Below are 57,462 nucleotides of genomic sequence, written 5' to 3'. Positions count from 1 at the left end.
CCACATGTCCTCATCGTCCCAGCGGTTCCGACCCCGCCCACCCCTGCTGGTCACTGCCCTGCTCGCGCTGGCCGCCAGTCCCCTTGTCGCGATGGCGGCGGAGCCGGGTGACCTGCTCTCGGCCGCGCCCTACCGCGCCAGCTGGGTGCCCTCCAAGGCCGCCCAGGCCTACAAGCTGGCCTACCGCACCCCCGATCATCACGGACGCCTGGCCGAGGCGACCGGGCTGGTCTACCTGCCCGCCGGGCCTGCGCCGGCAGGGGGCTGGCCAGTGGTGTCCTGGGCACACGGCACCCAGGGCATCGCCGACCACTGCGCGCCTTCGGTGTCCGGCCCCTACCAGCCCGAGCGCGATGGCCGCTTTCTCGACCAGTTCCTGGATCAGGGCTATGCAGTGTTCGCCGCCGATTACCAGGGGCTGGGCAGCCCGGGCGACCACGCCTACCTGCACGTGCGCACCGCCGCGCGCAACGCCATCGACTTGGTGAAGGCGGGCCATCGGTTCCTGGGCAGCGCCATGCTGTCGCCGCGCTGGGTATCGGTGGGCCACTCGCAGGGTGGCGCCGCCGCGCTCACTGCCGGCCATCTGGCACCGTCCTATGGACCCTCGCTGCAGTACCGCGGCAGCTTCACCACCGGCACACCCACGGCCGTCGAACTGACTGCGCTGGTGATGAAGCCGGACAGCCGCACGCCGAATCCGGGCGCGCTCAATGCCTACCATGCCTACCTGCTCGATGGCCTGCTGCAGGTGGAGCCACGCATCGCGCAGGTGCTCAGCGCTGAGGGCCACGCACGCGTCGCATTGGCGCGCCAGCAGTGCCTGGGCCCGCTGGCTGTCACCCTGGAGGGCGCCAACACAGGAGAGATGTTCAACGCGCCGTTGAGCTCGGTACCGGGCATCTGGACGTTGCTGCATGACTATCTGGGCGTGCCACGCCGGGGCTTCAGCCAGCCGCTGATGCTGGGCCACGGCAGCCAGGACCGCGACGTGCCCTATCTGACCACCCTGCTGTATGCCGCCGGCCTGGCCGTGCGCGGCGAACCGGTGGCCTTCCGACGCTACCCGGTCGACCATCGCGGCACGCTGGACGCAGCAGCGGCCGATGCCCTGGCATTCGTGCGCGCGCGGCTGGGGGACAGCCATTTTGACGACGCCGCCGAAACCGCCGGCCTGGAGCAACTGCTCAACGAAGCCCAGTAGATCCACGCCATGCGTGGATGGGCGGTACACCCGGTTGCCGGCCAGCGGCCGGCACTACCGATGGGTCCATCGAACATTGGTAGCGCCGGGCCATGCCCGGCGACCGGTCCTCAGCTCTTGTAGCCGTTGCTGATCGGATAGCGGCGCTCACGCCCGAACGCGCGGCGCGAGACCTTCGGGCCCGGCGCGGCCTGGTGGCGCTTCCACTCGCTGATCCGCACCAGCCGCAGCACACGATCCACCACCGCCGCGTCATAGCCTGCAGCGACGATCTCTGTGCGCGACTGCTCCTGGTCGATGTAGCGGTACAGGATGCCGTCCAGCACGTCGTAGGCCGGCAGCGAATCCTGGTCGGTCTGGTTTTCGCGCAGTTCGGCCGAAGGCGGGCGGCTGATCACCGCCGGCGGGATCACCGGCGCACCGCCAACGGTGTTGCGCCACTTGGACAGGCCGAACACCTCGGTCTTGTACAGGTCCTTCAGCGGTGCGTAGCCGCCACACATGTCGCCATAGATCGTGGCGTAGCCGACCGCGTACTCGCTCTTGTTGCCGGTAGTCAGCAACAGGCCACCGAACTTGTTGGCCAGCGCCATCAGGATCACGCCACGGCTGCGCGACTGCAGGTTCTCCTCGGTCACATCCGGCGTGGTGCCCTCGAACATCGGCGCCAGCGCCTGCATCAGGCCCTGGAACGCCGGCTCGATGGAAACGGCTTCCAGCTTAACGCCCAGCGCCTGGCACTGCTCGGCGGCCAGGTCGTTGGACATGCCGGCGGTATAGCGCGACGGCAGGCGCACCGCAGTGACGTTCTCGGCGCCCAGCGCATCGACCGCCATGGCCAGCACGATCGCCGAGTCGATGCCACCGGACAGACCCAGCCACACCTTCTTGAAACCGTTCTTGCTGCAGTAGTCCTGGATGCCGCGGGTCACCGCGCGCCAGGCCAGCGCATCCATGCTCTCGTCACCATCGTCCATCCATACCTGCGGCAGGAAGCTACGGGTAGCGCCGTCGTAGTCCACCACCAGCCACTGGTCGACGAAGGCCGCCGCGGCCGGGTGCACCGTGCCATCGCCATCGGCCACCACCGATGCACCATCGAACACCAGCGCGTCCTGGCCGCCCACCACATTGAGGTAGGCGATGGCCGCACCGCTTTCGCGGGTACGTGCAGCCAGCACGGCGTCACGCTGGGCATGCTTGCCGCGCTCGTAGGGTGAAGCGTTCGGCACCACCACCAGCTGCGCGCCAGCACGCACCGTATCGGCCAGCGGCTCGGCGAACCACAGGTCTTCGCAGATCAGCAGGCCAACCGGAATACCGTCAACCTCGAACACGCAGCTGCCACCGTCCGGGTCGACATCGAAGTAGCGGCGCTCGTCGAACACGGCGTAATTGGGCAGCTCGCGCTTGCGATAGGTCTGCTCCACCAGGCCATCGCGCAGCACGCTGGCCGCGTTGTAGACCACCGCACCGGCCGCCTGCGGCCAACCGACCACGGCGGTGATGCCACGGCACGCAGCCGCAATGCGGGTCATCGCCTGCTCGCACTCGTACAGGAAGCCCGGGCGCAGCAGCAGGTCCTCCGGCGGATAGCCGCTGATCGCCAGCTCGGGGAACATCACCAGCCCGGCGCCGTATTCGTCGCGCGCCTGACCGATCATCTCGATGATGCGCTCGGTGTTGCCGGCGACATCGCCAACCGGGAAGTCGAACTGCGCCATCGCGATGCGGATCGAAGCCATGAGGGTCCAGCCTGTGGTTGCAATGCGCACATTGTAGATCCACGCCATGCGTGGATGGGGTGCGCCCGGGTGTGTGCTGAAGTAGATCCACGCCATGCGTGGATGCGGTTCAGCGAGTCGCCGATACCCGGACGCAGAAAGGCCGCCCGGAGGCGGCCTTTCTGTTTCAGACAGCCGGCCAGCGGCCGGCTTTACAAACACGTAGCCGCTGCGCGGCTGCGGTCTTATTTCACCAGCTTGGCGATGGCAGCGCCCAGGTCGCCCGGCGAACGCACGGTGACGACGCCAGCAGCTTCCATGGCAGCAAACTTGCCTTCGGCAGTGCCCTTGCCGCCCGATGCGATCGCACCGGCGTGGCCCATGCGCTTGCCGGCCGGAGCCGAAGCACCCGCGATGAAACCGACGACCGGCTTCTTCACGTGGTTCTTGATGTACTCGGCACCGGCTTCTTCAGCGTCACCGCCGATTTCGCCGACCATGATGATGCCTTCGGTCTGCGGATCTTCGTTGAACAGCTTCAGGCAGTCGACGAAGTTCAGGCCGTTGATCGGGTCACCACCGATGCCGATGCAGGTGGACTGGCCCAGGCCGACTTCGGTGGTCTGCTTGACCGCTTCATAGGTCAGGGTGCCCGAACGCGACACGATGCCGATCTTGCCCGGCTTGTGGATGTGGCCCGGCATGATGCCGATCTTGCACTCGCCCGGGGTGATGACGCCCGGGCAGTTCGGCCCGATCAGCACGGTGTCCGGATGCGAACGGGTCAGCACGTTCTTGACGCGCAGCATGTCCAGCACCGGGATGCCTTCGGTGATGCAGACGATGACCTTGATGCCGGCAGCAGCGGCTTCCAGGATCGCGTCAGCCGCGTACGGCGGCGGCACGTAGATGACCGAAGCGTTGGCGCCGGTGCTCTGCACGGCGTCGGCAACGGTGTTGAAGACCGGCAGGTCGATATGGGTGGTGCCACCCTTGCCCGGGGTCACGCCGCCAACAACCTGGGTGCCGTACTCGATCATCTGAGTGGCGTGGAAGGTGCCCTGCTGGCCGGTGAAGCCCTGCACGATCACCTTGGTGTTCTTATTGATCAAAACTGACATTGGATTTCCTTCGGTGTCGGATCAGGCGGCGTTCTTGACAGCTTCGACGACCTTCTTGGCACCGTCGTTGATGTTGTCGGCCGGGATGATGGCCATGCCGCTGTCACGCAGTAGCTGCTTGCCTTCTTCCACGTTGGTGCCTTCCAGACGCACCACGACCGGAACCTTGACGCCCACTTCCTTCACGGCGGCGATGATGCCTTCGGCAATCATGTCGCAGCGGACGATGCCGCCGAAGATGTTGACGAAGATGCCTTCGACCTTGTCCGAGGACAGGATCAGCTTGAACGCTTCGATGACGCGCTGCTTGTTGGCACCGCCGCCCACGTCCAGGAAGTTCGCCGGCTCGCCGCCGTTGAGCTTGATGACGTCCATGGTGGCCATGGCCAGGCCTGCGCCGTTGACCATGCAACCGATGTTGCCGTCCATGGTGACGTAGTTGATGTCCAGCTCCGAAGCGATCACTTCGGTCGGATCTTCCTGGGTCTTGTCGCGCATGGCGACCAGGGCCTTCTGGCGGAAAGCGGCGTTGTCGTCGCTGTCGAACTTGCCGTCCAGCGCATACAGGTTGCCGTCGTCCAGGATGGCCAGCGGGTTGATTTCAACCAGCGCCAGATCCTTTTCGTTGAACAGGCGGTACAGGTTCACCATGATGTTGGCGAACTGGCCGGCCTGCTTGGCGGTCAGGCCCAGCTTGAAGCCGAAATCACGGCCGTGGTAACCCTGCACGCCTTCGACGAAGTCGACGTTCAGCGAGTGGATCAGCTCCGGGGTTTCAGCGGCGACCTGCTCGATCTCCACGCCGCCTTCCGAAGAGGCGATGTAGGTGATGGTCTTGGTGCCACGGTCAACCAGCACCGACAGGTACAGTTCCTTGACGATCTCGCCGGCGGTGGTCACCAGCACCAGGTTGACCGGCAGTTCAACGCCAGCGGTCTGGTAGGTGGCCATCTTGGTGCCGAGCATCTTGGCCGCAGCGGCCTTCACGTCGTCGGTGGTCTTGCAGAACTTGACGCCGCCAGCCTTGCCGCGGCCGCCAGCGTGGATCTGCGCCTTGACCATCCAGGGGCCCTGGCCCAGGGAGTTGGCAGCGGCAACAGCTTCGTCCGGGGTCGCAGCGACCTTGCCGGCCGGGACCGGGATGCCGTACTCGGCAAGCAGTTGTTTTGACTGGTATTCGTGGAAATTCATGCGTCACCGTGGGAATAGGAACGACCGCACGCAATTCCTCAGGGCCCCGGCGGGGCGCCGGCATGGACCGCGGCGGGCCCACTATTGTGGCCGAGCCGGCGCCGGGGCGCAAAGAAGTATGGACAAAAGGCCGCAACCGGCCAGATTTCCACGGGCATTCAGGCAGTTGCGGCACGGCACGGCTCGCCCCCCAAAGGCCGGGCCGGGTCGATTGCGCAGCCCAGCCCGGTACAGGCCCCCTATACTGGTGCCGTAAATTCGAGCCCACGGTGCCGGCAACCGGGCAGCGAGCACATCCGACGATCGGGGGACGTCGGGCAGTTCGGCCCACCGCCGTCATGATCCAGTTCCAGGCAGCCAGAAGGGGAGTTCCGGCGTGTCACCCAGTGCTTCATTGATCGACCGCATCGAATCGATACCGCGGCGCGAGCTGTATTTCTTCGCCCTGTACCGGGTGCTGATCGCCTCGGTCATCGCCGCCCTGCTCTACAGCCCGTTGTCGGCCATGGTCGGCGAAGCCCACCACCCGCGCCTGGCCTATTCGGTCGGCGCCGCTTATCTGCTGCTGTCCCTGTTGTGGCTGGTGATCGGCCGCAACGAACGCTGGCTGCGGCAGATCGTGGTCGGCGGCGTGCTGTTGGACATCGTCGCCGCCAGCCTGCTGGCGCACGCCCTGCCCGGCGCCAGCGCCGGCATCTCGATGTCGCTGCTGTTCAACATCGCCGCCGCCGCCACCCTGCTGCCGCTCAGCTGGGGCCTGCTGCTGGCGCTGGCCGCCAGCGTCGCCACTGCTGCCGAATACCTGTGGAAGGTGCTGGAAGGCGGCGACCCCACCCGCACCCTGGCCGAACTGGCGATGTTCGCCACCAGCTACCTGGCGCTGGCCTTCATCAGCTACCAGGTCGGCAACCGTGCACGACGCAACCAGCAGCTGGCCAACCAGCGTGGCGACGAAGTGGCCAACCTGTTCCAGATCAACGAACTGATCATCCGCCGCATGCGCACCGGCGTGGTGGTGGTGGACGCCGGCAACCGCATCACCCTGGCCAACGAAGCCGCCTCGATCCTGCTGGGCGACCGCGATGGCAACAGTGATTCCGGCCGCCTCGACCTGGCCAGTGTCGCCCCCGAACTTGCGCGGCGCCTGCAACGCTGGCGCAACGGCTGGGCACAGGATGAAATGCCGCTGCAGCTCAACCCCGACCAGCCGGAAGTGCAGCCACGCTTCGCCCGCCTGCTGGCCGGCAGCGACCTGGTGCTGGTGTTCCTGGACGACTCCAGCGTGGTCTCACGCCGCGCCGAATCACTCACTCTGTCGGCGATGGGGCGCTTCTCGGCCAGCCTCGCGCACGAGATCCGCAACCCGCTGGCGGCCATCAACTATGCCGTGCAGCTGCTGGAAGAAGGTACCGGCTTCAACGAAAGCGACCGTCGCCTGCTGCAGATCATCCACCAGCAGTGCCAGCGCACCAACGGCATCGTTGAAAGCGTGCTGGGCCTGGCCCGGCGCGAACGCGCCAACCCGGAAAACGTGGATCTGGCCGCCTTCGTGCGCCGCTTCGTACTGGAGTACAAGCAGGGGCAGACGCTGGAAACCGACAGCATCGAACCGATCATCAACGACACATCGGTGCCGGCCCAGGTCGACCCGCGCCACCTGTACCAGGTGCTGACCGTGCTGGTGCACAACGCACTGAAGTACGGCCGCATCGGCGAGCAGCCCGCGCGCGTAAGGCTGCGCGTGGCCCAGCACGAACGCAGTGCGGTGATCGATGTGATGGACCGTGGCCCCGGCATCCCGGAGACCGTCGCCGCTCAGCTGTTCCGCCCCTTCTTCACCACCTCCGAGCACGGCACCGGGCTGGGGCTGTACATCGCCCGTGAGCTGTGCCGGGCCAACCAGGCGCGACTGGATTACATCCCCGTACCCGCCGGCGGCTCCTGCTTCCGCCTGGTTCTGCCTGGACCGCACACGCTGTTTCCGGACTGATTCCGCCCGTCAAACATTTGTCGCATCCCACCCCCTCGGCTATCTTTCCCACCCATGAACGAAACCCGCAGCGCCCTCGTCGTCGACGATGAACGCGATATCCGCGAACTGCTGGTGTTGACCCTCGGCCGCATGGGCCTGCGCATCAGCACCGCCGCCAACCTTGCCGAAGCCCGCGAACTGCTGGCCAGCAATCCCTATGACCTGTGCATCACCGACATGCGCCTGCCCGACGGCAACGGCATCGAACTGGTCAGCGAGATCGCCCAGCACTACCCGCGCACGCCGGTGGCGATGATCACCGCCTTCGGCAGCATGGACCTGGCCGTGGAAGCACTGAAAGCCGGTGCCTTCGATTTCGTCAGCAAGCCGGTGGACATCACCGTGCTGCGCGGCCTGGTCAAGCATGCGCTGGAACTCAACAACAGCGAACGCCCCGTTGCCGGGCCTGCTGCCGAACAGGCCGCGCGCCTGCTTGGCGACTCGCCGGCCATGGACGTGCTGCGCGCCACCATCAGCAAGGTTGCGCGCAGCCAGGCACCGGTCTACATCCTGGGCGAATCCGGAGTGGGCAAGGAACTGGTCGCACGCACCATCCACGCGCAGGGCGCACGCGCCGCCGGGCCGTTCGTGCCGGTCAACTGTGGCGCCATCCCCACCGAATTGATGGAAAGCGAGTTCTTCGGCCACCGCAAGGGCAGCTTCACCGGCGCCCATGCCGACAAACCGGGACTGTTCCAGGCCGCGCACGGCGGCACCCTGTTCCTGGATGAAGTGGCCGAGCTTCCGCTGCAGATGCAGGTGAAGCTGCTGCGTGCGATCCAGGAAAAATCGGTGCGCGCGGTTGGCGCCCCCAGCGAAGAACCGGTGGATGTGCGCATCCTCTCGGCCACCCACAGGGATCTGGCCGAGCTGGTCGAAGACGGGCGTTTCCGCCACGACCTCTACTACCGCATCAATGTGATCGAACTGCGCGTGCCGCCGCTGCGCGAACGCCGCCAGGACCTGCCCGCGCTTGCCGCGTCGATCCTGGCACGACTGGCCCGCAGCCACGGCCGCGCCACCCCGCTGCTGGCGCCTTCGGCGCTGGACGCATTGGCCCAGTACGGTTTCCCGGGCAACGTGCGCGAGCTGGAGAACATCCTCGAACGCGCGCTGGCACTGGCCGAGGAAGACCGTATCGGCGCGGACGATCTGCGCCTGCCGCAGCATGCGCCTCGCTCACCCGGCAGCGCTGCGCACGCCGAAGCGGTGGTGGATCTGCATCCGGGCAGTGCTGCCCTGCCCTCGTATATCGAGCAGCTCGAGCGCAGTGCCATCCAACGCGCGCTGGAAGAAAACCGCTGGAACAAGACCCGTACCGCCGCGCAGCTGGGCATCACCTTCCGCGCGCTGCGTTACAAGCTTAAGAAGCTGGGAATGGAATAAGGCTACCCCGTGGTAGTGCCGGCCGCTGGCCGGCAACCTCACGCACCGCGCATCCACGCATGGCGTGGATCTACTGAAAACTGCCATCCACGCACGGCGTGGATCTACTGGGCGTTCTGCATCGAAATGGTAGTGCCGGCCGCTGGCCGGCAACCTCGTGCATCGCCCATCCACGCATGGCGTGGATCTACTGGTTGCCCCATCCACGCACGGCGTGGATCAACCGGCCGTTCTGCGTCGAAATGGTAGTGCCGGCCGCTGGCCGGCAACCCCGTGCACCGCCCATCCACGCATGGCGTGGATCTACGGCATCAATCCTTGGTGACGCGATTGATCTCGGCCAGGCTGGTCACGCCCGCGGCCGCCTTCTTCAACGCCGACTGCCGCAGGTCATTCACACCAATGGCCTGCGCAGCCTCGGCAATCTGCAGCGCATTGCCGCCAGCCAGCACGATGGTTGCGATTTCATCTGTCATCGGCATGACCTGGTAGAGACCGGTACGGCCCTTGTACCCCTCGGTGCACTCATCGCAGCCCACCGCCTCGTACAGCTCGATGCCCGCATCCAGCTGCGCCTGGGTGAAACCCTCGGCCAGCAGCGCATGCGCCGGCAGGTTGGCCGGGCGCTTGCAGTTGCCGCACAACCGGCGTGCCAGTCGCTGGGCGATCACCAGCGTCACCGAACTGGTGATGTTGTACGGCGCGATGCCCATGTTCATCAGGCGCGCGATGGTCTGCGGCGCATCATTGGTATGCAGCGTGGACAGCACCATGTGACCGGTCTGGGCCGCCTTGATCGCGATCTCGGCCGTCTCCAGGTCGCGGATTTCGCCCACCATGATGATGTCCGGATCCTGACGAAGGAAGGAACGCAGCGCTACTGCGAAGGTCATGCCGCGCTTGTTGTTCTGCTGCACCTGGTTGACGCCGGGCAGGCGGATTTCCACCGGATCTTCGGCAGTGGAAATATTGCGGGTCTCATCGTTGAGGATACCCAGCGCGGTATACAGCGACACCGTCTTGCCCGAACCGGTCGGGCCAGTCACCAGCACCATGCCGTAAGGCTTGTGGATCGCTTCCAGGAACAGCTTCTGCTGCTCTGGCTCGTAACCCAGCTTGTCGATACCCAGCTTGGCCGCGCTGCCATCGAGGATACGCAGCACCACCTTCTCACCGAACAGGGTGGGCAGCGTGCTGACGCGGAAATCGATCTGCTTGGTCTTTGAAAGATTGAGCTTGATGCGCCCGTCCTGCGGCACGCGCTTTTCGGCAATGTCCAGCTGCGACATCACCTTCAGGCGCGCGGCAATGCGCTGGCTGAGCTTGACCGGCGCGCGCGCGACCAGTTTCAGCAGGCCATCAATGCGCAGGCGCACCCGGTAGTCGTCTTCGTAAGGCTCGAAATGAATGTCCGACGCCCCCTTGCGGATCGCATCAACCAGTACCTTGTTGACGAACTTCACTACCGGGGTATCGTCGCCCTTCGCGTCGATGCCCGAATCGCCGCCCGCGCCGTCCTCGTCGCCGAGACCGACATCAAGGTTGGCCATGCCCTCATCATCGCCCCCAAGGGAATCGCCAATGGTGTCGTGGCTGGCATGCCACTGTTCCAATGTCCGGCGGATCTGGTCCTCATCGACAAGAATCGGCTCGACCACCAAGTTGGTGTGGAACTTGATCTCATCCAGCGAATGGGTCGGGTTGCTGGTGCCCACGAACAGCTTCCCACCGCGTTTGAACAGCGGCAGCACGTTGTGCTTGCGCAGCAGCTCCTCGCTGACCAGGTTCATCGCGTTCTGGCTGCTGTCGAACGTGGACACGTCGAACAGCGGCATGCCGAACTCGACCGCGTTGGCGGCCGCCAGCTGCGCGGCCCCTACCACCTTGTTCTGGGCGAACCAGGTCGGTAGTGGTTGGCGCGCGGCGGTTGCCTTGGCCATGGCGTCGCGGGCGGCAGCTTCATCCAGCGCGCCGTCCTGGACCAGGCGGCGGGCCAGGCCGGTGATGCCGACCAAGTTGGGGGTGGAAACAACGCTCATGGTATTCCTCGTTCTACTCGCGCCCTGACGGCAGGGATTCGACTTTTGCAGCAGCCACCGGCCCGGTGGAAGCCAGATAGCTCAGCAGGCGCAGCGCCCCGCTCCGTCGGGCATCCGGCGCAAGCGCCTTCCAGTACTGATCCGTCAGCTGGCGCGAGGCTGCGGTATCCCCCAGTCCGCGCGCTGCATGCTGCATTGCACCGAACAGATAATAGCCTGCTGCGGCATCAGCCAGCAGTTCGGCTCCCTGCTCTCCCTGCAACAATCGTCGGCCTTCCGTGAGTACAGCGTGGTGATCGTCATTGGCCGCAGCAGCGACCATCGCCAGGCTTGAAGCCACGGTCGGGTCCTTCGGCGTGCAGTCCATCCAGGCCCGTTGTACCCACAGGGCCGAGCGTTGCTCCGGCGGAAGGAACGGGGTGGTGTCACCGGCCAGTGCAAACAGCAACCTGGCGGTCTCCACCGGCGCCTTGTCCAGCTCACAGCGGCCGGCCAGTCCGCGCAGCGCCTGTGCCCGCAGCCAGTCAGCCGCAGCGATATCAACTGGCGTCACAACCCTGTCCTGCAGCACCTCGGCCAAAGCATGCGCACGCGGACGCCGGTCTTCCCGGCTTGAAGCAGGCTGCGAAGCCCCCGCCCCAATGGGGGCATCGCGCACGGGTTGTGGTCGCGCGAGGATTGGCCAGGGGGTAGCCATAACTTCCTGGAAATCAGGAGTGAACGCACGCTGGAAGCGCGCCACGGGTGCCTTCAACTTCAACGTCGGGAAATAATCCGAATTGCGTGCAGCCGGATACAACGGAACGAACGCCCTCAGCGCGGCATCGTCCATCGACAGCGTGTCGTCCAGATCAGCCAGCGAATGCACCCCGATCCGCGCCAGCTCCTCACGCAGCGCTGGCTGCTGGAACAGGCTGTCATTCATCGCAGGCAGCTTGCCCTTGGGAGTCGCCACCAGGATCAAATCACCCCTGTTGGCCAGATAGGCGCGCGCGTCCGAAAACTGCTCCAGCATGCCGGCCAGCACCGAGCTGACCAGCTCGGGGGTGATCTCGTACATTTGCAACCACTGTACGAATACGCCGCCTTCGTTGAGCTGCTGCGGCACGAACTGGTAGAACTCGTCACTGAACAACGCAGCGGTGCCACCCACCCAGGGATTGGAGGGCTCGGAAATGATCAGGTCGTACTTGCGCGGACTGGCCGCGAAATAGGACTTGGCATCATCGATCACCACATGCGAGCGTGGGTCGTTGAACGCGCGTTCGACGCGCTTACCGAACAGGCGTGCGCCTTCCACCATCGCGGGCTCGATTTCCACCGTATCCACCCGGCCGACCCGGCGATCGCCCAGCAGGGTGTGGGTGCTCAGTCCCGAGCCGAAGCCGATCACGCCCACGCGTTGGTAGTCATCGCGCAGCGCCAGCGGCAGCGCAGCCAACAGGATCATCGTCGATTCGTCGCTGGTTGGCGCCTGCTTCATCGACGTTGCCATGCCCGCGTCGACCTTGCCGTTGGTGGCGATGGCACGCATGGGCCCGGTCGCTGAAGCGCTCTCATATACCGCCACGGTAGCGGTCTGGCCATCACGGGAGAACAGCATCGTTGCCGAATCAGCCAGACGCACATTGCCATGACGATAGACGGAGGAATTCAATACCAGTGGGTCGAATCGCACCAGCACCACGGCCGCGACCACGCCGAGCACGCCCACTGCACCGGCCCGCAGCACGGGCGAGCGCAGCCAGCCTGTGGCAGCGCCCTGCACCCGCTGCAGCAGCACCAGACCCAGCGCAATGTCCACCACCGCTGCCACCAGCAACGCGTATTTCAGGCCCAGCAACGGCATCAGCAGGTGGATGGCCGCCAGGACGCCTACGATCGCCCCAAGCGTATTGAATGCGTAGGTCTGCCCGATGGCGCGCTCGCCCTGCCCCGCGCGCAGCAATGCCAGCGTCAGCAGCGGCAGGGTCATGCCGGCGAAGAACGCCGCCGGGAACATCACCAGCGCTGCGATGGCCGCACTGGCCACATTGTAGAGAATGTAGCCATCGGCGCTGCGCACGATGACTCGCATCAGCCAACCCACCCAGTCGAAGGCCTGCGCGTACACGAACATCGACGCCAGCGCGGCCAACCCCATCCAGACCTGCACCCAGCCAGCCACGCGCAGTGGCGAGACCATGCGGTCGGCCCGACGGCGCAGCCAGAGCCCGCCGAAGGCGATCCCCAGGATGAACGCGGCCAGCATCAACTCGAACGAATGCAACGTCGTGCCCAGCGCCAGCGACAGCATGCGGACCCAGGTGATTTCGTACACGAAGGACGATGCACCGGTGGCGGCCGCCACCAGCAACACCAGCAGCACCGGCACCGGCACCGCTGCGTCGCGGGGCGCATCCACCGAGGTCAGCGGGACAGGACGGGCCACCACTACCGGAGCGCTGCCGTCGCGGGCGAGCGGATAGACAAGAATGGCCACGGCGATGTTGAGCAGGCCTGCACTGAGCACGGTTCCCGGCAGGCCAACTGCCGGCAGCAGCAGATAGGTTGCTACCAGCGCACCGGCCGCCGCTCCCAGACTGTTGGAGAAGTACAGACCGGCCAGCACTTCGCCCTGGGCCATGGGCTGCAGCCGCATGTAGCCGGCGCTCATCAGGGGGAATGTCGCCCCAAGCAGGACGCACTGCGGCAGCACCAAGGCGGTGGCCAGCGCCCAGCGCAATGCCGTGGACGAGGATCCTTCCATGCCGGGCATGAGGTGGGTATAGGCCCAACCGGTCGCCCCCTGGAACAGCCCGTCAAAGCCGATACCCAGTACACCGATCACCAGTTCAATGACCGCGTAGGCCAGCAGCGGCCGCTGCAACAGGGCACTGCGGCGGCTGACCAGCCACGCCCCCAGAGCCATGCCGCCCATGAACAGGATCAGCACCAGCGACTGCGCGTGGGAGGAATGCCCGAGGAACAGCCCCAGGTACTGCGTCCAGATGGATTGGTAGATCAGCCCGGCGAAGCCGGACAGAATGAAGATCAGCAGCAGCCATGGTCCATGGCTGTTTGATGCACGGCTCATTGCGGCTCCCCAGTCGCATGCTCAGTCAACAACAAGACACCATCACTGAAATCCGCGCAAGTCTCTTCGGCCCAGCAACGAGCCACGCTGTTTCAACAGATGTACCTTCAGTTCAAAAAATTTCATCGTCCTGCTCGCTGCGCACATCCTCCACCAGGAACGAAAACGGGGGGCTTGCGCCCCCCGTCCGGGTAATACCAACATCCTGAATCAGGAAGTCTTACTTCGCCGGCTTGCCCTGGCAGGAGCCCGGGCGGAACTTGGTATCAATCGAACCTTCGCAGGTCCATTCCGGGATCACGCCGTTGGCCACCTTGGTGTCGTCCGGGGTCAGGGTGATGGTCTTGCCGTCGATGCTACTGTCACCGATCGCCTGTGCGGTGGCAACGATTGCCTTGCCGTCCCACTCCAGCTTGCTGACGTACTTGGTCTGCTGGAAGTCCGGCTGCCACTTGTTGTCCGGCAGCTTGTTGTTGCTGGCCACGTACTCCGACAGGTCGGTACGCAGCGAAGAAGCCGCCAGGATCACTTCCGAGACCTTGGCCTTCTTGGTGTAGTTCGAGTATGCCGGCAGCGCGATGGCGGCCAGGATGGCAATGATCGCAACAACGATCATCAGTTCGATAAGGGTGAAGCCCTTCTGGTTCTTCATAGTGATACATCCCCAAGATAGTGGTGGTTGAGTCAGTGCGCTGGATCGGTCCGGCCAGTGGCCGGCTGAGCGTGTCCTGCACCCTGCGGGTGGATCAACGCAGGTTGCGTGCCAACCCCGGCACGCCTCCCCCTGGATTTCCCCGGGGCCAATGATGGCAGCAAATTCTTGAATGGGAAGCCCCCTTAACAGGAATTGCGACGAACCCAGCAATGTGACGCAGTGCGTCACCTTTGGTCGGCAGCCGGCACGAATTCGCATTCTGCCCCCGTCCGGATCTGCCAAGTCGGCGGTGAACCCGCTACCATCGGCAGATGCCCGTCTGGGGATGGCGGGCCGGGGAGCCAACATGTCTGTCAGTCGCAGTGCGATCAAGAAAGAGCCCGTGGCGCGTAGCACCATGGAGTTGCAGCCGTTTGTCTGGGAGGGGACCGACAAGCGGGGAATCAAGATGAAGGGCGAACAGTTGGCGAAGAACGCCAATCTGCTGCGCGCCGAGCTACGCCGCCAAGGCATCAACCCTGGTCAGGTCAAGGTCAAGCCGAAGCCCTTGTTCGGGGCTGCCGGCAAACCGGTCACGCCCAAGGACATCGCCTTCTTCAGTCGGCAGATGGCGACGATGATGAAATCCGGCGTGCCGATCGTGTCGGCGCTGGAGATCATCGGCAGCGGCCACAAGAATCCGCGAATGAAGAAGCTGGTCGATACGGTGCGCACCGACATCGAGGGCGGCTCCTCCCTGTATGAAGCGATCAGCCGCCATCCGGTGCAGTTCGACGAACTGTATCGCAACCTGGTGCGGGCGGGCGAAAGCGCGGGTGTGCTGGAAACGGTGCTCGACACCATTGCCACCTACAAAGAGAACATCGAAGCGCTGAAGGGCAAGATCAAGAAGGCCTTGTTCTACCCAGCGATGGTCCTGGCCGTCGCATTCCTGGTCAGCACCATCCTTCTGGTATGGGTCGTCCCTCAGTTCGAAGAGGTGTTCCAGAGCTTCGGCGCCGATCTACCTGCCTTTACCCAGATGGTGGTGAACCTGTCCCGGTTCATGGTGTCGTGGTGGTGGTTGATGGCGATCGTGCTGATCGGCTCGGTAGTCGCAATCGCGATGACCTACCGGCGCTCGGAGAAGATGCAGCACACGGTGGACAGGCTGGTACTGAAGGTACCGGTGATCGGCCAGATCATGCACAACAGCGCCATTGCCCGCTTCGCCCGTACCACGGCGGTGACGTTCAAGGCCGGTGTGCCGCTGGTGGAAGGCTTGGGCATCGTTGCCGGCGCGACCGGCAACAAGGTCTACAGCGATGGCGTACTGCGCATGCGCGATGACGTGTCGGTGGGTTATCCGGTCAATATGGCCATGAAACAGCTCAACCTGTTCCCGCATATGGTCATCCAGATGACCGGCATCGGCGAAGAGGCTGGCGCATTGGACACGATGCTGTTCAAGGTGGCCGAGTATTATGAGCAGGAGGTCAACAACGCAGTGGACGCCCTGAGCAGCCTGCTGGAACCGATGATCATGGTATTCATTGGTACCCTTGTCGGTGGCTTGGTCATTGCGATGTACCTGCCCATCTTCAAACTCGGCGCCGTCGTCGGCTAAGGTAACAATGGCATTTCTCGACCAGCATCCCGGCCTCGGCTATCCCGCCGCGGCCGGCCTGGGACTGCTTCTCGGCAGCTTCCTCAACGTCGTCATCCTGCGCCTGCCCAAGCGGCTGGAGTGGGAGTGGAAGCGCGACGCCCGCGAAGTACTGGAGGAGCCGGACTTCTACGAGCCGCCCCCGCCGGGCATCGTGGTTGAGCCTTCGCACTGTCCGCACTGCAAGCACAAGCTGGCCTGGTACGAGAACATCCCGCTGTTCAGCTGGATGATCCAGGGCGGCAAGTGCCGCCACTGCAAGGCACCGATCTCCATCCAGTACCCGCTGGTGGAGGCGCTGACCGCAGTGATGGTGCTGGCCTGCGTGTGGCAATTCGGCTTCGGCTGGCAGGGCTTCGGCGCGATCGTGCTGACCTGCTTCCTGATCGCCCTGTCCGGCATCGACCTGCGCACCCAGCTGCTACCGGACCAATTGACCCTGCCCCTGATGTGGCTGGGGTTGATAGGCAGCATCGACAACCTGTACATGCCGGCCAAACCGGCCCTGCTGGGCGCCCTGCTGGGCTATCTGTCGCTGTGGTCGGTGTGGTGGCTGTTCAAGCAGCTGACCGGCAAGGAAGGCATGGGCCACGGCGATTTCAAGCTGCTGGCCGCGCTGGGTGCCTGGTGTGGGATGAAGGGCATCCTGCCGATCATCCTGATGTCGTCGGTGCTGGGCGCCATCATCGGATCGATCTGGCTGTACAGCCGTGGCCGGGACCGGGCGACGCCGATCCCGTTCGGGCCCTACCTGGCTTTGGCCGGCTGGCTGTTCTTCATGTGGGGCGAGCCGCTGTTGAACCAGTATCTGGTGATGAGCGGGCTGCGCTGAGGGCGCACCGATGAGCCGTTATGTGGTGGGCCTGACCGGCGGCATCGCCTCGGGCAAGAGCGAGGTCACCCGGCGCTTCGAGGCGCTGGGGATTGTCGTGGCCGATGCCGACCTGGCCGCGCGCGCGGTGGTGGCGGTGGGCAGCCCTGCCCTTGCCCTGATTGCCGAGCGCTTCGGCGCGGGAATCCTGCTGGCCGATGGCAGCCTTGACCGGGCGCGCCTGCGTGCCCACATCTTTGCTGACCCGGCCGAGCGGACGGCGCTGGAAGCGATCACCCACCCGGCCATCCGCCTGTTGATGCAGCAGCAGTGCGAGCAGGCCGCCAGCCCCTACGCGCTGGCGGCGATTCCGCTGCTGACCGAAGTAGGTGGCCGCCTTGCCTACCCGTGGCTGGACCGGGTGCTGCTGGTGGATGCCCCCGAGGCCGTGCAGCACGCCCGGCTGATGCAACGCGACGGCATCGACGCGGCGCTGGCCGACCAGATGATCGCCGCTCAGGCCAGCCGAGCACAGCGCTTGGCGCTGTCCGATGACGTGGTCGTCAATGATGGCCATCCGGATGACCTGCAGGCGCAGGTCGAGCGATTGCACGCGCGGTATCTGGTGTTGGCGGCCGGGTAAGCCCGGGGCTCACCATGCATGGCATGGCGGATGCAGGCCCCTTGGTGACCTGCACCGCACAGGACAATGCGTCGATCGAGGCAATTCACCAGGTCGCGCCGGGGTAATCAACGCCCTTAGCGGAAGCCGGACCCCATCTCACCCGGGCAGAAGGGGCTACAGCGGCTTCGGCGAGAACGTCAGCGTGGCGATCACGCCGCGGGCACCGCCCGGCCGCACGCTTACCTGCCAGCCGTACAGATCGCACAGGCGACTGACGATCGACAGGCCGATACCGCCACCCTGCGAGTGGCCGGCATGGGTACCGCGGTAGCCGCGCTGGAACAGCTTGGCGGCATCTTCCTCGCTCAAGCCCGGCCCGCTGTCGGTTACCGATACGGCGTTGGCGCCCACATGCACCCGCACCTCGCCATCCTGCGAATACTTCACCGCATTGCCGATCAGGTTGCCCAGCGCCACCGACAACGCCGCTTCGGGGGCATCGATGACCAGGTCGCGTTCGCCATCCAGATGCAGCTCCAGCGGCTTGCCACCCAACTGCGCGCGGTGCGCGTCCAGCAGCTGCTCGGCCACCCGGGCTACATTGCTGCTGCCCTGCCCGCGCTCGTTGCGCGACAGCAGCAGCAGGGCACCAATCAGATCGCTGCACTGTTGCTCGGCACGTTGGATGCGCTGCAGGCGCTGCAGCACCTTTTCGTCCAGGCCCGGGCGGGTCAGCAGCAACTCGGTTGCGCCACGGATCACCGCCAGCGGCGTGCGCAACTCATGGCTGACGTCCGCATTGAACTCACGGTCGCGCTGCACCACTTCGGTCAGCCGCGAAGAATAGTCATCGAGCGCCTGGGCCAGCTGCCCCACTTCGTCATCGGGGAAGCGTGGCGCCAATGGTTCGGGATCGCTGGTGCCGCCACGGTACGCACGCAGGCGCGCGGCCAGATCCGAGACCGGCTTCATCACCTTGGAGGCCGACCACCAGCCCAGCACCAGTGACAGCAGACTGAACACCAGCACCGACAGGAACAGCGCGCGGTTGAGCTGCTGCCCACCGCGAACGCTGTCGGTCATGTCGTAGGCCAGAAACGCCCAGGCATCAGGAGTCTTGCGAACAGCAAGCTTGTAGGAATAGCGCTCGCCGCGCTCGTCCACCCCGCCCATGTTGTACAGGCCGTCCTTGAACTCGTACCAGTCCGGCTCTTCCTCGCGCAGGGCTTCGAACTTGTCCGGCTTGATCAGGCGCGCACGCATCTGCTGCACGGGCAGGTCGGGATTGCGGTCGGGGCTTTCGTAGTAGCGCCGCACGTACTCGCTGATGTTGCGGTTCATCACGTCTTCCACCAACTGGTTTTCCACCCGCATGCGGGCCCAGTTGGTGGCGAACGCGAACAGTGTCGTCAGGCAGAAGCCCAACAACACGAACGAGACGATGATGCGGCTGCGCAGGCGCCGCCGATAAGGCGTGCGCCGGCGCTCCCCCTTGCTTGCCACCGAATCAGGCTTCCGGCGTGGCGATGCGGTATCCGATGCCATGGCGGGTCTGGATCATCGGCACTTCAAAGGGCTTGTCCACCACGGCGCGCAGGCCGTGGATGTGCACGCGCAGCGAATCGGAGTCCGGCAGCTCTTCGCCCCAGACACGGGTTTCCAGCTCCTGCCGGGTGACCACGGCCGGGGCCGCTTCCATCAGCGCCTGCAGGATCTTCAATGCGGTCGGGTTGAGCTGCAGCAGCTTGCCCTGCCGGCGCACTTCCAGCGTGTCCAGGTTGTACTCCAGGTCACCGGTTTCCAGCACGCGGGTCTGCACGCCCTTGCCGCGACGCGACAGGGCGTTCAGACGCACTTCCACTTCCTGCAGCGCGAACGGCTTGATCAGGTAGTCGTCAGCACCGGAATCGAAGCCGGCCAGCTTGTTGTCCAGCGAATCGCGCGCGGTCAGCATCAGCACGGGGGTCTGCTTGCGCGCTTCGTTGCGAAGCTTGCGGCAGACTTCGATGCCGTCCATGCCTGGCAGGTTGAGATCCAGGACAATCGCGTCGAACTCGTGCACGACAGCCAGATGCAACCCGGTCACTCCGTCGGCAGCGAAGTCCACCGTGTGGCCCCGGTCCTCCAGGTAGTCGCCCAGATTGGCCGCAATGTCGCTGTTGTCTTCGATTACCAGGATTCTCACTGTCACCTCTAATTGACGAATTTACCGACGCGCTGGGCCTGGCCCATGTCGCGCTGCGCCTTGTCCTTCTGCCGAGCACGCTCGGCGACGGTCAAGCACTGCGTGGACGACATGTTGGAACCAATGGCCTTCTCACGTCGGCATATTAGACGACTATCTTCACGCGCCCGTGTCAAAACGGTGTTCACGACCTGCTGATCGTTGAAGACCTCGGTTCGTACCGATTCAGGCATCGCGTCCTTGGTGGGGTACTGCTCGGCGGCGGCGCGGATGCGAACCAGGGTCTCGCGCACCTTGCCGCGCTCTTCCTGACGCAGCTCGGAATAGGTTTCGCCATCGTTGAGTTCGATCTCGATGCGCTCTACCTGCTGCAGCAGCGGCTTGCCCGGCAGGAATACCTCTTCGGCACTCTTGGCCCCTGCCGAGGCAGCGACCAGGGCCAACGCCGAAACCAGAACCGCTGATATCACTGGATGCTTCATGACAAACGAATCCCTGTCTGAGGTGAACGCAGACTGTATGCGGATGCCCGCTCTGCCAGCAAGTGCTGGCCGGCAGGGTGCAGGCCGCCTTAAAGCTTGGAGTCCGGGTTCACGTTGCTGTAGGTGCGCTGGTCGTTGAGCAGGGCCTTGCCTTTCTCCTCGATGCGGCGCCGTTCGGCCACGGTCATGCACCGGCTCTTGGGCATGTTGCTGCCCGTAGTGCGCTGGTACGAGCAGATCTGGCGACTGTCGTCGTGGGCGCGCGTCAGGATGCTGTTGACCCGTTCCTGATCGTTGAAAACGTCATTCTGTACCTGCGGCGGCAGCTCCTGAACGGTCTGCCGGTCGCCCATCCGCTGGGTAATCCGCGCCAAGGCCTGCTGGACCTGACTGCGGTCGTCGGCGGATATTTCGTTGTAGTCCCCCTGCTGCAGGGCTTTTTCGACCTGGCGGACCTGCTCGGCCACCGGGGTCTGGCGGTCCATCTGCACAGCCGCCTTTTCCGGCTTGGCCAGTGCAACGCCAGGCAGACACAGCAACAGCACGATCATCGTGGTGCGGTACATCGCCAACCTCCCGATCCTTCGGAACGAAGGCCCAACTCTACGAGTGTCCCCACGTGCCCACAAGGGCCCCTTGGCAGGGGGACACAGGGCATAAAAAAGACCCAGGCGGTGCACCCGCCTGGGCCTGAAGTTGTATCCCGATACCGATCCTGCTGAGAGGCAGAGCTGCGGTTCGTTGAAGGCTACGCCCGGGGCGATTAAAGCAGTGTTAAACCCGCCAACCCTGCCTGAATTTAATTTCAAACCACTGAAATATCAGGATTTTTTGATTTTCTCGACGTGTTCGATGATGCGTGCCGCCACATCCACCCCGCAGGCGGCCTCGATCCCTTCTAGCCCCGGGGTGGAGTTCACCTCCAGCACCAGCGGGCCGCGCTCGGAGCGGATCAGGTCCACCCCGCAGACGCCCAGCCCCAGGGCCTTGGCCGAACGCACCGCCACCTGCTGCTCGGCCCGGCTGGCCTTGGACGCCACCGCAGTACCGCCGGCATGCAGATTCGAGCGGAAATCCCCTTCCGGGGCCTGGCGCTGCATCGACGCCACCACTTGGTCGCCAACCACGAAGCAGCGCAGGTCGGCTCCCTTGGCTTCGCCGATGAACTCCTGCATCAGGAAGTTGGCATACAACCCCCGTAGGGCTTCGACGATGCCGCGCGAGGCGCTGGCCTTCTCGGTGAGGATCACGCCACGGCCCTGGGTGCCTTCATTGAGCTTTACCACATGCGGCGGCGGGCCGAGCATGGACAACAGGTCGACGGTGTCATCCGGGTTGTCACCAAAGACGGTGACCGGCATGTCGATGCCCTTGGCCGCCAGCAGCTGGTGCGCCCTCAGCTTGTCGCGCGAGCGTAGGATCGCGTCGGACGGATTGGGCGTGCGTGCGCCCATCAGTTCGAACTGGCGCAACACGGCGGTGCCATAGCGGGTGACCGAAGCGCCGATGCGCGGGATGACCGCGTCCACGCCGGTCATCGGCCGGCCCTTGTAGTGCATGGAAAAGCCGTCCGCGGCGATGCGCATGTAGCAGCGCAGGGGGTCGAGGATGCGCACGGTATGGCCGCGCGCGCGCGCGGCCTCGACCAGCCGGCGGGTGGAGTACAGCCGGGTGTTGCGGGACAGGATGGCGAGCTTCATCGCAGTGGGATCGGTCGGCAGGCGCGCAGCATAGCGTGGCAGCGTTGCGACCGGATGATGCTGTTGCGGCCACGCGCGGCAGTGGCTGCCCAGCTCACTCCGTGCGCGGCAGCACCGTCGGGTAGGCGCGCGCCGCTTCGCCCAGCGCCGCGATGCAGGCCATCTGGATCGCCGACCCGCTGAAGGCGCTCTGATAGATCTGCTCAATCAACTGCGCTGCCTCTGGACCACCGGCGCGCCCGAGTGCTCGGACTGCTTCGACCTGTTTGGCCGAACCGATGCCGGCGGAAAGATAGATCCGATGCAGCGCGGTGACGACGTCATCCCTGCGATCCATGCCTGTGTACTCCCTGAAATGAGAGCAACAAGCTAACGGAGGCCACAGCGGCAGGACATGCGGATTGTTTGAATCTGTACGCCGTGCGCAAACAAAAAACCCCGGAAGCGACAGTGCCGCTACCGGGGTCTGGATTCTGGAGCGGGCGAAGGGAATCGAACCCTCGTCAGTAGCTCGGGAAGCTTCGGGACATGACCTGTAAAATCAACCACAGCGGCTGCCACCGCTGCAGTAATCCCAACGGTCAGTAGACCTGCCCCGGCAGCGATCAGAGCTGACGCGATTGTGCTTTCCATTCCACCTCCGTCCTCGACCGACGGAGATTACCACTCGGTGTCGATACACCGCGAAGCGGCGAACTCAACATGTGATCGCTAGTAGCTGCGAATCACCGGTGCGTAGACCCCGGGGAAGATCCGGCTGTCCCAGTCCTTGACCTCGGCGCGCTTGAGGTCGGCCAGCTTGCCCATGGCGCGCTCGATCTTGTTGCCGGCGATGCGCACGTCTTCCCGGGCCTTCTTCGTCTCCTTGGCCTGCAACGATCGCTCCGCATCGGCCAGGCGCTTTCGGTTGGCGAAAAGCTCCCGCTCCAGAATGGCGGCCTCGGCCTGGTTCCACTGCTGGAACTCCGCCCAAACGGCCCGCTCTGCCGCGCTGGTGCCGGCGCGGAACGCGTCTTCCATCGCCCTGGAGGTCTTGGGCCGCTTCTTGCCCGGGTCGTGGGCGTAGAGCGTGGCGAACTCCTGCAGCGATACAGTGGCGCCCGTCATGCGGACCAGCTCCTGGTAAGCGGCTTCGATTTGGGCGGAATAGCACATGTCGGCAATCTGTCCGCAGGAGCCGTTGATGCCGCGTGGTGCAGGCCTACCGCGTCAGCCGGGCGGTGAACACGCCGCGGAACAACCGCAAGGATCTGCTGCAGCCGGTGGCCTGAAGAAGACCCAGCTACATCGCGGGCTTGTGATCACTGATGCCGGCGAGCAGGGCAGGTAGAATCTGCGCATGACCTCGATACTTCGACTAGCACCACTGGCCATCGTTTCGCCGCTCCTTGTCGCCTGCTCTGCGCCGGTCACTACTGCAGATGCTGCGGCTCCGGTTGACGCGACAACGAAGCAAATTCTTATTGAGGAATATGGCGACTCCACAACCGTGGGCTACACGGCCACACCTTCCGGAACAATCGTCGCTGCGATGAATCAGCCCAACACGCTGCAGCGTTTGCTGCGGGGAGAGTTCGGTGACCGTGTCGTTGTGAAAAATGAGGGAGTTGGCGGAATTCAATCATCAGATGCGCTGGACGGGACCGATGGAATTCACCGCCCGTGGGAGTCTGTCATGGCGAAATCCCATGCCCAGATCGTGACTCTGAACTTTGGGCTCGGCGATGCCTATCTGTTCTCCCGCCCAGAGCAAGGAAAGATCTCTGCATCACCACAGGAGTACAAACGCGTGATGGGCGAGCTGGTTCGTATTGCGAGAGAACACGGCAAAACCGTGGTGATCTACGAGCCTAATCCATCGTGTCACCCAGCCCGAGAGAATGGCATGCCGCACTACGTGATGCATCTCGATCAGCTGGGGTATGAAATGAACATACCAATGGCTTCCCAATTCTGGGCATTGCTTGCCACGCCTAATTGGCGAGAGCTTCTGTCTGATTGCACTCACCCCACTCCAGAGCTCTACCAGTTGAAGGGTGAGAACGCCTACAACGTACTTCGCCCAATCGTGAAGCAGATTATCGATGCCAACTGACATTTAACGCAATCGAAGCATGGATTACGTCTCAGCTATCAACCGAACCCCAGCGGCACTGCGGCCAGGTCCGCGATGATGATCGCGGCTCTCTGCAGCACCGCCTTGTCCCGGCGATCTGACAGCGGAGTCCAACGTGACTAAGGACGGCCGCTTAGCCGGCCACCCAGGGCTCTACAGTAGGCTGCGAGACCTCGACTGCTGGTGGCTGCAGCCTCGCAAGATGGATGGCGTCGGTCGCAGCCTTAATCATCGCCATCAGTTTCCAACCCGGCTCGATACTCTCTTCGCCGGTCACCGGGCTGGTGATGACGTAGGTCTTTGCCAACAGGTCACTGATCATTTCATTGCAGGGTGGACACGCAGAAAGGCGCGCTCCAACACTGTGCCGTCTGCCTGGGTGGTCAACTTCTCGAAGTGAAAGGTGACCGGGCCATCGTTGGTGTATGGGTTCCAGTCGATGCCTATGCGGGGGCGATTGCTTCCACCCGAGTTCCGAAAACTGCGCTCTCGCTTATAAATGCCATGTTGGTCTCCACGTCAGTACTCCGCCACGTTTACGGTCATGATGTGCATCTGACTACTGATCGCCCGCGGCGCCGGATTGCCGAAGAACGCATATGTCCCCTCCCGGTCGTGCCCTGGGCGACTGTGTAGCCGCTTCCATTTGATGTAAGCAAACCCGCGAAGCATGCCCACTGCCAATCCGCGCTCGGCGAGGCTTGCACGCCGGTCCAGCGAAAGCCCGGCACCGTGATGATCTGCGCATAGGTGCACCGGCATGGACTTCCAGCAAGGTCGCTTGAAATTGGAAGAAAACCGAGCAAGCCGGGCGCGATCCCCCGGTTCAGGCCACGTAAGCAGAAATCGGGCGTGCTCCATTACTACTACGACCACGGCGGTAAGCAGAGGCGCGAGACCGCATTGGGCAGCGACTACGGGGTTGCCATCAAGCGCTGGGCCGAGATCGAGCATGCCAGCACGATCCCCGCCGCGGCAGTCGTGACCTTTCGGCACGTCGCAGATCGCTACCGCGCCGAAGTCGTGCCCACCAAGGCCGTGACCACTCAGCGGCTCAACAACCGTTGCATCACCGCGCTGCTGAGCTACTTCGATGCGCCGCCGGCTCCATTCGAGGCCATTCGCCCGATCAACATCCGGCAGTATCTGGATTGGCGAAAGTCGAAGGTGATAGCGAATCGTGAGGTTTCCCTGTTCACGGATATCTGGAACTGGGCGCGCGGAAAGGGCATCACCGACCGTCCCAACCCTTGCGAGGGTATCCGGCGTAACAAGGAGACCGGCAGCGATGTGTACGTGGACGACGACACTTTCAAAGCGTGTACGCGCGTGCCGATGCCGCGCTGCGCTATGCCATGGACCTTGCCTATCTGACGGGACGGCGCGTAGGCGATGTGTGGTTGATGGAGGTGCGCCAGGTCACAGCGCGCGGTTTCATCATCCAGCAGTCGAAGACCAGCAACCGGGGCACCATGGAGATCACGGGCGAACTGGCCGCGCTGCTTGACCGCATTGCCAAGCGTAAAGGGGAGAAGTGCCGGAACGGGCGAGAGAAGGTCTACAGCACGCGGCCGATCGTGGACGATGGCGGCCTCGCCCTGGGACGGGCGGCCCTGCGCTGCCGGTTCGACAAAGCGCGGGAGGAGGCAGGTATTGCAAAGGAAGAGTTCCAGTTCCGCGATCTCCGCGCGAAGGCGGGCACGGACAAGGCCGATTCGGCAAAGGACATTCGCGAAGCGCAGGCCCAGTTGGGGCACTCATCGGTCACAACTACCGAAATCTACGTACGGAAGAAGAGAGGGTCGAAGGCAACCCCAATGCGCTAGGTTAAACGCAGGGAGAATCGCGAGATCGCCGTTATGTTGTGGCCTATGACGCGCTATAGATCGCAACAGCGAACCGAGCAATCATCCGGCAACACCAACCGGAGGAAAGAACATGCGCAAGGAATCCAGCGACGAAACCGTCATCGTCGAAGGCAACATCATTCGCGGCCCTGAGACCCGCCGGGCTGACACAGAGGCTGCTCTGGTCAAACTGGCCTTTCCGGGTGAAGTCAGAACCGACGGGCCAACCGTCGCGACGTACACCGACTTCGATCCGGAACCCATTTGGATATTGACCCTCTCCAATGCCGACCAGGCGATTCTGTTTAAGCAGCTGCTTGACGGCAAGAAGCGCTGAGAACTCCGAAAACCGTTGGGAGACATGGAGCGCGCGATGGGAATCGAATCCCAACCCGCCCAGTCGAAGCGCTATGGTCCATGGTGGTTAACCAAATCTATTCTCTTCCTCGCTGCCGGGGAGAAGCATCACCGGAAACAGAACGAACACCCCTAGAGGAACCAACGCAATCACAACGAACCACCCAGACTCATCAATGTCGTGCAGTCTTCGAACGGTCAGCGCGAGCATTGGCAGAGGGAAAAGTAAGAGTGCAACCAACGCTACAAACCCTCCCACATCCCCGAGACGCGAGGACAGTTCCCAGCTGTGTAGATCGGTGCCGATCAGCCAGTATCCGGCATTGACCAAGCTATAGCTGAGCGCCGCGACGAGAGCAGCAAGCAGATAGAACGACCAAAATTCTGTTCGGTTGGATCGCCCTGAAAAATCAAAGCACCGTCTGATTGGCAAAAGTGCAGCGATCATTCGCACTCCGAACAACGGATGATGAAAACCCACAGCTAACGATCTTTTAGCATCTCCAAACTAAGCAACAACTGAATCATCGGCTCGACAAGAACCAGAAGGCCAGGGAGGGAGCGAAGGGGATTTTCAGTTCCGCGATCTCCGCGCCAAGACGGCGCAGACAAGGCGGTTGACGTCCGGGTTGAATGGTTCACCGGGCATCGGCGCTCCGCCATTACAGCGACACCGGAATGCCTGATTTCAACAACCCAAGTAGCTGGAAACACGCCACGCACACCTCAGAGGATGCACAGGCCATCCAGGCCGCCTTGGGCCACCAATCACCGCAGATTGCGGAGCGCATCGGAATTGCGGAGCGCCTAGATGTGGCGCAAGCCCTTGGGGCACATGGAGCGGGCGAAGGGAATCGAACCCTCGTCAGTAGCTTGGGAAGCTACAGCTCTACCATTGAGCTACGCCCGCGTTGCCCGACAAGTCTATGCGGGGCACGTGTTCAAACGCAACGGGCAGGCCCTTACAGCCTGCCCGTGGCGGTGACGGCAGGCCCGCAGGCCTGCCGTCGTCCGCATCAGAAGCTGCCGCTGAAGCTGGCAAACAACGTCGCGTCCTGCGCACGCTTCTGCAGGGTGGTGGCGCTCAGGCCGATGTTGCTCTGCAGGCCGAACAGTTCCATGCGCGCACCCAGGATGGCGGTCGCATAGTTCTTGTCGAAGTCCATGCCCGGCACGCGGTACATGCCGACGTCCGGCAGGCTCTGCACCCAGGCGCTGGCCTGCTTGGTGTCTTCGAACTCGTGGTCGTAGGTCACCTGCACGTACGGCTTGACCGCACCGCCGTCAAAGCGGGCCTGCCAACCGATACGGCCTACGGTGGAGTCGACATCCTGCTTGCCGTAACCCAGTGCAGTAGCCAGGGTGCCGGCGTTGGCGCTTTCGGTGTAACCGTCGATCTTGACCTGCTGCCAGATCACCGAGGCGATCGGGCCGTGGCGGAAGCCGCCTTCGGTGCCGAACTCGTAACCTGCGTTCAGGGCGGCGGTCAGGTTGCTGCCGTCCGGCGAGCCACCGTGTTCGCGGGTTGCCGGGCCGAGCTGGACCTTGCGGTTCACGTCATAGGACAGCCAGGTGTAGCTGACCTGGCCATTGACCCAGATGCGGTCGCCATACCAACCGGCGAACAGACCGGCCGTGGTGTCCTTCTGGGTGAAATCGCCACGGCTGTTGCCGAAGTCGGCATTCAGGCGACCAAAGCCGGCGAAGCCGCCGAAGACCATGCCGTCACGCGCCCAGTCGACACCGAACAGGCCGGCCGGGGCCAGGCCGTCGTACAGATCGGCGTGGTCGTAGCGCTGCATGTCACCGCGCACGCCACCCCACCACGACATCCCGTCGGCCGGACGGCCGGCCTGGTGCAGGCTGACCTGGTCGGCACGCGAGCGGCCGATGGTCTGTGCCGAGTGGCTCAGCACCTGCTGCAGGCGCGGGCCTTCCAGGATCGAGATGGCGTACTGGCCCAGCATCTGGTGCGCGGCCGTGGTCGGGTGCACGTCATCCGCGAACAGGTAGGTACTTGCCGCATCCGGACGCACATAGGCCAAGGGACTGCAGGTCAGCGACGACGGCACGGTGCAGGCCCGGCCGGTGACGTTGCTGAAGCCGTACATGCCCGGGCTGGCGATGATCTCGCGCAGCAGCGTGTAGGTGTCCAGCGGAATGAAATCGATGCCGGCCTGCTTGAGACCGCCATAAAGCGCGCTGTTGTAGGCGTTGGACAGCGCCGTCCCCTGCACACGCGCGGCAGCGCCGCGATCGATGAAGCCCGGAGTGGAGCCGATATCGGGCAGGTTCGGAACCATCACGTACTCGGCGCCGGCCTGCTTCAGGCTGGCCACGATGCCGATCTGGTCAGTGACCGCCGAGCCGATGACGGCTGGCGCCTGGGCCGGGTTGGTGATCTGGAACAGGTCGTTTGCGCCACCCCACACGGTGTACAGCGCGCGCGGATCTGCCTTGCCACCGTTGGCAGCCAGGTAGTTGGCGGTCTGCGTCTTCAACGACGGCACCAGCACGTTGCCCAGCTGCGGGTTGCGGAAGTCGGTACCGACCCGGGCGCCGCCGACAGCGTAGTTGTCGCCGGACTGGCCGTTACCGTTCGGGCTGGCGTTGGTGCCGTAGTAATCGGCCACCCACTGTGCCCACTCCCAACCGGGGTTGGTGGTGGACTGGCCGGTGACCGGGCGCACGTCGACCGGCAGCAGCGGACGGAAGTAGCCGCTGTCGGTCAGGCTGTCACCGATGAACACGGTGCGCGAGAACGGGGATTCGCCTGCCATGGCCGGCAGCGCGGCCAGCGCGATCGCGGCCGCCATGAGGGAGCGGATCGGGCGTTTGCTGAGCAGCATGTAAAAACTCCTGTGGGGATTTCGTTGAGGACCCGACGCACGTACGCCGGCGCACGGTGAATGGTTTCACTGCGCCGCCAATTGCTCACGCTGCGCCGCCGCATGGATTGTCGCCCGAGCCCGGCCCGGCGGGCTTTGCCGGTGCGGGTGTAGCGCACGACTTTGCAACGGTTCCGATGCGAACCGGCGATCAGCGACAATGGCCCCATGAACATCCAGCTCAATGGCGAACCCCGCACCCTGCCCGCTTCGGCGACCCTTCTGGACCTGCTTGCGGCCGAGCAGTTGCTGCAACGCCGGGTGGCAGTGGAGGTCAACGGCGAGATCGTCAGCCGCAGCCGTCATGCCGAGCATGTGCTGGCCGAGGGCGATGTGGTGGAGATCGTGCATGCCCTGGGTGGCGGCTGAGGAAAACACCCTCGCCCCCGCCTCTGCGTGGCCCCATCTTCAGGCGGATAAGCGATAATCGCGTCATGAACGCTCATGTCTCCCCCGATTCGCTGGTGATCGCCGGCAAGACCTACAGCTCGCGGCTGCTCACCGGCACCGGCAAGTTCAAGGATCTGGAAGAAACCCGCCTGGCCACCGAGGCCGCGGGCGCCCGGATCGTCACCGTGGCCATCCGCCGCACAAACATCGGCCAGAACCCGGGCGAACCGAACCTGCTCGACGTGCTGCCGCCGGACCGTTACACCATCCTGCCCAACACCGCCGGCTGCTACACCGCCGAGGATGCCGTGCGTACCTGCCGCCTGGCCCGCGAACTGCTGGACGGTCACAACCTGACCAAGCTGGAAGTACTGGGCGACCAGAAGTCGCTGTACCCGGACGTCGTACAGACCCTGAAGGCCGCCGAACAGCTGGTCAAGGACGGTTTCGAGGTGATGGTCTATACCTCCGACGACCCGATCCTGGCCAAGCGCCTGGAAGAGATCGGCTGCGCTGCGGTGATGCCGCTGGCCGCGCCGATCGGCTCGGGCCTGGGCATCCAGAACAAGTACAACCTGCTGCAGATCATCGAAGATGCCAAGGTGCCGATCATCGTCGACGCCGGTGTGGGCACCGCGTCGGATGCGGCGATCGCGATGGAGCTGGGCTGTGACGGTGTGCTGATGAACACCGCCATCGCCGGTGCGCGCAACCCGGTGTTGATGGCCAGCGCCATGCGCAAAGCCGTGGAAGCCGGCCGCGAGGCGTTCCTTGCCGGCCGCATTCCGCGCAAGCGCTATGCCAGTGCGTCCTCCCCGATCGATGGGTTGATCGGCTGATGACCAATCCATTCGACAGCGCCGGTTCGAAGGCACCGCCCAAGCCGTTCACGGTCAACGAAGGCCGCCGTGAAGTGCGCAGCTTCGTGCTGCGCCAGGGCCGTTTCACCCCGGCCCAGCAGCGCGCGTTCGACGAGCGCTGGCCGCGTTTCGGCCTGGATTTCAGCGGTGAACCGCGTGATCTGGATGCCACCTTCGGCCGCGATGCGCACAAGGTGCTGGAAATCGGCTTCGGCAACGGCGCCGCGCTGCGCTTCGCCGCGCAGCAGGACCCCAGCCGCGACTACATCGGCCTGGAAGTGCACGCACCTGGTGTAGGCCGCCTGCTGAACGCGCTGGCCGACGACAACGCCGACCACGTGCGCCTGTACCACCACGACGCAGTGGAAGTGCTGGAAAAGGAAATCGCCGATGGCGCGCTGGACGAAGTGCGCATCTACTTCCCCGACCCGTGGCACAAGAAGCGCCACAACAAGCGTCGCCTGATCCAGCCGGGTTTTGCCGAGCTGCTGGTGCGCAAGCTGCGCCCCGGTGGCCGCCTGCATTGTGCCACCGACTGGGAGGATTACGCCGAGCAGATGTGGGACGTGCTCGATGCCACCCCCGGCCTGGTCAACCGCGCCGGCCCGCGTGGCAGCGTGCCGCGCCCGGACTGGCGCCCGCAGACCCACTTCGAGACCCGCGGCCAGAAGCTCGGCCATGGCGTCTGGGACCTGTTGTACGACCGCACCTGATGAACGCCTGAGGACGCCGCGCCCAACATGGATACCGCGCTGACGCTGACCACTGACATGAAGCTCGTGCTCGGGCTGGTCGGCTTCACAATGGCGATGTTCCTGTTCGAGCGCATCCGCGCCGACGTGGTCGCGCTGGTGGTGCTGGTGGTGCTGGGCGTGACCGGCCTGATCGCGCCGGAGGAAATCTTCGGCGGTTTCTCCGGCAACGCGGTGATGAGCATCATCGCCACCACCATCCTCGGCGCCGGCCTGGACCGCACCGGTGCGCTGAACCGCCTCGCGGCCTGGCTGCTGCGGCGCGGGCATGGCGTGGAGCAGCGGCTGCTGATGATGACCACGGCCATCGCTGGCCTGAACTCGTCCTTCATGCAGAATCCATCGGTGATGGCGTTGTACCTGCCGGTCGCCTCGCGCCTGGCCGCGCGCACCGGGCTGACCATGCAACGCCTGCTGCTGCCGATCTCGGCGGCGATCGTGATGGGTGGCGCGCTGACCATGGTCGGCAACTCGCCGCTGATCCTGCTGAACGATCTGCTGGCCTCGGCCAACAACAACCTGCCCTCCGGCCTGGCCACCATTGAGCCGCTGCGCATGTTCGCGCCGCTGCCGATCGGCATCGCCCTGCTGATTGCCTCGCTGCTGTACTTCCGCTACTACGGCGACCGCAAACTGGTGGAAGAGGAAAGCCTGGTCAACGACGGCACCACGCCAGCCCGCACCGAAAGCTACTTCGCCAAGACCTACGGCATCGAAGGCGACGTGTTCGAGCTGGTGGTCACCGCCGAGAGCCCGCTGGTCGGCATGACCCTGGGCGAAGCCGAGAACCTGCATGACGCGCCGCTGCTGCTGGCACTGAAGACCGGCAATGACACCCGCCTGGCACCGCCGGCGGAAATGCGCATCTGGGTGGGCAGCGTGCTCGGCGCGATGGGCCCGCGCCAGCAGATCCACGATTTCGCGCAGAACCAGTTCCTGCGCATGTCCTCGCGCCTGAAACACCTGGGCGACTTGTTCAATCCCAGCCGCGCCGGCATTTCCGAGGCGGTGGTGCCGCCGACCTCCGGCGTCATCGGCAAGACCGCAGGCGAGCTGCGCCTGCGCAAGGAACGCGGCATCAGCCTGCTGGCGATCAACCGCGACAAGCAGGTGATCCGCGAGGATGTGCGCGATGTGCAGCTGCGCGCCGGCGACATGCTGGTCTTCCACAGCATCTGGACCGACCTGGCGCAGGCCGCCAAGAGCCGCGACTTCGTGGTGGTCACCGATTACCCCACCGGCGAGCAGCGCCCGCACAAGTTCAAGATCGCCATGGCGATCTTCGCCCTGACCATCCTGATCGCGCTGACCAGCAAACTGCCGGTGGCGCTTACCCTGATGACCGGTGTGGCCGGGATGCTGTTGACCGGCGTGCTGCGCATGGACGAGGCCTATGCCTCGATCAACTGGAAGACGGTGTTCATGATGGCCGGGCTGATTCCGCTCGGCTGGGCGATGGATTCCAGCGGCGCAGCGGCATGGGTGGCCGGCCACACCATCGACAAGCTGCCCACCGGCATTCCGATCTGGGTGCTGGAACTGGCACTGGCGCTGCTGACCACGGTGTTCTCGCTGGTGATCAGCCATGTGGGCGCGACCATCGTGATGGTGCCGATCGCGGTGAACCTGGCGCTGGCGGCCGGCGGCAATCCCACGGCGTTCGCGCTGATCGTGGCGCTGTCGGCGTCGAACAACCTGATGACGGCGTCGAACCCGGTGATTTCGATGATCACCGGCCCGGCCAACTACACCCCGCGCGAGATGTGGCGGGTCGGCGGACCACTGTCGCTGATCTATACGTGCGTGGTGGTGGTGATGATCAACCTGATGTTCTGAGGGTTGGGTTTGTTGGCAGGGCTGCGCCCTGCACCCGCAGAGGCAACGACAACGGCAACGGCAACGGCAACAGCCTGCATTCCTTGGGATGGCGGGGCGGGTCCGGTTGCGGGGGACGCCGTAAACCCCCAGACCGGCCCAGCCGCTGGTGGCTGTGCGTTCGGGCGCTTGCGAAGCAGTGCTTCGCAAGCAAAGCGCCCTCACCCTTGGGGGCTTGGCCGCGGCATCCATGCCGCGGACACCCCCGCAACCGGACCCACCCCACCTTCGACAGATTTCCGCACGCTGTCGGAACGGCGTTCTGTGCTGCGGTTGGTAGGTGTTGACCTTGGTCGACACGGTAGATCCACGCCATGCGTGGATGGATTCCTGGATGTTTCGCTGATGTGGGAGGTTCTGAACTCGGTGGGGTCTGAACTTGGTGGGTACTGAACTTGGTGGGTGCGGACCGTTGGTCCGCACACCGATGCCTCAGGCCAGGTAGACCTGTCCATCCCGCACATCCACTGGCACTGCGCGCAGGCGGTCGCCCTTGCAGGGGCCGGCGATGCAGTCGCCACTGTCCAGCGCGAACGAGGCGCCGTGGGCGGCGCAGACCAGATGGCCTTCGCGGCTTTTAAGGAACTGGCCGGGTGCCCAATCCAGGCGCCGGCCCGCGTGCGGACAGATGTTCAGGAACGCGCGCACCTGTTCACCGTCGCGGTACAGCAGCAGCGACTCGGCATCGCCATCGACCACCGCTTCAACCTCGGCAAACGCGCCATCGGCAATGGCATCAAGGGTGATCAGGGCAACAGCGGCAGTCATGGCGAAGGCTCAGACGGAATGGTGCATTGTCGCATGCCTGGTCATGTGACTAGCTGCGACATGAACACAAGTCATTGATCCGTAATAAGCCAAGGCTATATTTAACGAGTTTTTCACTCAATGACAGTGGCAGCTGCCGATACTCATGGCTCGCTGATTTCCAGCCTATCGAGCCACCATGTTCAATCGCGATTTCGCCTTCAACCAGTTCCGCACCCTGTTTGCCCCGCGCAAGCCGCGCCATCCGCTGGTGCGCGTTGCCGTGGGCCTGCTCGGCCTGGCGATCCTGGCCGCGATGGTGTTCATCGGCGTATTCGTCGGTGCAGCCATGATCCTGGTGGGCCTGGCGTGGAAGCTGCTGGCTTCGCGCAAGCCCGGCCCGAGCCGCCCGGTCGACCCGAACGTGGTCGAGGGCGAGTACCACGTGGTGCGCAAGTCGGCGCTGCCGTCCTCGCGCTGATCGACGCTGCCCGCTGACGGCGGGCCTTGCTGCGTTCTAGACTGCGGGCACTCCCTTCCTGGATGCCCGCATGTCCGATGTCTCCGATGTGATCCCTGCTGCAGCCACGCCGCGTGTACCGGTCGTTGGTGGCGGCAGTTTTCCCGTGCACCGCATCTACTGCGTCGGCCGCAACTTCGCCGACCATGCGCGTGAGATGGGTGCTGCCGTGCCCGCAGCAGATGATCGCGGCCGCCCGATGTTCTTCACCAAGCCGGCCGACGCCATCGTGGTCGGCCACGACGATGTGATCCCCTACCCGCCTGCCACCAGCAACCTGCATCACGAGGTGGAACTGGTGGTGGCGATCGGCCGTGACGCGCCCACCGGCGAGCTGGCCGTGGCCGACGCCGAGGCCCTGGTCTATGGCTACGCCGTGGGCCTGGACCTGACCCGCCGCGACCTGCAGGCCGCCGCCAAGGAGAAGGGCCACCCGTGGGATTCGGCCAAGGGTTTTGATGCCTCTGCACCGATCAGCGAGATCGTGCACGCCGGTGAAGTCGGCGATCTGGCCGCGCTCAATCTGTCGCTGGAGATCAATGGCGAAGTGCGCCAGCAGTCCCTGCTCGACCAGATGATCTGGAACGTGCCGGAGATCCTGCACGAGCTCTCCAAGCTGTGGCAGCTGCGCGCCGGCGACCTGGTGTTCATGGGCACGCCGTCCGGCGTCGCCGCACTGAAGCCCGGCGACCGTTTCAGTGCACGCCTTGAGAACGTGGCCGAACGCCACGGCGTGATCGCCGGCTGACATCACCTGCGCTACCCTTCGCGCTGTCCCCCCTCGCCCTCAGGAGAAAAACAACAATGGGAATGCTCACCGAGTTCAAGGAATTCGCGATGCGCGGCAACGTCATCGACCTCGCCGTCGGCGTGGTGATTGGCGCTGCCTTCGGCAAGATCGTCACCGCGCTGGTGGAGAAGATCATCATGCCGCCGCTGGGCTACCTGATTGGCCGGGTGGATTTCTCGCACCTGGCGTGGACGCTGTCGCCGGCCAGCATCGGGCCTGATGGCAAGGAAATCCCGGCCGTGGTGATCGGCTACGGTGATTTCATCAACACGCTGATCCAGTTCGTGATCGTGGCCTTCGCCATCTTCCTGGTGATCAAGGTGATCAACCGCCTGTCGCGCAAGAAGGAAGCGGCACCGGCAGCGCCGGCCGAGGAAGTGGTGCTGCTGCGCGAGATCCGCGACAGCCTGAAGAAATAAGGTAGGTAGCGCCGGGCCATGCCTGGCGGAACGCCATCTTGCCGCTGCGCTCGCCGGGCATGCCCGGCGCTACCGCAGAGGCATGCGAAAGCCCCGCTCCGGCGGGGCTTTCGCTTTGCTGCATCTGGCGGAAAACAGCATCCGCGCCGGCCATGACCTCCCGCCCATGCGCGGCGCTGAACGACTGTTAAGCTCCAAGGCTTACACCCTTCCCGGAGCTGTCCATGCGTCGCCGCGTCCTTGCCATCGCATCCTCCCTCGCCCTGCTGGCCGCGCCGGCCTTCGCGGCGCCGCATGCCACCACCCTGCCGCCGGCTTCGCTGGCCACTGCGGCGCAGCTGCGCGACCAAGCGCTGGCCGATGACACCGGCTGGAAGGTGGTCGAATCGTTGACCACCGAGATCGGCCCGCGCATCGCCGGCAGCGAGGCCGACGCCCGTGCCGTGGCCTGGGCCGAAGCCAAGTTCAAGGCACTGGGTTTTGACAAGGTGTGGAAGGAACCGGTGACCTTCCCGAAATGGGAGCGCCGCAGCGAGCACGCCGCCGTGACCGGCAGGAACCCGCAACCGCTGCAGATCACCGCGCTCGGCGGCAGCCCGGGCGGTACGGTCGAAGCCGAGGTGGTGCGCTTTGCCGATCTGGCCGCGCTGCAGGCCGCACCGGCGGGTTCGCTGAAGGGCAAGATCGCCTTCGTCGATTACCAGATGCTGCCGTTCCGCGATGGCCGCGACTATGGCCGTGGCGGCGCGATCCGCAGCAAGGGCCCGTCCGAGGCCATCCGTAAGGGTGCCGTCGGCTTCCTGATGCGCTCGGCCGGTACCGATTCGCACCGCGTGCCGCACACCGGCATCACCCGCTTCGATGACGGCCTGACCCCGGTGCCGTCGGCGGCGCTGTCGGTGCCCGACGCCGACCAGCTGGCGCGCCTGCTTGCCCGTGGCGCAACCACGGTGAAGGTCGCACTGGACTGCGGTTGGGATGGCACGGCGACCTCGTACAACGTGATCGGTGAGATCACCGGCCGCACGCTGCCGAAGGAAGTGGTGGTGATCGGTGGACACCTGGACTCGTGGGACCTGGGCACTGGCGCGGTCGATGACGGCGCAGGCGTGGGCATCACCATGGCCGCCGGTCATCTGATCGGCCAGCTGAAGCAGGCGCCGAAGCGCACCATCCGCGTGGTCGCCTTCGCCAACGAAGAACAGGGCCTGTATGGCGGCAAGGCCTACGCCGAGGCGCATGCCAAGGACGTAGCCCTGCACCAGCTGGCCGCCGAGAGCGATTTCGGTGCTGGCCGCATCTACGCCTTCAACACCGGTTCGCCGAACCCGGAAGGCTCGCGCGAGGCAACCAGGCAGATTGCCGAGGTGATGAAGCCGCTGGGCATCGAGTACGCCGCCGATAAGGGTGGCCCGGGGCCGGATGTCGGTCCGCTGGCCGCCAAGGGTGGCGCATGGGCTTGGCTGGCGCAGGATGGCTCGGATTACTTCCACCTGCACCACACCGCCGACGACACCCTCGACAAGATCGATCCGAAGGCGCTGGCGCAGAACGTGGCGGCCTATACCGTGTTTGCCTACCTGGCGGCCGAGGCCGATGGCAACTTCGGTAGCGAAGCCAAGGCAACCACGCCGCCGAACGAGTGACGCAGCAACGGCGCGGCAGGAACGGTGCGGACCCAGGTCCGCATCCACCAGGGTAGATCCCGCATTGGTAGCGCCGGGCCACGCCCGGCGAGCGCGGCGGCAAGCCGGGTGCGAACCAAGGTTCGCACCCTCTGCACGGCTCAGCCGCGCTGGCTGACCCACTGCGCCAGCAACACGGCCGTGGCGGAAGCGACATTCAGGCTTTCAACCGCGCCACTGCCGGGAATCGACAGCTGCTGGTCACACTGGCTGGCCAGGCCGCGATCCATGCCTTCGCTTTCCGCGCCCATCACGTAGACCAGGCGGGCCGGCAACGACGCGCGGAACACGTCATCGCCACCCTCGACCAGGGTCGCGGCGAGGCCGAAACCGGCCGCGCGCAGCTGCGCCATCGCTTCTGCATCCTCAGGCAACTGCACCAGCGGCACCGACTCTGCGCCGCCCTCGGCCACGCGTGCGGCCGCGCCGGACAACGCCAGCGTACTGCTGGCCGGCAGCAGCAGCGCCTTGGCGCCGAAGTGCGCGGCAGAGCGCAGGATCGCACCGAAGTTGTGCGGATTGCCGACGCCATCCAGCCACAGTGCCAGCGCCGGGCCTTCGCCCAGTTCGGCCAGCCACTGCGCCAGCGGCAACACCGGCGCACGCAGCACGTCGGCCACCAGGCCTTCGTGATGGGTGGTGGCGGCCAGCTTGTTGAGGTCGCCCTCCTCCACCACGCGATAGCCCACGCGGTTGGCCACGCACCACTTCAGCACCGGCTGCATGCGCGGAATCAGCGATTCCACCAGGTACAGCTTGCGCAGCGCCTGCGGACGCTTGGCGAACAGCGCCTGCACCGCGTTCCAGCCGTACAGGCGCAGTTCGTCGTTGCCACGCCCCGGCGGTGGCGGGGTGCCGCCCTCACGCGGTGGCAGCGGGGTGGCCCGCGGCGGTCGCGACGACGGGCGGCGGGCATTCTTCCAGGGATCATTCACTACGGGACAACTCCAGCTTGCGTTGACGCCAGAAATCGGCGTTCTTGATGCCCAGGGCATCGGGGTCGAAGATCGGGTCGAGACCGAGCTTCTTCTGTCGTTCGTAATCACGCAGGGCCAGCATGGCCGGCTTCTGCACGATGAGGATGGCGATGATGTTCAGCCAGGCCATCAGGCCCACGCCGATATCACCCAGCGCCCAGGCCAGGGTGGCATTGTGGAAGGCACCAAACACCACCATGCCGATGATGCCCAGGCGCAGCAGCAGCACGGTGAGCGGCCGGCGCTTGTTGTGGTTGACGTAGGTCAGGTTGGTTTCGGCCATGTAGTAATAGGCCATGATCGTGGTGAAGGCGAAGAAGAAGATCGCCACCGACACGAAGGCCGAGCCCCAGCCCGGCAGCACTGCTTCCACACCCGCCTGCGCGTAGCCCGCACCTTCGGGAATGCCGGCCAGGCCCTGGAAGATCGGCTCAGCGCCGGCGACCGGCGAGTACACGTTGTAGGTGCCGCTGGCCAGGATCAGGAAGGCGGTGGCGGTGCACACCATCATGGTATCGAAGTAGATGGCGAAGGCCTGCACGTAACCCTGCTTGGCCGGGTGAGAGACCTCGGAGGCCGCCGCAGCGTGCGGTCCCGAGCCCTGCCCGGCCTCGTTGGCGTAGATGCCGCGCTTGATGCCCCATTCCACCGCCAGGCCCATCATCGCGCCGAACGCGGCGTGGGTTCCGAAGGCGCTCTTGAAGATGATGCCGAACATTTCCGGCACGCGGTCGTAGTTGATGATCATGATGACGATGGCCATCAGGATGAAGCCGGCGGCCATGAACGGCACCACCACTTCGGCGAAGTTGGCGATGCGCTTGACGCCACCGAAGATCACCACGCCCAGCAGCAGGGCGACGACGATGCCGATGCCCAGCTTCAGCGCCTGCGCCGATTCCATGCCGAAGGCCTGGCCATCGAGCGGACCGCACAGCGCGGTGCCACGGCAGGCATTGATGACGCTGTCGGCGATCGCGTTGGCCTGCACGCCCGGCATCAGGAAGCCGGCGGCGATGATCGTGGCGATGGCGAAGGCCATGGCATACCACTTCAGGCCCATCGCTTTTTCGATGTAGTAGGCCGGGCCACCGCGGTAGCGGCCTTCGGCATCCTTGGTCTTGTAGATCTGCGCCAGGGTGCATTCCACATACGAGGTGGAGGCGCCGAGGAAGCCCATCACCCACATCCAGAAGATCGCGCCGGGGCCGCCGAAGGCGATGGCGGTGGCCACGCCGGCGATGTTGCCGATGCCCATGCGGCCGGCCATCGACATGGCCAGGGCCTGGAACGAGGACACGCCGGCGTCGGATTTCTCACCGGACACGGTCAGGCGGCACATCTCGACGAAACCACGGATCTGCATGAAGCGGGTGCGCAGGCTGAAGAACAGGCCGGCGGCCAGGCACATGAAGATCAGCGCCTTGCTCCAGATGATGCTGTTGATGAAATGTACGGTAGCTTCCACGCGCGCTCTCTCCAGTCGGCGGGTTGTGAGGACGTCCCGTCGGCTGGAAGGGACCGGTCGATTCTCCCTGATCGAAGGTCGCTGCGATAGCGCCGGATGTAGGGGCATGTTCTCCGCCGGGCATGGCCCGGCGCTACCGGCAATGACCGTGCCCCCTGCGGTAGCGCCGGGCCGTGCCCGGCGGCCTGTTACGGAAGCTGCCTGCGTACCCGGGCGAAGCGGCGCACGTCATGCAGGACGCCGCGCTTGTAGACGGCGCAGCGCTCCACGCCCTCCTCCTGGAAACCGTTCTTTTCCAGTACCCGGGCCGAGCCCAGGTTGAAGTCGACCACCGTGGCCTGCAGCCTGAACAGGCCAAGTTCATCCATCACCCAGGGCGCGAACAGGCCGACCACAGCGGTCATCAGGCCCTGCCCCCAGTGGGCCTGGCCGAGCCAGTAGCCCAGTTCCGCGGTATGCCCGCGCTCGGCCACGCCCTGCTGGGCGCCAACGCTGCCACAGGCCTGGCCCTCTATCTCGATGGCCAGGTTCAACGTGCCTGGGGCCAGTACGCGTCCGCCCAGGAAGGCTTCGCCATCCTCGCGGGTGTAGGGATACGGGAAGCGGTCACGCAGGCCACGCGAGACGTCCGCGTCGTTGGCGTGATGCAGCAGCGACTGCAGGTCATCACTGCGCCAGGGGCGCAGCAGGAAGCCTGCGCCGTGCAGGATCCGCGCCGGCTCAGGCATGACCACCCACCGACGGCGAGTCGGCCTCCTGCTTCTCCAGCTCGCGCTTCACCGCCTCCGGCGAGCGGGTGTACGGGGCCAGCCGCGCGTAGAACGCCGGCACCACGAACAGCGACAGGAAGGTGGACAGGGTGACGCCGAAGATGATCACGATGCCGATGGTGCCACGGCTGGCCGAGCCCGGGCCACCGGCCACCACCAGCGGGATGGCGCCGACCACGGTGGCGATCGAAGTCATCAGGATCGGACGCAGGCGCACCATCGCCGACTCGATGATCGCCTCGCGCACGGTTCGCCCGTCGTCACGCAGCTGGTTGGCAAACTCGACGATCAGGATGCCGTTCTTGGCCGCCAGGCCGACCAGCATGACGATGCCGATCTGACTGAACAGGTTCACCGTGCCGCCACTCAGCCACAGGCCAACCAGCGCACCAAGCACACCCAGCGGCACGGTCAGCATGATCGTCAGCGGGTGGATGAAGCTCTCGAACTGCGCGGCCAGCACCAGGTACACCACCAGCAGGGCCATGGCGAAGGTCAGCAGCACCGCACCGCCCGCACTCTGGTACTCGCGCGATTCGCCCTTCCAGTTCACCTGTGCGTACTGCGGCAGCTCTTCGCCGGTCACCTGCTGCACCCAAGCGATGGCCTCGCCCAGCGGATAACCCGGTGCCAGACCGGCACTGATGGTGATCGAGCGCAGGCGGTTGAAGCGGTTCAGGGTTCCGGCCTCCGCCACTTCGCTCAGCGTGACCAGGTTGGACAACGGCACCAGCTCGCCGGAGGTCGCACGCACGCGGATCGCGGCCAGATCGGCGGGGCTGGCGCGGCCATCGCGGCCGGCCTGCACCAGCACGTCGTACTCCTCGCCGTTGTCGACGAAGGTGGTGACGCGGCGCGAGCCCATCATCGTTTCCAGCGCCGAACCGATCGCGGTGACAGGCACGCCGAGGTCGGCGGCACGCTGGCGGTCGATGTTCACCCGCATCTGCGGACGGGTTTCCTTGTAGTCCGAGTCCGGGCCGACCAGGCCGGGGTTGTCGGCCATGCGCAGCAGGATGCGATCCCGCCACTGTGCGATCTCGGCGTATTCCGGGCCGCCCAGCACGATCTGGAACGGCTGCCCGCCACTGCGTACCAGGCCGCCACCGACCTGGGTACGTACGCGCACGCCACGGATGGTGTCCAGTTCCTTCTGCAGTTCGTTGGCGACTTCCGGCGTGCCTTCGCTGCGCTGGCGCCACGGCTGCAGGAACACGCTGACGCGACCGGTGTGCATTTCCTCGCTGGCGCCGAAGCCGCCGGGCACGCGCGGGTTGGCGCGCACGATCGGCTTGTCCGCGCCGACATGCGGTGCCAGCAGCGCTTCGACCTGCTGCACCTGCTGCACGGTGTAGTCGTAGCCGGCGCCTTCCGGGCCGTCGATCATGATCTGGAACGAACCACGGTCTTCGGCCGGGGCCAGTTCCGAAGGCAGCACTTTGATCAGCAGCCAGCTGGCCGCCAACGCAGCGGCCATCACCAGCAGGTAGATCCACGTGCGATCAACATGATGATCGAGCACGCGGCCGTAGGCGCCGGCCAGGCGTTCCAGATTGCGGTTGATGAAGCCGTGCAGCCCGCGCGGTGCCTGCCCGGTATGCGGCTTGAGCAGCTTGGAGGCCATCATCGGCGTCAGCGTCAGCGCGACGAACGCCGACAGCGCGACAGCGGCGGCCAGGGCTACCGCCAGTTCACGGAACAGGCGCCCGGTATTGCCTTCCAGGAAGCCGACCGGCAGGAATACCGCCACCAGCACGGCGGTGGTGGCGATCACCGCGAACGCCACCTGCGCGGTACCCCGCTTGGACGCCACCAGCGGCGGTTCGCCCAGGTCGATGCGGCGCTGCACGTTTTCCACCACCACGATCGCGTCATCCACCACCAGGCCGATGCACAGCACCAGCGCGAGCAGGGTCAGCAGGTTGATCGAGAAGTCGAACGCGTACAGCGCGATGAACGCCGCCACCAGGCATACCGGCACGGTGACCGCAGGAATCAACGCCGCGCGGAAGCTGCCGAGGAACAGCCAGATCACCGCCAGCACCAGGATCATCGCCTCCACCAGGGTGGCGTAGACGCGATCGACGGCCGCCTCGATGAAGGTGGTGTTGTCGAAGGCAACGAAGATCTGCGTGCCCTTGGGCAGGGTCAACGCAACACGTTCGGCCTCGGCGCGCGCGGTGCGCGCCACGTCCAACGAATTGGCAGTGGAGGTCTTGACGATGCCCAGGCCGATGCCGGGCTCGCCGTTGCTGCGGTAGTAGGCGCGACGCTCGGCCGAGGCGAGCTCGATCTTCGCCACATCGCCCATGCGCACCACGTAGCCATCACTACCCTTGCCCAGCGGGATGGTCGCGAAGTCTTCCGGCTTGATGTAGTTGCGCTCCACGCGCAGGGTGAAATCGCGGTCGGTGGATTCGATGCGGCCAGCCGGCAGTTCCACGTTCTCGTTGCGCAGCGCGGTTTCCACATCGCCGGTGGTCAGCCCGCGTGCGGCCAGCTGGTCACGGTCCAGCCAGATGCGCATCGCATAGCGCTGGCGGCCACCGATGCGGACCTGGGCCACGCCATCGAGGCTGGAGAAGCGGTCGACCACGTAGCGGTCGGCGTAGTCGCTCAGTTCCAGCGTATCCATGGTCGAGGAGACCATGTTGAACCAGATGATCGGGTCGGCATCGCTCTCGACCTTGGCGATCTCCGGTGGCCGTGCCTCCTCGGGCATGCGGTCGGCCACGCGGCTGACCGCGTCGCGCACGTCGTTGGCCGCCGCTTCGATGTCACGGTTGGAGGTGAATTCGATGCTGACCTGCGAACGGCCATTGGTGCTGCGTGCGTTGATCGTATCGATGCCTTCGATGCCGGCCAGCGCGTCTTCCAGCACCTGGGTGATGCGGCTCTCGATGACCGCTGCCGAGGCGCCGGTGTAATCCACCGAGACCGAAACAATCGGCGGATCGATGGCCGGCAGTTCGCGCAGCGTCAACCGGGTGAAGGACATCACGCCCAGCACCAGCAGCAGCAGGCTCATCACCACGGCAAACACCGGCCGCTGGATGGAGATGTCGGACAGCTTCATCCGCCGTGACCCTCGGCGGCTGCAGGTGCTTCAATCGTCGCCGGCTGCGCGCCGCTGGCGGGCGCGGCGTCGGAGGCTGCCACCTTCAGGCCCGCCCGCAGCTTGCCGGTGCCGTCCACCACGATGCGCTGGCCTGCCTGCAGGCCCTGCTTGATCTCGACCACGCCGGCGCGGCGTGCACCGGTGACCACGTCCACGCGTTCGACGGTGTCATCGGCCTTGATGCGGTACATGAAGCTGTCGCGGCCGACCTGCACCACCGCGATTTCCGGCACCACCAGTGCCGGTCGATCAGGATGGAACAGGCGCACGTCGAGCAGCATGCCCGGCCGCAGCGCATGGTCGCCATTGGCGAAGTCGGCACGCACGGTCACCGCACGGGTGGCCGGGTCGATGCGTGCATCGATGGTGCTGACCTCGCCCTCGAAGGTGCGGCCCGGCCAGGCCACGCTGGTGGCCTGCACCTTGTCGCCGGTGGTCAGCGACGCCAGTTCCACTTCCGGCACCTGGAAATCGACGTGCATGCGCTCGACGTCGTCGAGGGTGGCGATCACCGTGGTCGGCGTCAGCAGCGTGCCCGGGCTGATCTGGCGAATGCCAAGTACGCCGGCGAACGGCGCGCGCACGCGACGGTCGCCGATGTCCGACTGCATCTGTGCCACCCGCGCTTCGGCGGCGTCGCGGATCGACTTCTGCGTGTCCAGGGTCGCACTGGATACCAACCGCTGCGCCGCCAGTTCGCGCTGGCGCTTGTACAGCTGGTCGGCTTCGCGGAAGGTCGCCTGCGCCTGCACCAATGCGGCCTCCTGGGCCTGCCCGCGCAGTGTCACGAGGGGCGCACCGGCGGCGACCTGCTGGCCACTTTCAAAGTGCACGCGCTCGACGATCTCGCTCACCTTGGCGGTCACGCTGATCGACTCGCGCGCCTTGGCCGTACCCAGCGCCTGCAGCGTGTCGTTCCACTGCACCGCCTGCACGACCTGCGCGGTGACCGGCACGGCTTCGCCCTGCCGACGCGCGGCGGCCTCCTGTTTGCCTGCGCACCCGGCCAGCACGGCCAGGCTGAGGCCAAGGGCCAGGGTCGAAGCGATACGAGCCAACATGAAGCGTCCTGAGTGGTACACGGCCGCCGAGTGTAGGCAAGGCCCCGCAAAAGCGGTATGTGCCAAGCGTTTACCGGCGTGGAACGGGGGCTGCGATAGCGCCGTGTGCCCATTCCATGCAGGGGGCACCGACGCAGTGTCGGCGTATGTCGGGATGTATCAGGCCATCCCGTCAGGGGCGATGCCGTCGTAGAGTCGAGGGGCCTGGCCGAGGGCGCCGGGCGGGGTCGGAACCTGGCGGGGATCCGACCCCGTTTTCTTTGGACGCAGGCCTTCTTTGCCCGCCGCACCGGTAGCGCCGGGCCATGCCCGGCGGATCAATACCGGTAGTTCACCTTCATCCACAGGCTGCGGCCGGGCTCGTTGATGCGCACAGGGTCAGCGGGGAAGCCGAAGTCGGCGCTGCCGGCCAGGTTCAGATGCTCGCTGTAGGCACGGTCGAACAGGTTGTCGACACCGGCGCTGAGCTGCAGCTGCGAACTGAAACGATAGGCCGCGTTGAGCGCCAGCGTGGCAAAGCCGCTGCTCGGCCCGAGGTCCTGCGCGACCACGTTGCCCTGCCCGTCCGCGACCCGATGCTGATGGGTGACCGCGCGCACCAGCGCACCGGCACTCCAGCGCTGGCCTTCCCAGTCAGCGCTCAAGCGTGCTTCCAGCGGCGGCATCTGCGGCAACGGTCGATGCTGATCGCGGTTCTCGCCCCAGGCATAGGCCAGGGTGCCCCCCAGCTTCCATTGCTCGTCCAGCCGCAGCTGCAGGCCGGCCTCGGCACCGGCGATGCGCGCCTGCACATTGTCAGCCTGGCTCATGCCCATCATGCCGCTGCCGCGATAGGTGAACAGGATGTAGTCCTGGATCTGCCCCGCATAGGCCGAGACCCAGGCCTGCACGCGCGGGCCCTTGTATTGCAGACCGACGTCGAGCTGGGTGGTACGCTCGGGCTGGATGCCAGCGAACGCGTTCACCGCACCTGCCGGCCCCTGATCGGGCGAGAACAGTTCCCAGTAGTCGGGCATGCGCTGGCTGTGGCCCAGCCCGGCATACCAGGTCAGGCCGTCGGCAAGGTCCTGTTCGTAACGCAGGAAACCACTGCCCAGCCATTCCCTGCGGCGCTGGCCGGCGGTGGGATTGGGCATGGCCATCATCATGCCGCCGATGTCGGCACGCGCATCGCGCACGCTGGCACGATCGATGCGCAGCCCGCCGATCCAACGCTGCCCGGTGTCCACGCCGAGGGTCAGTTCGGTGAATGCACCGTAGCGGCGGAAATCGGCGTCGGTGTTCCAGTCCGCCTGCTTGTAGGTATCGCGCCCCATGCCCATGCGGCCGCGATGCCGGCTATCTTCGCCGTCGATGCCGGCCACCAGCTGCACGTCCTGCCAGCGCCATTCGGCGCTGATGCGCCCGCCCTGCGTGCGGCGATCCACGTTCGACGCCATCGGCATCGGCATCATGCTGTGTGGGTTCGGCGTACGCAGCGTGTAGTTGTCCATCACGTGGTCGGCTTCGTTGTAGTACACGTTCGCCTGCAGCGTGTCCCACGCCCCGGGCAGATTGCGCTTCTCGAAGCGTGCGGCGTAACTGGTGCGTTCGAACGCGGCACCATCCATGCCGCGCCCCGCGTAGCGCGCGATCGCATCGCCGGCACCGGCGGAGACCTCCAACAGGGTATCGGCGTCAGGCGTCCAACCCACCGCTACGTCGCCATTCCACTTGCGCCATTTCGACGGAACCACATCGCCGTTGCCGTGCTTGTAGTCATCGGCTTCGGAGCGATTGCCGCTGGCACGCACGTAGCCCGTTGGATTGCCCAGGGTCAGGTCCAGCACCTGGTCGTTGCGGTTGCGTGAGCCGACCAGCGCACTGGCATCGGCACGCAGCCCGGGCGCATCGAAACGCGGGGTATCACGCTCGAAACGCACGGTGCCCGCAGAGGCACCCGCGCCCCAGCGCACGCTCTGCGGGCCCTTGATGATGGTCAGCCGGTCAAAGCTCTCCAGCGATATGTAGGACAGCGGGTTGTCCATGCGCGAGGGACACGCGCCAATCAGATTGCCATCGTTGCTGAGGATGTTCAGGCGCGAACCGAACATGCCACGCAGCACCGGGTCGCCGTTGGTGCCGCCGTTGCGGATGGCGGAGAAGCCGGGAACGGTCTTCAGGTAATCGGCGCCATCGCTGGCTGGCACAGGCTGCCGCGGCAGGCGCGGATCGGTCACCCAATGCAGCGGCGAGGACGGCGCGGCGGCGGTGACCACCAGCGTATCCAGCGTCCGCGCTTCTTCAGCGGGCGTGGCATGGGCGAATGGGGCAGCCAGGGCAGCACCAAGCGCAAACGGCAGGCGCGCACGGGCGCCCGCAGCGGGGAAAGTCATTTTCATGGAAACAGCTCCAAGGTACGCACGCGCGCACGACGCCCTTGCAGGCCTCGTGCGGCGGATTCGATAGGGAAATCAGCGGACGGTGGAGATCAGCGGCGGGCCACGCGCGGCATGTGCCGGCCAATGCAGCAGCGTCAGTCGCGGCTGCGACCATGGGAACATCGGCTTCGGCCGCCACAGCAAGGGCAGCAGCAGCACCAGCACGGCCAGCCACGGCAGCAGGCGCATGGCCAGCACGCAGTACTCGCAGGCCTCGCCGTGCATGGCGTGCGGATCGGCGGGCGGGCTGGGGGCCGCTGGCGCAGCAGCATGGTCATCGTGCCCGGCCATGCCCATCTCGTGCATGTCATGGCCCATGGCCGCGTGGTCCATGCCCGCCATCGCCGCATGGTCCATCGGCTGCTGCTGTAGCGCACGGCTGACCAGCGGCGCAAGCACCATCAACAGCGTCGCGATGAAGGCGAGCTGGAGCAGGGTTCGACGCAGGCAGCCGGTACGGATCACCGCGCTAGTGTAGAGGTGCCTCCAGAAGGCACTGTGCGACGAACCGTCGCAGGAGGGGGTTTATCGGCAGGGCTGCGCCCTGCACCCGCAGAGGCCACGTCCACGGCAAGAGCCGAAGCAACATCAAAAGCTGGCTTCCTGTGGGTAGGCGGGGTGGGTCCGGTTGCGGGGGCCGCTGCAAGTACGTCCATGTAAGCTCGGTCGCCGCATCCATGCGGCTCACGCCCCCGCAACCGGACCCACCCCGCCTTCGACAGATTCCTGCGGTCTGTTGGAACGGCTCTTGGGGTCAGATCCGCTTTCCGAAGGAAACGGATCTGACCCCAGATGTATTTCGATATCTGACAGATTTCATCCACGCATCGCGTGGATCTACCGTGTCGACCAAGGTCGACACCTACCAACGGCCGCCGGAATCTGTCAGAGGCGGGGCGGTGTGGGTAGGCAGGACCGTTGGCGCCATGGATGGCGCCATCGTGCCCCCATGGATGGGTTTACGGCGTGTCCTGCCTACCCACACCGCCCCGCCATCCCACGGAATGCCCGCTGTTGCCGTTGCTGTTGCCGTTGTTGTTGCTTGAATGTCGTAGCAGGTGCAGGGCGCAGCCCTGCTCGACCACCCCTCAGACCGTGATCGTCTGGGTCAGCGACTCCCAGGTCGGCGGCACCGGCCAGGACGCGGCCTGGTTGCCATCCAACACCCGCCGCAGGTCGCGCGGGTCGATCTGCGGGGCCAGCACATGCACCAGCTCCAACGCGTAATCGCGCAGCACCCGATCGCGCGGCAGCACCGCCCAAGCGATGCACTCGGTGATCGGCGCCGGCGCTGGCCATACCCGCAGATCCTCGTCGTTGGCGCTGATCGCCATCTCGGCCAGCAGACCTACCCCCAGACCCGTACGCACATAAGTCTTGATCAGGTCCGCATCCAGCGCCGTCAGCGCCAGATCGGGTACCAGGCTCTGCGCGGCAAAAGCGCGCTGCAACGAGGAGTTGGGACGGGTCGAGGATTCGTAGCTGATCAACGGCTGGCGTGACAATGCCGCCAGGTCCGGTGCGCGCCCGGCGCGGTCCAGTGGATGGCCCTTGGGCACCACCACCAGCCGCCGCCAGCGGAACAGCGGCACGGCGATGCCATCGCTGGGTTCACTGCCGGCGGTACTGATGATCGCGATATCGGCATCGCCCTGGTTCAGCCGGTCCAGCGCATCGGCCTCACCGGCCTGCTGCAGGTGCACGCTGACCTGGGGATAGGCCTGCTTGATGCGCGCCACCGCCGGCGGCAGCACGAAACGCGCCTGGGTGTGGGTGGTGGTCAGGATCAGCTGGCCCTGGCTCTCGCGGCGCTGGTTGGCCGCGTAGGTGCGGATGTTGTTGGCTTCGGACAGCACCGCGCGGGCGCGGCTGATCACTTCGATGCCAGCCGGGGTGACCGACTCCAGGCTGCGCCCCTTGCGTACGAACAGCAGGAAGCCCAGTTCGTCCTCCAGCTGCTTGAGCTGCTTGGACAGGCCAGGCTGGGTGGCGTGCACGCGCGAGGCGGCGAGCGTGATGTTCAGCTCGGCGTCGGCGATGGCAACCAGGTAGCGCAGCTGGGTCAGCGTCATGGCAGGCGGGCGATGTGGGGGCGGAAGTCCACTCTAGGGTCAATTGCCGTCACCAGCTTATAACCAAAGGTTGTTTAAGAAAGGTATCTGGTCATTTCCGGGCGTCATATGCCGGCGCTACGGTCAGCCGGCAGCCGCTGGCCTGAACAGCCAGCCCTTTTCCCTTCCGCCCGCCGAGCCCGGCGCGGCCTGTTCCTGGAGCGCTCCCATGGCCCTGTACGACTCCATCCTCGACACCATCGGCAACACCCCCATCGTCAAGCTGCAGCGACTGGCGCCGCAGGGCGTGACCGTGTACGCCAAGGTCGAGTCCTTCAACCCGGGCGGCTCGGTGAAGGATCGCCTGGCGCTGGCGATCATCCTCGATGCCGAACAGCGTGGCCTGCTCAAGCCGGGCGACACCATCGTCGAAGCCACCTCGGGCAACACCGGCGTCGCCCTGGCGATGGTGGCCGCCGCACGCGGTTACAAGTTCGTGGCGACGATGGTCGAGACCTTCTCGGTGGAACGCCGCAAGCTGATGCGTGCCTACGGTGCGAAGGTCATCCTGACCCCGGCCGCCGAGCGCGGCAGCGGCATGGTCCGCAGGGCGCGCGAGCTGGCCGAGGAGCACGGTTGGTTCCTGGCCAGCCAGTTCGCCAACCCGGCCAACCCGGCCTACCACCGCAACACCACCGCCGCGGAGATCCTGCGTGATTTCGCCGGCAAGCGGCTGGACTACTTCGTGAGTGGCTGGGGAACCGGCGGCACCTTGACCGGCGTCGGCGAAGTACTGAAGGTCGCCCGCCCGGACACCCGCATCATCGCCACCGAGCCGGCCGGCGCCGCCTTGCTGAAGGGCGATGACTGGAAGCCGCACAAGATCCAGGGCTGGACCCCGGACTTCGTGCCCGATGTACTCAACCGCAATGTGGTGGACGAACTGGTGACTGTGGAAGATGACCGCGCGATCGCCACCGCCCGCCGGCTGGCGGCGGAGGAAGGCATCTTCGTCGGCATCTCCGCCGGTGCCACGGTTGCGAGCGCACTGGACGTGGCAGATCGCGCCGAACCGGGCGCGGTGATCCTGGCGATGTTGCCGGACACCGGTGAACGCTACTTCTCCACGCCGCTGTTCGCCGACGTCAATGAAGGTTCGGACGACGACTGGTTGGCCGGTCTGCCCTGATCGCCGCGTTGTCGATGACAGCAGGATGACGCCCACCCTCGCGGTGGGCGTTTGCTATTTGGGTGATCCTGTCTGGGTATTGCCGACGGAAGCGGACAGCTTTCCCCAGAAATCATAAGAAATTCACCCCGAAAACTTTCGTTTTGCCCGCGTGCGGCGCTCGCTTCAGCCTGCGTGAAGGCGCCGCCGGCCATCGTGCATGAACAGCGCGGATCGCAGTGCATGAGACGGTCATGACGCAGCATCGATGCCCTGTCCCGCAAGATGCGGGTGCAGCCAGCGTGGGCACGGCGCGTAACAACTACAGGCAGGAGACGGACGCATGAAGATCGAAGTGTGGCAGGGCGACATTACGGCCCTGGCGGTGGATGCGATCGTCAACGCGGCCAATGAATCACTGCTCGGTGGCGGCGGTGTCGACGGCGCCATCCATCGTGCGGCCGGCCCTGGCCTGCTGGCCGAGTGCGAGCGTCTGCCGGAGCTGCGCCCCGGTGTGCGCTGCCCGACCGGTGAGGTGCGCGCAACCGATGCCTATGCGCTTCCGGCACGGCACGTACTGCATACGGTCGGCCCGGTCTGGCACGACGGCCAGCGCGACGAACCGGCATTGCTGGCGAACTGCTACTGGAAGTCGCTGCAGCTGGCCGAATCACTGAACCTGCAGTCGATCGCATTCCCGGCCATCAGCTGTGGGGTGTATGGCTATCCGCTGTACCAGGCCGCACAGATCGCGGTCACCGAAACACTCGCCTGGCAGCGCAGCCACGCCCAGCCGATGCGGATCGTGCTGGTGGCGTTCAACACAGCGACTGCCAAGGCCTACCAGCAGGCACTGTCGGCCGCAGGCCAGGTCGCCGACAGCGGGCGCGGTTCGCTGCTGTCGCCCTTGGGCGATACCGGCTTCGTGCCGGCGCATTGAAACAACGACGGACGTGGGAAAAAAAAGGCCGGGCATTGCCCGGCCTTTTCGTTTGCATCCGTTGCAGCGGCGTCAGTCCGTCGCTTCAGCGGCTGCATCGGCGGTCGCCGCAGCAGCCGCGGCCGAAGCGGCGCCGTCGATCTGCACGCGTACTTCCACCATGCCCGCTTCATCGCTGAGGCTGGACACGTCCACGGTGTAGTGGCCGGCCGGCAGCGATTCTTCCACGCGTGCGTTGGTGCCGTTACCACCATCGTCATTGACCAGCTCCACGTCGCCGCCGACCACGCGCAGTACCGTATCCACCTGGCTGGAAATCGCGTCCAGGCGCACATCGGCCGCACGCGGCAGGCTCAGCAGGAAGCGGCGGCGGCCTTCGCCATCGAGCATGGCAAACACACTGCCGGTGTTCGGCAGGGAGGTGCCATCACGCATGACCATGTTGGCCGGCAGCTCGGTGCGCTTGGCCGTCAGTTTGAAAGCGCCGGTACTGTCTTCATCCAGGCTGCGCACGCGCAGGGTGTACTTGCCCGGTTCCAGCGGCATGCCGATGCGCGAATTGGTGTCATCACCGCCATCGTCGTTCTCCGACTGGACGCCGTTGCCATCCAGCTTCAGCACCGTATCGAACGCCTTCGATTCCAGGCGGATTTCGTACATGCCCCCCTTGTCCACCTGCAGGGTGTAATCCTGCGACTTGGAGACCAGCAGGTCGGCGATCTCACCTTCGGCCACCATCGGCTTGCCGTCATACGGCACCAGTTTCTCGGCGCGCAGGCGGTACGGACCGAAGGCGGAGGGGCCGTCGGCATTGATGGCCACCTGGTAGCTGCCAGTGCCGTTGGCGCGGAACGCCAGCGAGACGTCGTTGCCGCGCTCGTAGCCCGAGTTGCTGCTGGCCACCAGCACGCCATTGTTGAACACGGCGATCGAGCCGCGCAGCGCACCAGTCAACGTGATGCCGACCAGTTGCTTGTCTTCCAGCTTCAGCTGGTACAGCTGATGGTGGCTGCCATCGTTGAAATTGACGCCGCTGCGCGAGGTGATTTCGCCGGAGACCGGCTTGTCGAACTCCAGCGAGGGGGCCTTGCCCATGTCCGTGCTGCCACCCATCCGGTTGCAGCCGCCGACAGCCAGCACGGTGGCCACGGCCAGCGTGATTGCGGTGATACGCATGTTCCTTCTCCTTGGCCTTCCATGTATGCCCCCCGCACTGGCCTGGCGTGCGGGAGGCGGCAACGATACTGGCAAAAGCAAACGCCGGCGTGATGCCGGCGCTGCCTTGTTCAGTTCATGCTGCGCAACGGCGGATCAGCCGTTCCACTTGCCCAGCGCCGCCTGGCCGTTTTCCTTGGCGCGCTCGTAGACGGTCTTCTGTGCTGCGGCGTAGTTGCCCTTCATGTCCTTGGCCCACAGCTTCAGTGCCGCCTGCTGCATGGCACGGCCATAAGAGAAGCTCAGCGGCCACGGCAGGTTGCCCATCTGGTTCATGGCGTTGAGGTGGGCGGTGGACTGCTCATCGCTCTGGCCACCGGACAGGAACACCACGCCCGGCAGGATCGCCGGCACGGTGCTCTTCAGGCACATCACGGTCGACTCGGCCACTTCCTCGACATCGGCCTGCTCGTCGCAGCCCTTGCCGGAGATGACCATCGAAGCCTTCAGGATGGTGCCTTCCAGCAGCACGTTCTGCTGGTACAGCGCGTCGAACAGCGAACGCAGGGTGGCTTCGGTGACTTCGTAGCAGGTCTCGATGTCGTGCTCGCCGTCCATGATCACTTCCGGCTCGACCATCGGCACCAGGCCGCATTCCTGGCACAGCGCGGCGTAGCGGGCCAGCGCATGTGCGTTGGACTCGATGCAGGTGCCCGACGGAATGCTCTCGCCGATGTTGATGACCGCACGCCACTTGGCGAAGCGCGCGCCCAGCTTGTAGTACTCCTGCAGGCGCTCACGCAGGCCGTCCAGGCCCTCGGTGACCAGCTCGCCCGGGCAGCCCGCCAGCGGGTGCGCACCCTTGTCCACCTTGATGCCCGGGATCATGCCGTGGTCGGACATGTACTTGGCGAACGGCACGCCGTCCTTGGTCGACTGGCGGATGGTCTCGTCGTACAGGATGGCGCCGGAAATGTGCTCGTTGAGCTTCGGCGTGGTCAGCAGCAGTTCGCGGTAGGCGCGACGGTTCTCTTCGGTGTTCTCGATGCCGACGCTGGCAAAGCGCTTGGCGATGGTACCGGTGGATTCGTCGATCGCGATGATGCCCTTGCCCGGGGCAACCATGGCCTGGGCGGTTTCAGCCAGCTGTTCGATGCTCATGTACTTCCTGTGGCGGGTGCGGGAAAAACGTAAGTATAGCCCCGCTATCCGTTGCCCCGACGTGGAGGCTCGGATGGAACCGGTTCCACTGTCTGTGCGGGACAGGAAATGTCCTGCCGGATCGGGTCAGAGCCCCTTTCGGGGATCTGACCCCGGGTCGGACCCGCGCCGCGGCTCCGACCCGATGTGGCCACCTCTTACAGGTCGCCCAGACCGCTGGCGCGGCCGTCTTCGCCCACTTCCAGCAGGCGCAGGGTATTGGTCGCGCCGTGGGTTTCCATGTGCTCACCGCTGGTGAACACCACACGGTCGCCGGCCTGCAGCATGCCGCCCTCCACCAGCAGGCGGATGCTGCCGCGTGCGGCTTCGCGCGGGGTGAAGCCCCGGCTGTCGAAGTTGATCGGGAACACATCGCGCATCAGCGCCATCTGCCGGCGGGCGCCGTCGTGGCGGGTGACCGCGAACACCGGTGCCGAGGCACGGAAACGCGACAGGTAGCGCGCGGTACCACCGGATTCGGTCATCGCCACGATCGCGCGCACGCCCACGTGCTGGGACAGGAACATGGTGGCCATGGCAATGGCCTGGTCGGCACGTTCCAGGTTGCGCGGCGAAGCGCCGAAGTCGGTCTCGGTCTGGAACTGGCGCTCGGCGCCCAGGCAGATGCGCGCCATCGCTTCGACCGCCTTGACCGGATACGCACCGGCGGCGGTTTCGGCCGACAGCATCACCGCATCGGTACCGTCGATGACCGAGTTGGCCACGTCCAGCACTTCGGCACGGGTCGGGATCGGGCTTTCGACCATCGACTGCAGCATCTGGGTGGCGGTGATCACCACCTTGTTCTGCGCCAGCGAGGCCTTGATGATCTTCTTCTGCAGGCCCGGCAGTTCGGCATCGCCGATCTCCACGCCGAGGTCGCCACGCGCCACCATCACCACGTCACTGGCGTCGACGATCTCTTCCAGGTTCTCGATGGCCTCGGTGCGCTCGATCTTGGACACCAGCGCGGCGTAGCAGCCGTGCGATTCGGCGATCTCGCGCGCATCGTTCATGTCCTGCGCATTGCGGCAGAACGATACGGCGATGAAATCCACGCCGATCTTGGCGACGATGCCGATCAGTTCCTTGTCGCGCTCGGTCAGCGCGCCCAGCGACAGGCCACCGCCCTGCTTGTTCAGGCCCTTGCGATCGGACAACGGACCGTCGTTGAGCACGGTGTTGATGATGCGCTCGCCCTGCACTTCCACCACCTGCAGCTGCATCAGGCCATCGTCGAGCAACAGCACGTCACCGGCGGTCACGTCCTGCGGCAGGCCGAGGTAGCTCACGCCCACCTGGGTGGCATCGCCGGGGCCGGCATCGGTGCTGGCGATCAGGTCGAAGCGGTCACCGGCCTTGAGATGCACCTTGCCCTCGGCGAAGCGCTCGATGCGGATCTTCGGGCCCGGCAGGTCTGCCAGGATGCCCACTTCCACACCCACGCGCTGCGCGGCGGCGCGCACATCGGCGGCACGCTTGGCCTGGCCGGACGGGTCACCGTGGCTGAAGTTGAGGCGCACCACGTTGACGCCGGCGCGGAACAGATCCTCCAGCACGCCCGGCGGATCGGTAGCCGGACCGAGGGTGGCAAGGATCTTGGTGCGACGCTGACGCTCGAACATGATGGATGGGCCTCTCCCGTTAAAGGACGGAAATTAGCACATCCTTCACGTCCCATGTATACGGTTACAGCCTTGTGCTGCCTGACTCTGCGGGACATCGCATGGACATGTTCCGGACATACGCTGGTCGATGGCAGCGGAAACGCCGCCGGGCAAGGCCCGGCGCGCGGCATCGTCCAACTCAGGCAAGCAAGGCCAGCAGCTGCGCCGGATCACGGGCCAGCTGCCCGGCACCGGCCTCGGTCAGCTCCTGCTCGCCACCAAAGCCCCACAGCACGCCCACACTGCGCAACCCGTGGTGACGGGCGCCCTCGATGTCCATGCGGCGGTCGCCGATCATCCAGCAGTGCTCCGGCGCCAGCCGCAGGCGATGCAGCGCCTCGCCCACCAGCTGTGGCTTGCTGCTGCGCGAGCCATCCGGGGTTGAACCGATCACGTCCTCGAACAGGTCACCGAACGGCAGATGCTCGACGATGCGGCGGGCATGCGGCTCGTTCTTGGCGGTGACCACCGCAAGGCGATGGCCGCGTGCGTGCAGCGCGCGTACCACCGCTTCGATGTCCGGATAGATCGTGTGCTCGCGCCAGCCTTCCACGTCGAAGCGCTCGCGATAGAAGGCCACGGCCTGCTCCACCCGTTCGGCATCACCGAACAGCGGCGCGAACGTGGTACGCAGCGATGGGCCGATCCAGCCCAGCAGCGTTTCCTGCGGCGGCACCGGGTGGTCCATCTTCTGCAGCGCGTAGGCGATGCAGGTGGTGATGCCCACTTCCGAATCGATCAGCGTGCCGTCCATGTCGAAGAAGAGCGTTGCACGCTCTTCTCCGTCCACCCGCGGATCGACGCTCATGCGCCGCGCGCGGCCAGGGCGGCTACCGCCGGCAGCGTCTTGCCTTCCAGGAATTCCAGGAACGCGCCGCCACCGGTGGAGATGTAGCTGACCTGCTGGGCGATATCGAACTTGTCGACCGCGGCCAGGGTATCGCCACCACCGGCGATGGAGAACGCCGGCGAGCTGGCGATGGCGCGGGCCAGCGCTTCGGTGCCCTTGCTGAAGGCTTCAAACTCGAACACGCCGACCGGGCCGTTCCAGACCACGGTGCCGGCCTTGGCGATCAGCTGTGCGTACTGCGCGGCCGTCTGCGGGCCGATGTCCAGGATCAGGTCATCCTCGGCCACCGCATCGACGGCCTTCACTTCGGCAGCCGCGTCGGGCAGGAACTGCTTGGCGGTGACCACGTCCACCGGCAGCGGGATGTCCGCACCCCGCGCCTTGGCGTCGGCCACGATCTTCCGGGCGGTATCCAGCAGGTCCGGTTCGTACAGCGACTTGCCGACCTTGTAGCCGGCCGCCGCGATGAAGGTGTTGGCGATGCCGCCACCGACGATCAGCTGGTCGACCTTGCCGACCAAGTTGGCCAGCAGCTCCAGCTTGGTGCTGACCTTGCTGCCGGCGACGATGGCCAGCAGCGGCTTGGCCGGCGCATCCAGGGCCTTGGCCAGCGCATCCAGCTCGGCCATCAGCAGCGGGCCACCGGCAGCGACCGGGGCGAAACGGATCACGCCATGGGTGGACGCCTGCGCGCGGTGCGCGGTACCGAACGCATCCATCACGAACACATCGCAGAGGGCGGCGTACTTCTTCGACAGGGCTTCATCGTCCTTGCCCTCGCCAACGTTCATGCGGCAGTTTTCCAGCAGCACCAGCTGGCCCGGCTGCACGTCGACGCCGTCGACCCAGTCACGCACCAGCGGCACCTCGCGACCCAGCAGCACCGACAGGCGCTCGGCCACCGGCGCCAGCGAATCGGCTTCGCTCCAGACGCCTTCCTTCGGGCGGCCCAGGTGCGAGGTGACCATCACCGCCGCGCCCTGCTCCAGCGCGCGCTTGAGCGTCGGCAGGGAAGCGGTGATGCGCTGTTCGGAGGTGATGCGGCCATTCTCGATCGGCACGTTCAGATCCTGGCGGATCAGCACGCGCTTGCCGGAGAGGTCGAGGTCGGTCATGCGGACGATGGACATGGGCAACTCTTTGGCTCTGGAGATGGGATGCCGGCGTTCGGCAGACGGTCATTGTATCGGGTGCGGCTGGCGGCCGCGCCGCTGCCTGCGGCAGGCTTCGAAGCAACGGCAACAGCAACGGCAACGGCCGAAGCACTGGCGCTTCGTTGTGCTGTGGGTGGGCCGGGGCGGTGTGGGCCCGCAGGGGACGCCGTGAATCCATCCCTGGAGGCTCGGGCGCGCCATCCATGGCGCTTACGCCCCCGCGACCCCACACCACCCCGGCCTCGACAGGTTCATGAGGCGGAGCGGACGGCAAAGGCAAAAGCAAAGGCGGTTTCTGGGGTCGGATGAAGAAAGAAGGGGTCGGATCCGTTTTCCTGCGG

General features: G+C 65.4%; 48 protein-coding genes, 1 tRNA gene and 1 pseudogene. 19 read left to right on the top strand and 31 right to left on the bottom strand.

All coding sequences use genetic code 11. The features are described 5' to 3' along the window. The first annotated feature begins 4 nt into the window (after window positions 1-4). Complete coding sequence (locus AC07UW_RS07380) at window positions 5-1,204, top strand: lipase family protein (protein ID WP_495211735.1); 1,200 nt, start codon at window positions 5-7, stop codon at window positions 1,202-1,204. A 110-nt stretch (window positions 1,205-1,314) separates the two neighbouring features. On the opposite strand, the gene AC07UW_RS07375 is transcribed toward AC07UW_RS07380, so the two are convergent. The 3 genes from AC07UW_RS07375 to sucC form a co-directional block, all read right to left on the bottom strand. After that, complete coding sequence (locus AC07UW_RS07375; RefSeq protein ID WP_313250329.1) at window positions 1,315-2,949, bottom strand: NAD+ synthase; 1,635 nt, start codon at window positions 2,947-2,949, stop codon at window positions 1,315-1,317. 224 nt (window positions 2,950-3,173) lie between these two features. Further along, entirely contained in the window at window positions 3,174-4,049 is an 876-nt protein-coding gene (sucD, locus tag AC07UW_RS07370) for a succinate--CoA ligase subunit alpha (RefSeq protein ID WP_017356169.1), read from the bottom strand. 21 nt (window positions 4,050-4,070) lie between these two features. Further along, on the bottom strand, window positions 4,071-5,240 hold the full coding sequence (gene sucC / locus AC07UW_RS07365) for an ADP-forming succinate--CoA ligase subunit beta (protein ID WP_025874298.1): 1,170 nt from the start codon (window positions 5,238-5,240) through the stop codon (window positions 4,071-4,073). A gap of 376 nt (window positions 5,241-5,616) precedes the next feature. Here sucC and AC07UW_RS07360 point away from each other — a divergent pair, with 376 nt between their 5' ends. Together AC07UW_RS07360 and AC07UW_RS07355 are read left to right on the top strand one after the other, a co-directional pair. Continuing rightward, window positions 5,617-7,230: a sensor histidine kinase gene (locus AC07UW_RS07360; protein WP_336031656.1), complete on the top strand. Its 1,614-nt coding sequence runs from the start codon at window positions 5,617-5,619 to the stop codon at window positions 7,228-7,230. Between the two features lie 54 nt (window positions 7,231-7,284). Then, complete coding sequence (locus tag AC07UW_RS07355; protein WP_336031660.1) at window positions 7,285-8,658, top strand: sigma-54-dependent transcriptional regulator; 1,374 nt, start codon at window positions 7,285-7,287, stop codon at window positions 8,656-8,658. A gap of 311 nt (window positions 8,659-8,969) precedes the next feature. Here the strand turns inward: AC07UW_RS07355 and pilB are convergent, their stop codons facing one another. From pilB to AC07UW_RS07340, 3 genes are all read right to left on the bottom strand, one after another. Further along, window positions 8,970-10,697 (bottom strand): type IV-A pilus assembly ATPase PilB, encoded by a 1,728-nt coding sequence (pilB, locus tag AC07UW_RS07350; RefSeq protein ID WP_223496330.1) that lies wholly within the window; start codon window positions 10,695-10,697, stop codon window positions 8,970-8,972. 13 nt (window positions 10,698-10,710) lie between these two features. Next, on the bottom strand, window positions 10,711-13,773 hold the full coding sequence (locus AC07UW_RS07345) for a fused MFS/spermidine synthase (RefSeq protein ID WP_495211734.1): 3,063 nt from the start codon (window positions 13,771-13,773) through the stop codon (window positions 10,711-10,713). A 220-nt stretch (window positions 13,774-13,993) separates the two neighbouring features. After that, window positions 13,994-14,425: a pilin gene (locus AC07UW_RS07340; protein ID WP_223496334.1), complete on the bottom strand. Its 432-nt coding sequence runs from the start codon at window positions 14,423-14,425 to the stop codon at window positions 13,994-13,996. A 349-nt stretch (window positions 14,426-14,774) separates the two neighbouring features. Between AC07UW_RS07340 and AC07UW_RS07335 the strand changes: the two genes are divergently transcribed. Genes AC07UW_RS07335 through coaE form a run of 3 tightly spaced genes read left to right on the top strand, consistent with a single transcriptional unit; the run spans window position 14,775 to window position 17,527 of the window. Beyond that, a complete protein-coding gene (locus tag AC07UW_RS07335) occupies window positions 14,775-16,034 on the top strand; it encodes a type II secretion system F family protein (protein ID WP_312107725.1) in 1,260 nt (419 codons plus the stop codon). 7 nt (window positions 16,035-16,041) lie between these two features. Then, window positions 16,042-16,905: a prepilin peptidase gene (locus AC07UW_RS07330; protein ID WP_223496336.1), complete on the top strand. Its 864-nt coding sequence runs from the start codon at window positions 16,042-16,044 to the stop codon at window positions 16,903-16,905. 10 nt (window positions 16,906-16,915) lie between these two features. Continuing rightward, window positions 16,916-17,527: a dephospho-CoA kinase gene (coaE, locus tag AC07UW_RS07325; protein WP_223496337.1), complete on the top strand. Its 612-nt coding sequence runs from the start codon at window positions 16,916-16,918 to the stop codon at window positions 17,525-17,527. Between the two features lie 156 nt (window positions 17,528-17,683). Here the strand turns inward: coaE and AC07UW_RS07320 are convergent, their stop codons facing one another. The 7 genes from AC07UW_RS07320 to AC07UW_RS07290 form a co-directional block, all read right to left on the bottom strand. After that, window positions 17,684-19,054, bottom strand: a complete 1,371-nt coding sequence (locus AC07UW_RS07320) for a sensor histidine kinase (protein ID WP_100460170.1) — start codon at window positions 19,052-19,054, stop codon at window positions 17,684-17,686. Next, window positions 19,017-19,694, bottom strand: a complete 678-nt coding sequence (locus tag AC07UW_RS07315) for a response regulator transcription factor (protein ID WP_025874286.1) — start codon at window positions 19,692-19,694, stop codon at window positions 19,017-19,019. The genes AC07UW_RS07320 and AC07UW_RS07315 overlap by 38 nt, the downstream gene beginning before the upstream one ends. A gap of 8 nt (window positions 19,695-19,702) precedes the next feature. Then, window positions 19,703-20,176 carry a hypothetical protein gene (locus AC07UW_RS07310; RefSeq protein ID WP_140225599.1) on the bottom strand — a complete coding sequence of 158 codons (474 nt, stop codon included), beginning with the start codon at window positions 20,174-20,176 and terminating at the stop codon, window positions 19,703-19,705. An 89-nt stretch (window positions 20,177-20,265) separates the two neighbouring features. After that, a complete protein-coding gene (locus tag AC07UW_RS07305) occupies window positions 20,266-20,742 on the bottom strand; it encodes a hypothetical protein (RefSeq protein WP_223496339.1) in 477 nt (158 codons plus the stop codon). Window positions 20,743-20,997: 255 nt separating this feature from the next. Continuing rightward, on the bottom strand, window positions 20,998-21,876 hold the full coding sequence (rimK, locus tag AC07UW_RS07300) for a 30S ribosomal protein S6--L-glutamate ligase (RefSeq protein ID WP_025874283.1): 879 nt from the start codon (window positions 21,874-21,876) through the stop codon (window positions 20,998-21,000). Between the two features lie 94 nt (window positions 21,877-21,970). Beyond that, window positions 21,971-22,213, bottom strand: a complete 243-nt coding sequence (locus tag AC07UW_RS07295) for a hypothetical protein (RefSeq protein WP_495211733.1) — start codon at window positions 22,211-22,213, stop codon at window positions 21,971-21,973. 374 nt (window positions 22,214-22,587) lie between these two features. Further along, a complete protein-coding gene (locus AC07UW_RS07290) occupies window positions 22,588-23,031 on the bottom strand; it encodes a hypothetical protein (protein WP_495211732.1) in 444 nt (147 codons plus the stop codon). A 184-nt stretch (window positions 23,032-23,215) separates the two neighbouring features. Here AC07UW_RS07290 and AC07UW_RS07285 point away from each other — a divergent pair, with 184 nt between their 5' ends. Further along, a complete protein-coding gene (locus AC07UW_RS07285) occupies window positions 23,216-23,971 on the top strand; it encodes an SGNH/GDSL hydrolase family protein (RefSeq protein ID WP_495211731.1) in 756 nt (251 codons plus the stop codon). A 154-nt stretch (window positions 23,972-24,125) separates the two neighbouring features. Here AC07UW_RS07285 and AC07UW_RS07280 read toward each other — a convergent pair whose 3' ends face one another. Then, window positions 24,126-24,314, bottom strand: coding sequence for a hypothetical protein (locus AC07UW_RS07280; protein WP_495211730.1), 189 nt, complete (start codon window positions 24,312-24,314; stop codon window positions 24,126-24,128). Window positions 24,315-24,778: 464 nt separating this feature from the next. Here AC07UW_RS07280 and AC07UW_RS07275 point away from each other — a divergent pair. Then, a pseudogene (locus tag AC07UW_RS07275) lies at window positions 24,779-25,818 on the top strand (tyrosine-type recombinase/integrase). A 112-nt stretch (window positions 25,819-25,930) separates the two neighbouring features. Next, window positions 25,931-26,176 (top strand): hypothetical protein, encoded by a 246-nt coding sequence (locus AC07UW_RS07270; protein ID WP_495211729.1) that lies wholly within the window; start codon window positions 25,931-25,933, stop codon window positions 26,174-26,176. A gap of 87 nt (window positions 26,177-26,263) precedes the next feature. Here AC07UW_RS07270 and AC07UW_RS07265 read toward each other — a convergent pair whose 3' ends face one another. The 3 genes from AC07UW_RS07265 to AC07UW_RS07255 form a co-directional block, all read right to left on the bottom strand. Continuing rightward, on the bottom strand, window positions 26,264-26,644 hold the full coding sequence (locus tag AC07UW_RS07265) for a DUF805 domain-containing protein (protein ID WP_495211728.1): 381 nt from the start codon (window positions 26,642-26,644) through the stop codon (window positions 26,264-26,266). 388 nt (window positions 26,645-27,032) lie between these two features. Beyond that, window positions 27,033-27,106: transfer RNA gene (locus tag AC07UW_RS07260), tRNA-Gly, on the bottom strand. 106 nt (window positions 27,107-27,212) lie between these two features. After that, window positions 27,213-29,045, bottom strand: coding sequence for an autotransporter outer membrane beta-barrel domain-containing protein (locus AC07UW_RS07255; protein WP_495211727.1), 1,833 nt, complete (start codon window positions 29,043-29,045; stop codon window positions 27,213-27,215). 207 nt (window positions 29,046-29,252) lie between these two features. Here AC07UW_RS07255 and thiS point away from each other — a divergent pair, with 207 nt between their 5' ends. From thiS to AC07UW_RS07235, 4 genes are all read left to right on the top strand, one after another. Next, window positions 29,253-29,453 (top strand): sulfur carrier protein ThiS, encoded by a 201-nt coding sequence (gene thiS / locus AC07UW_RS07250; RefSeq protein WP_025874279.1) that lies wholly within the window; start codon window positions 29,253-29,255, stop codon window positions 29,451-29,453. Window positions 29,454-29,518: 65 nt separating this feature from the next. After that, window positions 29,519-30,313 carry a thiazole synthase gene (locus tag AC07UW_RS07245; RefSeq protein ID WP_032975186.1) on the top strand — a complete coding sequence of 265 codons (795 nt, stop codon included), beginning with the start codon at window positions 29,519-29,521 and terminating at the stop codon, window positions 30,311-30,313. Next, window positions 30,313-31,047 carry a tRNA (guanosine(46)-N7)-methyltransferase TrmB gene (gene trmB, locus AC07UW_RS07240; RefSeq protein WP_025874277.1) on the top strand — a complete coding sequence of 245 codons (735 nt, stop codon included), beginning with the start codon at window positions 30,313-30,315 and terminating at the stop codon, window positions 31,045-31,047. Before AC07UW_RS07245 ends, trmB begins: the two co-directional genes overlap by 1 nt. Before the next feature lie 27 nt (window positions 31,048-31,074). After that, window positions 31,075-32,922, top strand: a complete 1,848-nt coding sequence (locus AC07UW_RS07235; protein ID WP_025874276.1) for an SLC13 family permease — start codon at window positions 31,075-31,077, stop codon at window positions 32,920-32,922. A gap of 471 nt (window positions 32,923-33,393) precedes the next feature. Here AC07UW_RS07235 and AC07UW_RS07230 read toward each other — a convergent pair whose 3' ends face one another. Then, on the bottom strand, window positions 33,394-33,729 hold the full coding sequence (locus AC07UW_RS07230; protein WP_049469607.1) for a Rieske (2Fe-2S) protein: 336 nt from the start codon (window positions 33,727-33,729) through the stop codon (window positions 33,394-33,396). 178 nt (window positions 33,730-33,907) lie between these two features. On the opposite strand from AC07UW_RS07230, the gene AC07UW_RS07225 reads away from it, so the two are divergent. The 4 genes from AC07UW_RS07225 to AC07UW_RS07210 all read left to right on the top strand — a co-directional run bounded on the left by AC07UW_RS07225 (window position 33,908) and on the right by AC07UW_RS07210 (window position 37,083). After that, a complete protein-coding gene (locus tag AC07UW_RS07225) occupies window positions 33,908-34,189 on the top strand; it encodes a hypothetical protein (protein WP_025874274.1) in 282 nt (93 codons plus the stop codon). A 70-nt stretch (window positions 34,190-34,259) separates the two neighbouring features. Further along, window positions 34,260-34,976 (top strand): fumarylacetoacetate hydrolase family protein, encoded by a 717-nt coding sequence (locus AC07UW_RS07220; protein WP_132824343.1) that lies wholly within the window; start codon window positions 34,260-34,262, stop codon window positions 34,974-34,976. 56 nt (window positions 34,977-35,032) lie between these two features. Then, window positions 35,033-35,437 (top strand): large-conductance mechanosensitive channel protein MscL, encoded by a 405-nt coding sequence (mscL, locus tag AC07UW_RS07215; RefSeq protein ID WP_033831860.1) that lies wholly within the window; start codon window positions 35,033-35,035, stop codon window positions 35,435-35,437. A 224-nt stretch (window positions 35,438-35,661) separates the two neighbouring features. Continuing rightward, window positions 35,662-37,083: a M28 family peptidase gene (locus tag AC07UW_RS07210; RefSeq protein WP_495211726.1), complete on the top strand. Its 1,422-nt coding sequence runs from the start codon at window positions 35,662-35,664 to the stop codon at window positions 37,081-37,083. Between the two features lie 140 nt (window positions 37,084-37,223). Here the strand turns inward: AC07UW_RS07210 and AC07UW_RS07205 are convergent, their stop codons facing one another. The 8 genes from AC07UW_RS07205 to AC07UW_RS07170 all read right to left on the bottom strand — a co-directional run bounded on the left by AC07UW_RS07205 (window position 37,224) and on the right by AC07UW_RS07170 (window position 49,008). Continuing rightward, entirely contained in the window at window positions 37,224-38,057 is an 834-nt protein-coding gene (locus AC07UW_RS07205; RefSeq protein WP_025874268.1) for a TrmH family RNA methyltransferase, read from the bottom strand. Then, complete coding sequence (locus AC07UW_RS07200) at window positions 38,050-39,567, bottom strand: alanine/glycine:cation symporter family protein (RefSeq protein WP_223496347.1); 1,518 nt, start codon at window positions 39,565-39,567, stop codon at window positions 38,050-38,052. The genes AC07UW_RS07205 and AC07UW_RS07200 overlap by 8 nt, the downstream gene beginning before the upstream one ends. Before the next feature lie 188 nt (window positions 39,568-39,755). Then, the gene (locus AC07UW_RS07195; RefSeq protein WP_495211725.1) at window positions 39,756-40,295 is read right to left on the bottom strand and encodes a GNAT family N-acetyltransferase; all 540 of its coding nucleotides are present in this window, start codon (window positions 40,293-40,295) and stop codon (window positions 39,756-39,758) included. After that, a complete protein-coding gene (locus tag AC07UW_RS07190) occupies window positions 40,288-43,413 on the bottom strand; it encodes an efflux RND transporter permease subunit (RefSeq protein ID WP_495211724.1) in 3,126 nt (1,041 codons plus the stop codon). Before AC07UW_RS07190 ends, AC07UW_RS07195 begins: the two co-directional genes overlap by 8 nt. Then, on the bottom strand, window positions 43,410-44,516 hold the full coding sequence (locus AC07UW_RS07185) for an efflux RND transporter periplasmic adaptor subunit (protein WP_223482700.1): 1,107 nt from the start codon (window positions 44,514-44,516) through the stop codon (window positions 43,410-43,412). The genes AC07UW_RS07190 and AC07UW_RS07185 overlap by 4 nt, the downstream gene beginning before the upstream one ends. 317 nt (window positions 44,517-44,833) lie before the next feature. Further along, the gene (locus AC07UW_RS07180) at window positions 44,834-46,897 is read right to left on the bottom strand and encodes a TonB-dependent copper receptor (RefSeq protein ID WP_495211723.1); all 2,064 of its coding nucleotides are present in this window, start codon (window positions 46,895-46,897) and stop codon (window positions 44,834-44,836) included. Between the two features lie 72 nt (window positions 46,898-46,969). Continuing rightward, entirely contained in the window at window positions 46,970-47,398 is a 429-nt protein-coding gene (locus AC07UW_RS07175) for a DUF2946 family protein (RefSeq protein ID WP_495211751.1), read from the bottom strand. A gap of 626 nt (window positions 47,399-48,024) precedes the next feature. After that, a complete protein-coding gene (locus AC07UW_RS07170; protein ID WP_495211722.1) occupies window positions 48,025-49,008 on the bottom strand; it encodes a LysR family transcriptional regulator in 984 nt (327 codons plus the stop codon). 208 nt (window positions 49,009-49,216) lie between these two features. On the opposite strand from AC07UW_RS07170, the gene cysK reads away from it, so the two are divergent. After that, window positions 49,217-50,176, top strand: coding sequence for a cysteine synthase A (gene cysK, locus AC07UW_RS07165; RefSeq protein ID WP_099820853.1), 960 nt, complete (start codon window positions 49,217-49,219; stop codon window positions 50,174-50,176). A gap of 322 nt (window positions 50,177-50,498) precedes the next feature. Continuing rightward, a complete protein-coding gene (locus tag AC07UW_RS07160; protein WP_025874259.1) occupies window positions 50,499-51,095 on the top strand; it encodes an O-acetyl-ADP-ribose deacetylase in 597 nt (198 codons plus the stop codon). Window positions 51,096-51,167: 72 nt separating this feature from the next. Here AC07UW_RS07160 and AC07UW_RS07155 read toward each other — a convergent pair whose 3' ends face one another. The 5 genes from AC07UW_RS07155 to AC07UW_RS07135 form a co-directional block, all read right to left on the bottom strand. Next, a complete protein-coding gene (locus AC07UW_RS07155) occupies window positions 51,168-52,271 on the bottom strand; it encodes an ABC transporter substrate-binding protein (RefSeq protein ID WP_495211721.1) in 1,104 nt (367 codons plus the stop codon). A 135-nt stretch (window positions 52,272-52,406) separates the two neighbouring features. Then, on the bottom strand, window positions 52,407-53,411 hold the full coding sequence (locus AC07UW_RS07150) for a class I fructose-bisphosphate aldolase (RefSeq protein ID WP_025874258.1): 1,005 nt from the start codon (window positions 53,409-53,411) through the stop codon (window positions 52,407-52,409). 197 nt (window positions 53,412-53,608) lie between these two features. Next, window positions 53,609-55,075: a pyruvate kinase gene (gene pyk, locus AC07UW_RS07145; protein ID WP_032975201.1), complete on the bottom strand. Its 1,467-nt coding sequence runs from the start codon at window positions 55,073-55,075 to the stop codon at window positions 53,609-53,611. Between the two features lie 181 nt (window positions 55,076-55,256). Then, a complete protein-coding gene (locus AC07UW_RS07140; RefSeq protein WP_495211720.1) occupies window positions 55,257-55,925 on the bottom strand; it encodes an HAD hydrolase-like protein in 669 nt (222 codons plus the stop codon). Continuing rightward, a complete protein-coding gene (locus AC07UW_RS07135) occupies window positions 55,922-57,097 on the bottom strand; it encodes a phosphoglycerate kinase (RefSeq protein ID WP_025874255.1) in 1,176 nt (391 codons plus the stop codon). Before AC07UW_RS07135 ends, AC07UW_RS07140 begins: the two co-directional genes overlap by 4 nt. Between the last annotated feature and the right edge of the window lie 365 nt (window positions 57,098-57,462).

It is taken from the genome of Stenotrophomonas sp. GW821-FHT02D01, assembly GCF_059421765.1.
The sequence above is the reverse complement of the archived record's forward strand: the minus strand, read 5'-3'. Positions and strand labels throughout refer to the sequence as shown.

Excerpts from the sequence above, each read along its gene's own strand:
- mscL (WP_033831860.1), top strand. The coding sequence starts at position 35,033 with ATGGGAATGCTCACCGAGTTCAAGGAATTCGCGATGCGCGGCAACGTC.
- AC07UW_RS07330 (WP_223496336.1), top strand. The coding sequence starts at position 16,042 with ATGGCATTTCTCGACCAGCATCCCGGCCTCGGCTATCCCGCCGCGGCC.
- AC07UW_RS07210 (WP_495211726.1), top strand. The coding sequence starts at position 35,662 with ATGCGTCGCCGCGTCCTTGCCATCGCATCCTCCCTCGCCCTGCTGGCC.
- AC07UW_RS07195 (WP_495211725.1), bottom strand. The coding sequence starts at position 40,295 with ATGCCTGAGCCGGCGCGGATCCTGCACGGCGCAGGCTTCCTGCTGCGC.
- AC07UW_RS07380 (WP_495211735.1), top strand. The coding sequence starts at position 5 with ATGTCCTCATCGTCCCAGCGGTTCCGACCCCGCCCACCCCTGCTGGTC.
- coaE (WP_223496337.1), top strand. The coding sequence starts at position 16,916 with ATGAGCCGTTATGTGGTGGGCCTGACCGGCGGCATCGCCTCGGGCAAG.
- AC07UW_RS07180 (WP_495211723.1), bottom strand. The coding sequence starts at position 46,897 with ATGAAAATGACTTTCCCCGCTGCGGGCGCCCGTGCGCGCCTGCCGTTT.
- AC07UW_RS07320 (WP_100460170.1), bottom strand. The coding sequence starts at position 19,054 with ATGGCATCGGATACCGCATCGCCACGCCGGAAGCCTGATTCGGTGGCA.
- AC07UW_RS07335 (WP_312107725.1), top strand. The coding sequence starts at position 14,775 with ATGTCTGTCAGTCGCAGTGCGATCAAGAAAGAGCCCGTGGCGCGTAGC.
- AC07UW_RS07225 (WP_025874274.1), top strand. The coding sequence starts at position 33,908 with ATGTTCAATCGCGATTTCGCCTTCAACCAGTTCCGCACCCTGTTTGCC.
- AC07UW_RS07310 (WP_140225599.1), bottom strand. The coding sequence starts at position 20,176 with ATGAAGCATCCAGTGATATCAGCGGTTCTGGTTTCGGCGTTGGCCCTG.
- AC07UW_RS07160 (WP_025874259.1), top strand. The coding sequence starts at position 50,499 with ATGAAGATCGAAGTGTGGCAGGGCGACATTACGGCCCTGGCGGTGGAT.
- AC07UW_RS07135 (WP_025874255.1), bottom strand. The coding sequence starts at position 57,097 with ATGTCCATCGTCCGCATGACCGACCTCGACCTCTCCGGCAAGCGCGTG.
- sucC (WP_025874298.1), bottom strand. The coding sequence starts at position 5,240 with ATGAATTTCCACGAATACCAGTCAAAACAACTGCTTGCCGAGTACGGC.
- AC07UW_RS07185 (WP_223482700.1), bottom strand. The coding sequence starts at position 44,516 with ATGTTGGCTCGTATCGCTTCGACCCTGGCCCTTGGCCTCAGCCTGGCC.
- sucD (WP_017356169.1), bottom strand. The coding sequence starts at position 4,049 with ATGTCAGTTTTGATCAATAAGAACACCAAGGTGATCGTGCAGGGCTTC.
- AC07UW_RS07270 (WP_495211729.1), top strand. The coding sequence starts at position 25,931 with ATGCGCAAGGAATCCAGCGACGAAACCGTCATCGTCGAAGGCAACATC.
- thiS (WP_025874279.1), top strand. The coding sequence starts at position 29,253 with ATGAACATCCAGCTCAATGGCGAACCCCGCACCCTGCCCGCTTCGGCG.
- AC07UW_RS07245 (WP_032975186.1), top strand. The coding sequence starts at position 29,519 with ATGAACGCTCATGTCTCCCCCGATTCGCTGGTGATCGCCGGCAAGACC.
- AC07UW_RS07235 (WP_025874276.1), top strand. The coding sequence starts at position 31,075 with ATGGATACCGCGCTGACGCTGACCACTGACATGAAGCTCGTGCTCGGG.
- AC07UW_RS07355 (WP_336031660.1), top strand. The coding sequence starts at position 7,285 with ATGAACGAAACCCGCAGCGCCCTCGTCGTCGACGATGAACGCGATATC.
- AC07UW_RS07305 (WP_223496339.1), bottom strand. The coding sequence starts at position 20,742 with ATGTACCGCACCACGATGATCGTGCTGTTGCTGTGTCTGCCTGGCGTT.
- AC07UW_RS07150 (WP_025874258.1), bottom strand. The coding sequence starts at position 53,411 with ATGAGCATCGAACAGCTGGCTGAAACCGCCCAGGCCATGGTTGCCCCG.
- AC07UW_RS07220 (WP_132824343.1), top strand. The coding sequence starts at position 34,260 with ATGTCCGATGTCTCCGATGTGATCCCTGCTGCAGCCACGCCGCGTGTA.
- pyk (WP_032975201.1), bottom strand. The coding sequence starts at position 55,075 with ATGTTCGAGCGTCAGCGTCGCACCAAGATCCTTGCCACCCTCGGTCCG.
- AC07UW_RS07190 (WP_495211724.1), bottom strand. The coding sequence starts at position 43,413 with ATGAAGCTGTCCGACATCTCCATCCAGCGGCCGGTGTTTGCCGTGGTG.
- AC07UW_RS07170 (WP_495211722.1), bottom strand. The coding sequence starts at position 49,008 with ATGACGCTGACCCAGCTGCGCTACCTGGTTGCCATCGCCGACGCCGAG.
- AC07UW_RS07285 (WP_495211731.1), top strand. The coding sequence starts at position 23,216 with ATGACCTCGATACTTCGACTAGCACCACTGGCCATCGTTTCGCCGCTC.
- rimK (WP_025874283.1), bottom strand. The coding sequence starts at position 21,876 with ATGAAGCTCGCCATCCTGTCCCGCAACACCCGGCTGTACTCCACCCGC.
- pilB (WP_223496330.1), bottom strand. The coding sequence starts at position 10,697 with ATGAGCGTTGTTTCCACCCCCAACTTGGTCGGCATCACCGGCCTGGCC.
- AC07UW_RS07140 (WP_495211720.1), bottom strand. The coding sequence starts at position 55,925 with ATGAGCGTCGATCCGCGGGTGGACGGAGAAGAGCGTGCAACGCTCTTC.
- AC07UW_RS07230 (WP_049469607.1), bottom strand. The coding sequence starts at position 33,729 with ATGACTGCCGCTGTTGCCCTGATCACCCTTGATGCCATTGCCGATGGC.
- trmB (WP_025874277.1), top strand. The coding sequence starts at position 30,313 with ATGACCAATCCATTCGACAGCGCCGGTTCGAAGGCACCGCCCAAGCCG.
- AC07UW_RS07290 (WP_495211732.1), bottom strand. The coding sequence starts at position 23,031 with ATGTGCTATTCCGCCCAAATCGAAGCCGCTTACCAGGAGCTGGTCCGC.
- AC07UW_RS07375 (WP_313250329.1), bottom strand. The coding sequence starts at position 2,949 with ATGGCTTCGATCCGCATCGCGATGGCGCAGTTCGACTTCCCGGTTGGC.
- AC07UW_RS07340 (WP_223496334.1), bottom strand. The coding sequence starts at position 14,425 with ATGAAGAACCAGAAGGGCTTCACCCTTATCGAACTGATGATCGTTGTT.
- AC07UW_RS07280 (WP_495211730.1), bottom strand. The coding sequence starts at position 24,314 with ATGATCAGTGACCTGTTGGCAAAGACCTACGTCATCACCAGCCCGGTG.
- AC07UW_RS07255 (WP_495211727.1), bottom strand. The coding sequence starts at position 29,045 with ATGCTGCTCAGCAAACGCCCGATCCGCTCCCTCATGGCGGCCGCGATC.
- cysK (WP_099820853.1), top strand. The coding sequence starts at position 49,217 with ATGGCCCTGTACGACTCCATCCTCGACACCATCGGCAACACCCCCATC.
- AC07UW_RS07155 (WP_495211721.1), bottom strand. The coding sequence starts at position 52,271 with ATGCGTATCACCGCAATCACGCTGGCCGTGGCCACCGTGCTGGCTGTC.
- AC07UW_RS07295 (WP_495211733.1), bottom strand. The coding sequence starts at position 22,213 with ATGGATCGCAGGGATGACGTCGTCACCGCGCTGCATCGGATCTATCTT.
- AC07UW_RS07265 (WP_495211728.1), bottom strand. The coding sequence starts at position 26,644 with ATGATCGCTGCACTTTTGCCAATCAGACGGTGCTTTGATTTTTCAGGG.
- AC07UW_RS07345 (WP_495211734.1), bottom strand. The coding sequence starts at position 13,773 with ATGAGCCGTGCATCAAACAGCCATGGACCATGGCTGCTGCTGATCTTC.